This is a genomic window from Cryobacterium sp. Sr8, assembly GCF_004403225.1.
Lineage (GTDB): Bacteria > Actinomycetota > Actinomycetes > Actinomycetales > Microbacteriaceae > Cryobacterium > Cryobacterium psychrotolerans.
In genome coordinates, this window is sequence record NZ_SOHO01000026.1 from 55,090 (window position 1) to 111,376 (window position 56,287).

Annotated in this window: 43 protein-coding genes, 1 tRNA gene and 1 pseudogene (1 of these 45 cut by a window edge); 25 read left to right on the plus strand and 20 right to left on the minus strand. The window is 69.3% G+C overall.

The window, feature by feature from the left end:
* From E3T54_RS04125 to E3T54_RS04135, 3 genes are all read left to right on the plus strand, one after another.
* Window positions 1-18, plus strand: the 3' end of a protein-coding gene (locus E3T54_RS04125; RefSeq protein WP_241977043.1) for an ABC transporter family substrate-binding protein. 1,794 nt of this gene lie to the left of the window's left edge; 18 of the gene's 1,812 nt are visible here — the last part of the coding sequence; its start codon lies off the left edge, out of view; it ends in the stop codon at window positions 16-18.
* Between the two features lie 101 nt (window positions 19-119).
* The gene (locus E3T54_RS04130) at window positions 120-1,652 is read left to right on the plus strand and encodes an ABC transporter permease (RefSeq protein ID WP_134474682.1); all 1,533 of its coding nucleotides are present in this window, start codon (window positions 120-122) and stop codon (window positions 1,650-1,652) included.
* Window positions 1,652-2,716, plus strand: a complete 1,065-nt coding sequence (locus tag E3T54_RS04135) for an ABC transporter permease (protein ID WP_092321298.1) — start codon at window positions 1,652-1,654, stop codon at window positions 2,714-2,716. Before E3T54_RS04130 ends, E3T54_RS04135 begins: the two co-directional genes overlap by 1 nt.
* 29 nt (window positions 2,717-2,745) lie before the next feature.
* Here the strand turns inward: E3T54_RS04135 and E3T54_RS04140 are convergent, their stop codons facing one another.
* Window positions 2,746-3,330 carry a PH domain-containing protein gene (locus E3T54_RS04140; RefSeq protein WP_166784440.1) on the minus strand — a complete coding sequence of 195 codons (585 nt, stop codon included), beginning with the start codon at window positions 3,328-3,330 and terminating at the stop codon, window positions 2,746-2,748.
* Window positions 3,331-3,445: 115 nt separating this feature from the next.
* Here E3T54_RS04140 and E3T54_RS04145 point away from each other — a divergent pair, with 115 nt between their 5' ends.
* The 3 genes from E3T54_RS04145 to E3T54_RS04155 all read left to right on the plus strand — a co-directional run bounded on the left by E3T54_RS04145 (window position 3,446) and on the right by E3T54_RS04155 (window position 7,584).
* On the plus strand, window positions 3,446-5,128 hold the full coding sequence (locus E3T54_RS04145; RefSeq protein WP_092321300.1) for an ABC transporter ATP-binding protein: 1,683 nt from the start codon (window positions 3,446-3,448) through the stop codon (window positions 5,126-5,128).
* A gap of 5 nt (window positions 5,129-5,133) precedes the next feature.
* Complete coding sequence (gene typA / locus E3T54_RS04150) at window positions 5,134-7,044, plus strand: translational GTPase TypA (protein WP_092321301.1); 1,911 nt, start codon at window positions 5,134-5,136, stop codon at window positions 7,042-7,044.
* 105 nt (window positions 7,045-7,149) lie between these two features.
* Window positions 7,150-7,584, plus strand: a complete 435-nt coding sequence (locus E3T54_RS04155) for a hypothetical protein (protein ID WP_092321302.1) — start codon at window positions 7,150-7,152, stop codon at window positions 7,582-7,584.
* Between the two features lie 100 nt (window positions 7,585-7,684).
* On the opposite strand, the gene efeB is transcribed toward E3T54_RS04155, so the two are convergent.
* From efeB to efeU, 3 genes are read right to left on the minus strand one after another with little or no spacing between them, the layout of a single operon-like run.
* Complete coding sequence (gene efeB / locus E3T54_RS04160) at window positions 7,685-9,037, minus strand: iron uptake transporter deferrochelatase/peroxidase subunit (RefSeq protein ID WP_134474684.1); 1,353 nt, start codon at window positions 9,035-9,037, stop codon at window positions 7,685-7,687.
* Entirely contained in the window at window positions 9,034-10,206 is a 1,173-nt protein-coding gene (efeO, locus tag E3T54_RS04165) for an iron uptake system protein EfeO (protein WP_134474685.1), read from the minus strand. Before efeO ends, efeB begins: the two co-directional genes overlap by 4 nt.
* A 32-nt stretch (window positions 10,207-10,238) precedes the next feature.
* The gene (gene efeU / locus E3T54_RS04170) at window positions 10,239-11,102 is read right to left on the minus strand and encodes an iron uptake transporter permease EfeU (protein ID WP_134474686.1); all 864 of its coding nucleotides are present in this window, start codon (window positions 11,100-11,102) and stop codon (window positions 10,239-10,241) included.
* A 185-nt stretch (window positions 11,103-11,287) separates the two neighbouring features.
* Here efeU and E3T54_RS04175 point away from each other — a divergent pair, with 185 nt between their 5' ends.
* From E3T54_RS04175 to E3T54_RS04190, 4 genes are all read left to right on the plus strand, one after another.
* The gene (locus E3T54_RS04175; RefSeq protein WP_134474687.1) at window positions 11,288-12,223 is read left to right on the plus strand and encodes a PIG-L deacetylase family protein; all 936 of its coding nucleotides are present in this window, start codon (window positions 11,288-11,290) and stop codon (window positions 12,221-12,223) included.
* Window positions 12,224-12,288: 65 nt separating this feature from the next.
* Window positions 12,289-12,612 (plus strand): ferredoxin, encoded by a 324-nt coding sequence (gene fdxA, locus E3T54_RS16965; protein ID WP_092321306.1) that lies wholly within the window; start codon window positions 12,289-12,291, stop codon window positions 12,610-12,612.
* 7 nt (window positions 12,613-12,619) lie between these two features.
* Window positions 12,620-13,720, plus strand: a complete 1,101-nt coding sequence (gene dapC / locus E3T54_RS04185; RefSeq protein WP_304992059.1) for a succinyldiaminopimelate transaminase — start codon at window positions 12,620-12,622, stop codon at window positions 13,718-13,720.
* Window positions 13,721-13,930: 210 nt separating this feature from the next.
* Window positions 13,931-15,199, plus strand: a complete 1,269-nt coding sequence (locus E3T54_RS04190; protein ID WP_092321352.1) for a citrate synthase — start codon at window positions 13,931-13,933, stop codon at window positions 15,197-15,199.
* 117 nt (window positions 15,200-15,316) lie between these two features.
* On the opposite strand, the gene E3T54_RS04195 is transcribed toward E3T54_RS04190, so the two are convergent.
* Together E3T54_RS04195 and dapD are read right to left on the minus strand one after the other, a co-directional pair.
* Entirely contained in the window at window positions 15,317-17,953 is a 2,637-nt protein-coding gene (locus E3T54_RS04195) for a penicillin acylase family protein (protein WP_241977044.1), read from the minus strand.
* 185 nt (window positions 17,954-18,138) lie between these two features.
* A complete protein-coding gene (gene dapD / locus E3T54_RS04200) occupies window positions 18,139-19,119 on the minus strand; it encodes a 2,3,4,5-tetrahydropyridine-2,6-dicarboxylate N-succinyltransferase (RefSeq protein ID WP_092325244.1) in 981 nt (326 codons plus the stop codon).
* A gap of 8 nt (window positions 19,120-19,127) precedes the next feature.
* On the opposite strand from dapD, the gene dapE reads away from it, so the two are divergent.
* From dapE to E3T54_RS04215, 3 genes are all read left to right on the plus strand, one after another.
* Window positions 19,128-20,246, plus strand: coding sequence for a succinyl-diaminopimelate desuccinylase (gene dapE / locus E3T54_RS04205; protein ID WP_370254855.1), 1,119 nt, complete (start codon window positions 19,128-19,130; stop codon window positions 20,244-20,246).
* 9 nt (window positions 20,247-20,255) lie between these two features.
* Entirely contained in the window at window positions 20,256-21,470 is a 1,215-nt protein-coding gene (locus E3T54_RS04210) for a hypothetical protein (protein ID WP_241977045.1), read from the plus strand.
* Window positions 21,471-21,535: 65 nt separating this feature from the next.
* Window positions 21,536-21,712 (plus strand): DUF3117 domain-containing protein, encoded by a 177-nt coding sequence (locus tag E3T54_RS04215; RefSeq protein ID WP_092325262.1) that lies wholly within the window; start codon window positions 21,536-21,538, stop codon window positions 21,710-21,712.
* A gap of 81 nt (window positions 21,713-21,793) precedes the next feature.
* On the opposite strand, the gene E3T54_RS04220 is transcribed toward E3T54_RS04215, so the two are convergent.
* Window positions 21,794-22,426, minus strand: coding sequence for an O-methyltransferase (locus E3T54_RS04220; RefSeq protein WP_092325248.1), 633 nt, complete (start codon window positions 22,424-22,426; stop codon window positions 21,794-21,796).
* An 86-nt stretch (window positions 22,427-22,512) separates the two neighbouring features.
* On the opposite strand from E3T54_RS04220, the gene E3T54_RS04225 reads away from it, so the two are divergent.
* A complete protein-coding gene (locus E3T54_RS04225) occupies window positions 22,513-22,905 on the plus strand; it encodes a sec-independent translocase (RefSeq protein WP_092325250.1) in 393 nt (130 codons plus the stop codon).
* Between the two features lie 79 nt (window positions 22,906-22,984).
* Here the strand turns inward: E3T54_RS04225 and E3T54_RS04230 are convergent, their stop codons facing one another.
* Genes E3T54_RS04230 through E3T54_RS04250 form a run of 5 tightly spaced genes read right to left on the minus strand, consistent with a single transcriptional unit; the run spans window position 22,985 to window position 28,044 of the window.
* Window positions 22,985-24,535, minus strand: a complete 1,551-nt coding sequence (locus E3T54_RS04230) for a succinic semialdehyde dehydrogenase (protein WP_134474690.1) — start codon at window positions 24,533-24,535, stop codon at window positions 22,985-22,987.
* Window positions 24,536-24,590: 55 nt separating this feature from the next.
* Entirely contained in the window at window positions 24,591-24,980 is a 390-nt protein-coding gene (locus E3T54_RS04235; protein ID WP_134474691.1) for a hypothetical protein, read from the minus strand.
* A 20-nt stretch (window positions 24,981-25,000) separates the two neighbouring features.
* Window positions 25,001-26,155, minus strand: coding sequence for an Mrp/NBP35 family ATP-binding protein (locus tag E3T54_RS04240; protein ID WP_241977046.1), 1,155 nt, complete (start codon window positions 26,153-26,155; stop codon window positions 25,001-25,003).
* Window positions 26,148-26,717: a DUF1003 domain-containing protein gene (locus E3T54_RS04245; RefSeq protein ID WP_134474692.1), complete on the minus strand. Its 570-nt coding sequence runs from the start codon at window positions 26,715-26,717 to the stop codon at window positions 26,148-26,150. The genes E3T54_RS04240 and E3T54_RS04245 overlap by 8 nt, the downstream gene beginning before the upstream one ends.
* Entirely contained in the window at window positions 26,704-28,044 is a 1,341-nt protein-coding gene (locus E3T54_RS04250; RefSeq protein ID WP_134474693.1) for a magnesium transporter MgtE N-terminal domain-containing protein, read from the minus strand. Before E3T54_RS04250 ends, E3T54_RS04245 begins: the two co-directional genes overlap by 14 nt.
* A gap of 56 nt (window positions 28,045-28,100) precedes the next feature.
* On the opposite strand from E3T54_RS04250, the gene E3T54_RS04255 reads away from it, so the two are divergent.
* On the plus strand, window positions 28,101-28,790 hold the full coding sequence (locus E3T54_RS04255; protein WP_241977047.1) for a general stress protein: 690 nt from the start codon (window positions 28,101-28,103) through the stop codon (window positions 28,788-28,790).
* 120 nt (window positions 28,791-28,910) lie between these two features.
* Here the strand turns inward: E3T54_RS04255 and E3T54_RS04260 are convergent, their stop codons facing one another.
* Both E3T54_RS04260 and E3T54_RS04265 read right to left on the minus strand, forming a co-directional pair.
* Window positions 28,911-30,449 carry an aminopeptidase P family protein gene (locus tag E3T54_RS04260; RefSeq protein ID WP_134474694.1) on the minus strand — a complete coding sequence of 513 codons (1,539 nt, stop codon included), beginning with the start codon at window positions 30,447-30,449 and terminating at the stop codon, window positions 28,911-28,913.
* 214 nt (window positions 30,450-30,663) lie between these two features.
* Entirely contained in the window at window positions 30,664-31,725 is a 1,062-nt protein-coding gene (locus tag E3T54_RS04265) for an endonuclease/exonuclease/phosphatase family protein (protein ID WP_134474695.1), read from the minus strand.
* Window positions 31,726-31,803: 78 nt separating this feature from the next.
* Here E3T54_RS04265 and E3T54_RS04270 point away from each other — a divergent pair, with 78 nt between their 5' ends.
* Window positions 31,804-32,673, plus strand: coding sequence for a PHP domain-containing protein (locus tag E3T54_RS04270; RefSeq protein ID WP_134474696.1), 870 nt, complete (start codon window positions 31,804-31,806; stop codon window positions 32,671-32,673).
* 360 nt (window positions 32,674-33,033) lie between these two features.
* Here the strand turns inward: E3T54_RS04270 and E3T54_RS04275 are convergent, their stop codons facing one another.
* A complete protein-coding gene (locus E3T54_RS04275) occupies window positions 33,034-34,575 on the minus strand; it encodes a DEAD/DEAH box helicase (RefSeq protein ID WP_134474697.1) in 1,542 nt (513 codons plus the stop codon).
* A gap of 172 nt (window positions 34,576-34,747) precedes the next feature.
* Here E3T54_RS04275 and E3T54_RS04280 point away from each other — a divergent pair, with 172 nt between their 5' ends.
* A complete protein-coding gene (locus E3T54_RS04280) occupies window positions 34,748-35,464 on the plus strand; it encodes a ferritin-like fold-containing protein (protein WP_134474698.1) in 717 nt (238 codons plus the stop codon).
* 58 nt (window positions 35,465-35,522) lie between these two features.
* Here the strand turns inward: E3T54_RS04280 and E3T54_RS04285 are convergent, their stop codons facing one another.
* Window positions 35,523-35,831: a hypothetical protein gene (locus E3T54_RS04285; protein ID WP_092324115.1), complete on the minus strand. Its 309-nt coding sequence runs from the start codon at window positions 35,829-35,831 to the stop codon at window positions 35,523-35,525.
* A gap of 8 nt (window positions 35,832-35,839) precedes the next feature.
* Window positions 35,840-36,064: a DUF3107 domain-containing protein gene (locus E3T54_RS04290; RefSeq protein WP_134474699.1), complete on the minus strand. Its 225-nt coding sequence runs from the start codon at window positions 36,062-36,064 to the stop codon at window positions 35,840-35,842.
* 98 nt (window positions 36,065-36,162) lie between these two features.
* On the opposite strand from E3T54_RS04290, the gene E3T54_RS04295 reads away from it, so the two are divergent.
* Window positions 36,163-39,411 carry an ATP-dependent DNA helicase gene (locus E3T54_RS04295; protein ID WP_134474700.1) on the plus strand — a complete coding sequence of 1,083 codons (3,249 nt, stop codon included), beginning with the start codon at window positions 36,163-36,165 and terminating at the stop codon, window positions 39,409-39,411.
* Window positions 39,408-42,806, plus strand: coding sequence for an ATP-dependent DNA helicase (locus tag E3T54_RS04300; protein WP_134474701.1), 3,399 nt, complete (start codon window positions 39,408-39,410; stop codon window positions 42,804-42,806). Before E3T54_RS04295 ends, E3T54_RS04300 begins: the two co-directional genes overlap by 4 nt.
* Here the strand turns inward: E3T54_RS04300 and E3T54_RS04305 are convergent.
* Entirely contained in the window at window positions 42,707-43,945 is a 1,239-nt protein-coding gene (locus E3T54_RS04305) for a phosphotransferase (RefSeq protein WP_134474702.1), read from the minus strand. The two genes, E3T54_RS04300 and E3T54_RS04305, sit on opposite strands and share 100 nt — an antisense overlap.
* A 115-nt stretch (window positions 43,946-44,060) precedes the next feature.
* Between E3T54_RS04305 and nudC the strand changes: the two genes are divergently transcribed.
* Both nudC and E3T54_RS04315 read left to right on the plus strand, forming a co-directional pair.
* Entirely contained in the window at window positions 44,061-45,044 is a 984-nt protein-coding gene (gene nudC, locus E3T54_RS04310) for an NAD(+) diphosphatase (protein WP_134474703.1), read from the plus strand.
* Window positions 45,041-46,756 (plus strand): ATP-dependent helicase, encoded by a 1,716-nt coding sequence (locus tag E3T54_RS04315; RefSeq protein ID WP_134474704.1) that lies wholly within the window; start codon window positions 45,041-45,043, stop codon window positions 46,754-46,756. Before nudC ends, E3T54_RS04315 begins: the two co-directional genes overlap by 4 nt.
* A gap of 7 nt (window positions 46,757-46,763) precedes the next feature.
* Here E3T54_RS04315 and E3T54_RS17205 read toward each other — a convergent pair.
* Window positions 46,764-47,603, minus strand: a pseudogene (locus E3T54_RS17205) (hypothetical protein); the annotation flags it as partial.
* Window positions 47,604-47,770: 167 nt separating this feature from the next.
* Entirely contained in the window at window positions 47,771-49,126 is a 1,356-nt protein-coding gene (locus E3T54_RS04325; protein WP_370254849.1) for a zinc-dependent metalloprotease, read from the minus strand.
* A gap of 132 nt (window positions 49,127-49,258) precedes the next feature.
* Between E3T54_RS04325 and E3T54_RS04330 the strand changes: the two genes are divergently transcribed.
* The 4 genes from E3T54_RS04330 to E3T54_RS04345 all read left to right on the plus strand — a co-directional run bounded on the left by E3T54_RS04330 (window position 49,259) and on the right by E3T54_RS04345 (window position 56,119).
* A complete protein-coding gene (locus E3T54_RS04330) occupies window positions 49,259-50,362 on the plus strand; it encodes a PDZ domain-containing protein (protein ID WP_134474706.1) in 1,104 nt (367 codons plus the stop codon).
* A gap of 114 nt (window positions 50,363-50,476) precedes the next feature.
* Window positions 50,477-53,377 (plus strand): UPF0182 family protein, encoded by a 2,901-nt coding sequence (locus tag E3T54_RS04335; protein ID WP_241977048.1) that lies wholly within the window; start codon window positions 50,477-50,479, stop codon window positions 53,375-53,377.
* 162 nt (window positions 53,378-53,539) lie between these two features.
* A tRNA-Met gene (locus tag E3T54_RS04340) sits at window positions 53,540-53,613 on the plus strand.
* A 130-nt stretch (window positions 53,614-53,743) separates the two neighbouring features.
* Window positions 53,744-56,119, plus strand: coding sequence for an MMPL family transporter (locus E3T54_RS04345; RefSeq protein WP_134474707.1), 2,376 nt, complete (start codon window positions 53,744-53,746; stop codon window positions 56,117-56,119).
* Window positions 56,120-56,287 lie beyond the last annotated feature (168 nt).

Genomic DNA, 56,287 nt, shown 5'->3' on the forward strand with positions numbered 1-56,287 from the left:
GTTGCAGCCAAGAAGTAGGGCTTGAGCCCCCGCTTCCACTGAAATCCGGTGGGCGTCGGGACCGAAAGGTCCCGGCGCCCACTGCCAGATCCTCATAGATTGGCTGGTCGCCACCGCTCATGGCCTCATTCGTAACCCGGCGCCTGATCGCCGCAGTTTTCGTACTCCTCGCCGCGACATTCCTGATGTACATCCTCGTCTCAATGTCGGGCGACCCGCTCAAGGAGCTGCGGGAAAGCAGCGCTCCGAACAAGCTCGAGCTGATGGAGGCCCGCACCAGGCTTCTCAACCTCGACGTTCCCCCCTTCTTCCGGTACTTCATCTGGCTCGGCGGCATCGCGCAATGCTTCGTCGGCCAGTGTGACTTCGGCGTCAACGTGCAGGGCCTGCCGGTCAACGTGCTGCTCCAGCAGGCGATGGGATCAACACTGCAGTTGGTCGTCTCCGCCCAGCTGATCGCGATTGTCGTCGGCCTCGCGGTCGGAATCACCACCGCCCTGCGCCAGTACAGCGGATACGACTACTCCATCACGTTCGCCTCCTTCCTCTTCTTCTCGCTCCCGATCTTCTGGGTGGCCGTACTGCTCAAGCAGTACATCGCCATCGGATTCAATGACTGGCTGGCTGAGCCCAGCATCGGGATAGCGGTTCTGATCGGGATATCGATAGTCTCGGGCCTGCTCTGGATGTCTGTTCTCGGCGGCACCGGCAGGAAACGGCTGACCACACTCGCCGTCGCCACCGTGTCAACGGGCGCGCTCCTGGCCTACCTCAACCTGACCGGCTGGTTCAGCACCCCCAGCATCGGCATCGTCGGCGTGGTCCTCACGGCTGTTGCCGCGGCCCTGGGCGTCACGGCCATCTCGGTCGGGTTGAAGAACAGGAACGCGCTGCGCGGTTCGCTGGTCACGGCGGCCGTGGGCATCGCGCTTTACTACCCGATGACCTGGTATGTCTTCCGGTTCATGACCTTGCCGCTCTTCCTCGGCCTCGCGGTACTCTCCGTCGTGGTCGGCGGCGCGATCGGGTATTTCCTGGGCGGACGAGACCGGTGGCAGTCCGCTCGCACCTCGGCCATTGTGTCGGTCATCATCAGCGCGGTCATCGCGCTCGAGGGCCACCTGTTCTATTGGAACGACTACTTCAACTCGACCAGGATCAACGGGCGGCCGATCGCGACCTTCGGTTCGGCGACGCCGAACCTCGGCGGCAACTTCTGGGTGCAGGGGATTGACACCTTCACCCACCTGCTGCTGCCCACGATCGCGATCATCCTGATCTCCTTCGCCGGGCTCACCCGGTACACGCGGTCGAGCATGCTCGAGGTGATGAACCAGGACTACATCCGCACCGCGCGTTCCAAGGGACTCACCCAGCGCACGGTCGTCGTTCGCCACGCCCTCCGGAACGCGCTCATCCCGATTGCCACGATCATCGCGCTCGACATCGGAGCGCTGATCGGCGGCGCCGTGATCACCGAGTTCGTCTTCGGCTGGAGCGGAATGGGCCAGCTCTTCCAGAAGGGGCTCCAAAACGTCGACCCCAACCCGGTGATGGCGTTCTTTGTGGTCACCGGTCTGCTGACCGTGATCTTCAACCTCGTCGCGGACCTCTTGTACGCTTCCCTCGACCCGAGAATCAGGGTGTCATAATGGTCGACCTCAACCTGGCCCTCCAGGATCCTCCGCACGAGGGTGAACCCGAACGCGACGAATCCACGATCGAGCAGCGCGAAACCATCGGCCTCAGCCAGGGGCAGATCGTTCGCAAACGGTTCTTCCGTCACCGTGGCGCCGTCATCTCGATCTTCGTGCTGGCCTTCGTCATCGTGCTCGCCTACACCTCCGTCGGGCTCCACCTCTGGGGTCTGAGCACCACCGGGTGGTGGCCCTGGCATTGGCGGGAAACCCCGCCCCTGGTCAACCGCGGTATTCCGACGCTGAACCTGATTCCGGGGCCGGGCTTCGGCATCGGACCTCACCCGTTCGGCCAGGACGTCGTCGGGCACGACATCTTCGCGCTGGTCATGCGCGGTGCGCAGCAGTCGATCATGATCATGGTGCTCGTCGGTTCGGTCGGCACCATGGTGGGCGTGTTCATCGGTTCGCTGGCCGGCTTCTACCGAGGCTGGTCTGACTCGCTGCTGATGCGCTTCACCGACGTGATCATCACGATCCCGTTCATCGTGATCGGCGCCGTGATCGGACGCTCCACCGGGTCGCTCGGAGCAGCCGTCCTCGGGCTGATGCTCGGTCTGTTCGCCTGGACCGGGCTGGCCCGCCTCGTGCGCGGCGAGTTCCTCTCGCTTCGTGAGCGCGAGTTCATCGATGCGGCCCGGGTCTCCGGGGCCAGCGACAAGCGGATCATCTTCAAGCACATCCTGCCCAACGCGGTCGGCGTGATCATCGTCAGCGCGACGCTGCTCATGGCGGGTGCGATCCTCGGCGAGACGGCGCTCAGCTTCCTCGGCTTCGGCGTCAAGTCGCCCGACACATCGCTCGGGTTGATCGTCGCCGAGAACCAGGCCGCGTTCGCGACCAGGCCGTGGCTGTTCTGGTGGCCGGGTGTGTTCATCATCGTCATTGCGCTGAGCGTCAACTTCATCGGGGACGGCCTGCGCGATGCGTTCGATCCCCGCCAGAAGAAGATGCCGTCGCCTCGTGCGCTCGCCCGGGCGGCCGTCCGCCGGGCCCGCGACAAGCGCGTCTCGGTCTAGCGGTGGCCCCGGTGCTCCAGGCGGCGCTGCTACACGACCATGCCGGCCACGGTACCCGCGAGAAGCCCGCCGAGCACGGCAATGGTGGCCCAGTGCACGGTGACCTTCAGCGATCCGGGTTCAACGACCCCGCTGTCCAGGTGGCCGGCATCGCGCAGCGCTTCCCAGCGCCGGCGCAGCACGAAGGCCACCTGGCCGGAGGCGGTGCTCACCGAATCGCCGGGGCGCACGCTGCGGCCCGGCCCGTAGGCGGTCTCGCCCAGGTTCCGCACATCGGCCCTCTCAATCGCAACGGCTCCGCGGATGCCTGGGCTCGGCGCGGCCCAGACCGGGATCTTCCGTTCGGGAGTGAACAGGGTCAGGCTGAACCGGGTGTCGATGCGCAGGATCGCGGGCCACGGCACCTCGAACGTGCGCAGCACGTTGACGACCGTGACGCCGTGATCGTCGATCAGGATCCGGGGACGCCAGAACACGGCGATCGCCAGGGCGCTGAAGAAGGCCAGCGGCCAGACCGTGCGGAGAAGGTTGGCCCAGTCGCCGGCAACGGCGAGGCCGGCCAGCCCGATCAGGCACAGGACCACGATCACCGCGGCGAGGACACGCCCGAACATGGGGCGAAATTGGAACGACTCTGTCAGCACACCCTTAGTTTCGCAGATAGCCCGCTTCACCCAGACAGGATGGCAAGCAATGACTGATCCAGCGACCGTCGCACTGAGCGACGACATGGTTTTCGACACCCTCCCCGAGATCGTGCTCGAAGTGAAGGACCTCGACGTCGACTTCTGGGTAGAGGGCGAGCTGTACCCGGCCGCCATCGACATGAACTATGAGGTGCGCCGCGGCGAAGTCCTCGCGATCGTGGGCGAGTCCGGCTCCGGCAAGAGCACGGGGACCATGGCGCTGCTCGGCCTGCTGCCGTCGAACGCGCGTGTCACCGGCTCGATCACCCTGCTCGGAAAGCAGTTGCGGGGCATCCCCGAGGCGGAGCTGCGCAAGGTGCGCGGCAACGCGATCGCGACGATCTTCCAGGAGCCGATGACGGCCCTGAACCCGGTCTACACGGTTGGTTTCCAGATCACCGAAGCCCTGCGCTCGCACTTCGACCTCTCCCCGCACGAGGCGAAGGAGCGCGCGATCGAGCTCCTCACCATGGTTGAGATGCCGAACCCGTCGGAGTCCTTCAACAAGTACCCGCACCAGTTGTCGGGCGGACAGCGTCAGCGGGCCATGATCGCCCAGTCCATTTCCTGCGACCCGGTCCTGCTCATCGCCGACGAGCCGACCACGGCGCTCGACGTGACGGTCCAGGCGGAAATCCTCGACCTGCTCCGCAACCTGCACAAGCGGCTCGACAGCGCCATCATCCTGATCACCCACGACATGGGTGTCGTCGCCGACCTCGCCGACCGGGTGATGGTGATGAAAGACGGGATCACGGTGGAGTCCGGCGTCATCGACGACATCTTCAACCGGCCGCAGCATCCGTACACCAAGCAGCTGCTCGCGGCGGTCCCGCACCTCGGCCAGGGCATCGAGCTCACCGAGCGCCCGCAGGCCTTCCGCGCTGTGGACGCGAAGCCGGTGCTCGACTTTCAGAACGTGGCGATCGAGTACCCCAAGCGTGGGCGGATCCCGGCCTTCCGTGCCGCGGACGAGATCAACTTCCAGGTCTTCCCGGGCGAGATCGTCGGCCTCGTGGGGGAGTCAGGGTCGGGTAAGACCACCCTGGGCCGCGCGGCCGTCGGACTGCTGCCGATCCGCGAGGGGACCCTCATTTCGTGCGGCATCGACATCTCGAAGGCCGGCATGCGCGACCTTCGCCCCCTGCGCCGCAAAGCGGGCATCGTCTTCCAGGATCCGGCATCGTCGCTGAATCCACGGATGCCCATCGGCGAGTCGATCGGGGAGCCGCTCTACCTGTCGCGGGAGGCCAGGGGTGCCGATCTCGACAAGCGGGTGCAGACCCTGCTCGAGCAGGTCGAACTGCCCACGAGCTACCGCAACCGGTTCCCGCACGAACTCTCCGGCGGCCAGAAGCAGCGCGTCGGCATCGCCAGGGCGCTCGCCCTGCACCCCGATCTGCTCGTCGCCGACGAGCCGACCAGCGCCCTGGACGTGTCAGTTCAGGCTCGATTCCTCGAGCTTTTGCAGGAGCTGCAGGGCCGTTTGGGCTTCGCCTGCCTGTTCATCAGCCACGACCTGGCGGTCGTCGATGCGCTGTCGCACCGCATTGCGGTGATGCATAAGGGTAAACTAGTCGAACAGGGGACTAGCGACCAGATTCTTCGTGCCCCCAAGGACCCTTATACCCAGCGCCTAATCAGCGCCGTGCCTGTGCCTGACCCCGCCGAGCAACGAGCTCGCCGCGAGGCTCGCCAGATTGCGAAACGACAAAACAAGGAATAGAACTTATGGCGATTGCCACGCGCAATAACCTCCGGAACGTTGCAATCGTTGCCCACGTTGACCACGGCAAGACAACACTGGTCGACGCGATGCTCAAGCAGACGAACTCCTTCGCAGACCACTCCCATGTGGAAGAACGCGCGATGGACTCGAACGAGCTCGAGCGCGAAAAGGGCATCACGATCCTCGCGAAGAACACCGCGGTGTCCTACAAGGGCCTGCACGCGACCGACGGTCCGATCACGATCAACGTGATCGACACCCCCGGCCACGCCGACTTCGGTGGCGAGGTGGAGCGCGGGTTGTCGATGGTTGACGGCGTCGTCCTGCTCGTTGACGCGAGCGAGGGCCCGCTGCCGCAGACCCGTTTCGTGCTCCGCAAGGCGCTCGAGGCTCACCTGCCCGTCATCCTGCTGGTCAACAAGACCGACCGCCCCGACGCGCGCATCGACGAGGTCGTGGCCGAGAGCCAGGACCTGTTGATCGGCCTCGCCAGCGACATGGCCGACGACGTGCCCGACCTCGACCTCGACGCGATCCTCGACGTTCCCGTCGTCTACGCCTCCGGACGTAACGGCGCGGCGAGCAGCAACAAGCCCGAGAACGGCCAGCTGCCCGACAACGACGACCTCGAGCCGCTGTTCGAAGCCATCCTCAAGCACATCCCGGCGCCTCAGTACGATGACGAGCACCCGCTTCAGGCGCACGTCACCAACCTCGACGCCAGCCCGTTCCTCGGCCGCCTCGCCCTGCTGCGTATCTTCAACGGCACGATCAAGAAGGGCCAGACCGTGGCCTGGGTCAAGTCCGACGGCACCGTGGCGAACGTCAAGGTGACCGAGCTGCTGATCACCAAGGCTCTCGACCGCTACCCGACCGAGAGCGCCGGCCCCGGCGACATCGTCGCCGTCGCCGGTTTCGCCGACATCACCATCGGTGAGACCCTGGCCGACCCGGATGACGTTCGCCCGCTGCCGACCATCACGGTCGACCAGCCGGCCATCTCGATGACCATCGGAACCAACACCTCGCCGCTCATGGGCAAGGTCAAGGGTCACAAGCTCACCGCGCGCATGGTCAAGGACCGCCTCGACCGCGAGCTCGTCGGTAACGTCTCGCTCAAGGTCGTCGACATCGGACGCCCCGACGCCTGGGAGGTGCAGGGCCGAGGAGAACTCGCCCTCGCCATCCTGGTCGAGCAGATGCGCCGCGAGGGCTTCGAGCTCACCGTCGGCAAGCCGCAGGTGGTTGTCAAGCGCGTCGACGGCAAGATCCACGAGCCGTACGAGCACCTCACCATCGACTCGCCGGAAGAGTACCTCGGTGCGATCACGCAGCTCCTCGCCGCGCGCAAGGGCCGCATGGACAACATGGCCAACCACGGCACCGGCTGGGTTCGGATGGAGTTCATCGTTCCGTCCCGCGGCCTGATCGGCTTCCGCACCCAGTTCCTCACCGACACCCGCGGCACCGGAATCGCCAACGCGATCTTCCACGGCTACGAGGAGTGGGCCGGAACCATCGTCACCCGCAGCAACGGATCGATCGTCGCCGACCGTTCCGGTGTGGTCACCCCGTTCGCGATCATCGCGCTGCAGGAGCGGATGTCATTCTTCGTCAACCCGACCGAAGAGGTCTACGAGGGCATGGTGATCGGCGAGAACTCGCGCGCCGACGACATGGACGTGAACATCACCAAGGAGAAGAAGCTGACCAACATGCGTCAGTCCACCTCCGACACGTTCGAGTCGATGACCCCGTCCAAGCAGCTGACCCTCGAGGAGTGCCTCGAGTTCGCCCGCGAGGACGAGTGCGTCGAGGTCACGCCCGCCATGGTGCGCATCCGCAAGGTCGAGCTCGCGGCATCCGCCCGCCAGCGCCAGACGTCACGCCTGAAGAAGCAGGACGCCAACTAGGCACCCCCCTGCCCCATCCGCGAACCCGCAGTTGTGCGCGCTAAATCGTCGATTTAGCCTGCACAACTGCGGGTTCGCGCCATTTTGTATGAGGAAAGCAGAACCATGAAGACCATCAGCAGGCAGAGCCTGAGCGTCTCGCTCGCCATCGTCATCGCCGTAGCGGGCGTTCCGCTGCTCACCGGCTGCTCGGCCGAAGGCGCCGTCAACGGCGCCGTCCAGGGCGCGACCGGCGGGGACGTCAGCCTCGGCGGGAAGCTGCCCACGGGCTGGCCGGACGAGGTCGCCGTCATTGACGGGGAACTCCTCTTCGGCGCCCGCGGCGCCGGCGACAACAAGGACGGCTGGGTCGTGACGGTGAAGTCCGACGCCACGGACCCCCTCGAAGAGGCCAGGAAGACGCTCGAGGATGCCGGCTTCGTCGGTGACACGCGCGTCTCGGCCGGCGACGCCAGCGTCGTCGCGATGAAGAACGACACCTACACCGTCGTCGTCGCCAGCAACTCCGACGGCCTGCTCTACACGGTCAGCCCGGGCTAATCCGCCCCGCGGGCGCCGCTACGCGTTGAGTTGCGGAGAAAGTACTTTCGTTTTCGGATTGAGGGTACTTTCTCCGCAACTCAACCTGACGGGCGCCGGGTCAGGCGAAGAGGGCCTGCCCGATGTATGCGCCGTCCCGGGCGCCGGGCGGCACGGCGAAGAGCGCCGACCCGACGTGCCGGGTGTATTCGTTCATCGCGTCGTTCCTGGCCAGGCTCAGCTGCACCGCGGAGAACTGCTCCGGCGACCGCTGGAAACTGATGAAGAACAGGCCGGCATCGAGCCGGCCGAGTTCGTCGTTGCCGTCGACGAAGTTGTACCCCCGGCGCAGCATCCTGCGACCCTCGTTCCGGGACGGATGCGCGAGCCGCACGTGTGCGGCCTTGTCGATCAGCGGGGCGTCGTCCGGGCCGGCTTTGTCGAAGTCGGGCTCGGTGAACTCCGATCCGCCCGACAGCGGGGCGCCCTCGCCCTTGCTGCGGCCGATGATCGCCTCCTGTTCGCGCAGGATCGTGCGGTCCCAGGTCTCGATCGTCATCCGGATGCGCCGGGTCACCAGGTAGGAGCCCCCGGCCAGCCAGGCGGGGCCGTCCCCGGGCCGCACCCAGACCTGCTCGTCCACCGCCGCGGGTTCCTCGGCCTTGATGTTCGCTGTGCCGTCCTTGAACCCGAACAGGTTGCGCGGGGTGGCCTGGCTCGTGCTGGTGGACGAGGTGCGCCCGAAGCCCAGCTGTGACCAGCGGATGGCCGCCTTGCCGAACGCTATCCGGGACAGGTTGCGCACGGCGTGCACGGCCACCTGGGGGTCGTTCGCGCAGGCCTGGATGCAGAGGTCGCCGCCGCCCTGGCCCTCCTCGAGCATGTCGCCGGGGAAGTGCGGGAGATCGACGAGGTCGGCGGGGCGCTGGGAGGCGAGGCCGAAGCGGTCGGCGCCATCCTTCGCCTCGAACAGGGTCGGCCCGAAGCCGAAGGTGATCGTCAGGCCCGCGGGCTCCAGGCCGAGCGCCTCCCCGGTGTCTTCCGGGGGCGCGTCGTAGGGCCCGTCGACGGCGCCGAACTCTCCGACGTCCCGGCCGGCGGTCATGGCCGCTGCCGCGACGGTCCAGTCACGCAGAAGTGCGATCAGGTCCCCGCGGCTGGTGCCCGGGCTGAGGTCGAAGGACGCGAAGTGCAGGCGGTCCTGGGCAGGGGTGACGATGCCGGCCTGGTGCCGGGCGTAGAACGGGTAGCTGTTCGCCGTGCCGGCGCCCCCGGTCGCGGCGATGACCGTGCGGTCACCGGCGACGCCCAGCCCGAGCCCGGCGATGCCGGCTCCGGCCAGGCCGAACAGTCCGCGGCGGGACAGGCCGCGCGGCGCGGCGGGCTGGCCGGCGGCGGGAGGCGTGACGGCGGGCCGGCCGGCGGAAGGCGGCGCGGCAGGCCGGCCGGCGGAAGGCGGCGTGGCGTCGGTCACGAGATGACGAGGGCCGCGGTGAGCCGGTTGAGCGGCTCGCCGAGCGCGTTTACCTGGTCGGCGAGGGCGCGGATGTCGGCGGCGGAGAGCTCGGTGTACGCCGCGAAGCCGTCACCGACCCGGTGCTCGTCGAGGAGCGCCTGGAGAGCGGCGAACTCCGTGTCGAGCTGCCGCGCGAGCTTCCGGTCCTTCTCCAGCAGGATGTCGCGCACCCCCGCGTAGAGCACCTTCGCGCCGTCGACGTTGGCCTGGAAGTCCCAGAGGTCGGTGTGCGACCAGAACTCCTCTTCGCCGGTGACCTTGCCGGAGGCGACCTCCTCGAGCAGCCCGATCGCGCCGTTCGTCTGCTGGGACAGGGTGAAGCTCAGGTCCGCCACCTTGCCCTTGAGGGTCTGCGTGTCGGCGACGAGCAGCTTGGCCAGGTGCGCGCGCTTGTCGGCGCCGTAGGCCTGGAAGCCGGCCTCGGCTTCGGCGGGCCAGAGGTCCTTCTCGATGGCGTGCCAGCCGGTCCACTCCTGGCCTTCCTCGAGGTCGGCTTCGCGCAGGTCGAGCTTCGGGTCGAGGTCGCCGAAGGACTCGGCGATGGTTTCCACGCGTTCCCAGTGGGCGCGGGTCGGGGCGTAGAGGCGGCGCGCGAGGTCGTCGTCCCCGGCGACATACGCGGCGGCGAAGGCGTCGGTGCCGGTGGCGAGCTCGGCTACCTCGTCCCGGACGTAGCCGGCGTAACCGGAGTTGGCCGTTTCGATCCGTGCGGCGAGGGCGGCGTCGACCTCGCCGGCAGCGCCCGATTCCGTCACGGTGAAGGGCGCCTTGCCGACGCCGTCGCCGCTCATGCCCGGCTTGCAGGCCGTGAAGTATTTTCCGGGCTCGAGTTCCACGACCAGGTCGCGGCTGAGGCCGGGGCCGATGTTCTCGGCCTCGCCGACGATCCTCAGCCCGTCGTGGCCGAGCAGGTAGAACTCGGTGACCTTGTCGCCGGAGTTCGTCACTCGGAAACGCACGGTGCCGGCCGGGGCCTCGGCCGCCGACACCGCGCACTCGGTGGCGCTGCTGTCGACGGTCAGCGTGGCGTGGGTGGCATCCGGGCCGCTCTCGTTCGCGACGCAGCCGGTGAGGGCCAGGAGCACGGCGGAACAGACAGCGGCGGGCAGGGCGAGGCGGGAGCGCATGGGAGTCCTTTGGTAACCGGGAAAGAGAGGGTTCAGCGGGCGGCGACGACGGCGCGGCCGGCGCCATCCGGGCGGGCCTCGGCCGGGCGTTGCCGGTCCTGCCGGCTCTTCAGGATGAACAGGGCCATCGTGGGCACGAGATAGGCCAGCCAGGCCGCAAGTTCGAGCCAGGTGGTGGCGGGGGAGAAGTTCAGCGTGCCCTTGAGCAGGGTGCCGTACCAGCTGTCGGGCGGGATGGCGGCGCTCACATCGAAGGCGAGGCTGTGCAGGCCCGGCAGGATGCCCGCCTCCTGCAGGTCGTGCACGCCGTAGGAGAGCACGCCCGCGGCGACAACGATCAGGATGCCGCCGGTCCAGGCGAAGAACTTCGCCAGGTTGATCCGCAGCATCCCCGCGTAGATCAGAGCGCCGAGGGCGACCGCGGTGAGGATGCCGAGCCCGGCGCCGAGCAGGGGGAGTGTGGTTTCGCCGGTCGCCTGCACGGCGGCCCAGATGAACAGGGCCGTCTCGATGCCCTCCCGGCCCACGGCGAGGAAGGCGACCAGCACGAGGCCCAGCCCGGTTCCCAGGAGATGACGGTCGATGCTGCCCTGCAGATGGCCCTTGAGGTCACGGGCGGTGCGGAGCATCCAGAACACCATCCAGGTGACCAGGCCGGTGGCGACGATCGACAGCACGCCGCCGATGGTCTCCTGGGCCGCGAAGGACAGGCCGACGGTTCCGAAGGTGAGGACGGCGCCGATGCCGAGGGCCAGAAGCACGGCGAGGCCCACGCCCAGCCAGATGCGGGCCAGCACGTCGCGCCGGTCGATCTTGACGATGTACGCGATCAGGATCGTGACGATGAGGGCGGCTTCGAGACCTTCGCGCAGGCCGATCAGATAGTTTGCGAGCACGGGTCTTCCTGGTTTGTTCCGTCGGGTCGGCCGGCGGCGTGATTCCCGCGGCCGGTTCGGCCGAGGTTGGTAAGGCTAACCTTACTTCCTGATCACTCTAACCGGGGCCGCCGGATGCTGTCCAGTTATGCTTTTGCACGAGGGCGCTTGGCCCGTCACACGCGCACGAAAGCAGTGGAGTCCCGATGGTCATGTCCGGCAGCGAGGAACGCGTGGTCTTCGTGCACGACCGCCCCGGCGACGAAGCGCTGGCGACCGGCGGCACAATCGCCCGGCTCCGCTCCGACGGCGCACCCGTCGTGGTGCTGTTCGGCGCCATGCTGCCGGGGGAGTCGGATGCCGCCCGTGCGGGGCTGGCCGAGCTCGGGGTGACCGAGTGGCAGACGCTGCCCGCGGCATCCGCCGGGCGGGAGGACGCCCTCCGCCGGGCCCTCGCCGAGGCCCGCGCCACCGCGGTGGCGATCGGCTCCACCGACGAGGGGCTGCGGGAGTCCGCGACTCGGGCCGCCGAGGCGATGGGCGTGCCCGTCTTCATCGCCCGCCGGGTGACGCAGGGGGCCGGCGCGCGCCTGGTCGCCATCGATGTCAGCGACATGCTGGAACGCAAGCGCGGCGCGCTCGCCGCCTACCCGGACCGGTGGACGGTCACCGACGGTGCCGCCGAGCTGCCGGATGGCTCGCTGCTCGCCGTGACCGGCACGGAGACGTTTCTCCGCCACGAGCCCGATGCCCGCGAGGTCCGGGACATCCAGCCCTCCCGGGGCGCCCGCCTGGTCGCCGCAGCGATCGCCCTGCTCCTCGGCGCGGCGTTCGGACTGCTGGGCACGATCGCCCACCAGAGCGTCTTCGTGCTCGGGCCGGCGACGATCCCGATCGGACTGATCCTCGCCCTCCTCGCCGTGTCCGCGCTCCTCGTCGGGCTGCGGCTCGTGTTCGGCGACCGGATGGTCGTGTTTTCCTGCGCCATCGGGATGCTCGGCACGATCTTCCTGCTGTCGCTGCGGAGCACGGGCGGTTCGGTGCTCGTCCCGGCGGGCCTGCCCGGAACGCTCTGGAGCATCGTGCCCGCCCTCGTGGCGACGTTCGTGCTCGCCTGGCCCCATCTCCCGGCCAAACGCTGAACGGCCGCGCACGCGCCGAACCGGCCTAGACTGGCTATCCGGCTCCTGAAGGGAATCCGCCCACTGTGACCTACGTCATTGCCTTACCCTGCGTTGACGTGAAAGACCGCGCCTGCGTCGATGAATGCCCGGTCGATTGCATCTACGAGGGCGAACGCTCGCTCTACATCCACCCGGACGAATGTGTCGACTGCGGTGCCTGCGAACCGGTCTGCCCGGTCGAAGCCATCTACTACGAAGACGACCTGCCCGACAAATGGTCCGAGTATTACAAGGCCAACGTGGAGTTCTTCAACGACATCGGTTCTCCGGGCGGCGCGGCGAAGATCGGTGTCATCCCCAAGGACCACCCCGTCATCGCGGTGCTTCCTCCGCAGGTCACGCACTAGTCCTCGCGTGCTGAAACCGCTCCCCGACTACCCGTGGGACCAGATGGTCCCGTTTGCCGCACGGGCGCGTGCCCATGAGGGCGGCATCGTCGACCTCTCGATCGGGTCGCCGGTGGATGCCACGCCCGACGTCATCCGGCAGGCCCTCGCCGGCGCCACCGACGCCCACTCGTACCCCCAGACGGCCGGCACGCCCGAGCTGCAGCGCGCGATCATCGCCTGGTATGAGCGGCGTCGCGGTGTCACCGGCCTGGCCGAGAAGAACGTGCTGCCCACGATCGGCTCGAAGGAGCTCGTCGCCCTGCTCCCGTTCATGCTCGGGCTCGGCGAGGGCGACACCGTGGTGCACCCCCGGGCCGCCTACCCGACCTACGCGATCGGCGCGGCCATGGCCGGAGCCTCGGCCCTGGCCTCCGACGACCCGGCGGAGTGGCCGGCCACGACGAAACTGATCTGGCTGAACAGCCCCGGCAACCCCGACGGGCGCGTCCTCGGGGTCCCGGAGCTCACAGCCGCCGTCGCCCGGGCGCGCGAAATCGACGCCGTCATCGTCAGCGACGAGTGCTACGCCGAGCTCGGCTGGGACGCACCGTGGGCGACAGAGCGGATCCCGAGCATCCTCGACCCTCGGGTGATCGGAGACAACCGTCACAATGTGCTGGCGATCTACTCGCTGAGCAAGCAGTCCAACATGGCCGGCTACCGCGGAGCCTTCGTGGCGGGGTGCGGCGGCGTGCTGGCCCGCCTCCTGACCGTGCGCAAGCATGCCGGGCTCATGCTCCCCGCCCCGTTGCAGGCGGCCATGGCCGCCGCGCTCGCTGACGACGCGCACGTGGCCGTGCAGAGGGAACGCTACCGGGCGCGCCGGGCCGTGCTGCTGCCGGCCCTGCGCGACGCGGGCTTCCGGATCGACCACAGCGAGGCCGGCCTCTACCTCTGGGCCACCGAGGGCGTCGACGCGTGGGAATCCATCGGCCGTCTGGCCGACCTCGGCATCCTGGCCGGCCCCGGGCCGTTCTACGGCGACTTCTACCCGAGGCACGTGCGCTTCTCGCTCACCGCCACCGACGAACGGATCGCGGCAGCCGCCGATCGGCTCCGTTCCTGACGTTGTGCATTACCGCCATCGAATCCGCCGGAGCTTTGGCGGATGCGACAGTAGGCGGCACGGACGATTAGGCTGTATGCGGTTGACGTTGCCATGCACCAGTGCTCTGCGGCGGACCGCCACAGACCATCAGGCAGCGATCTTCTCGCTGCCATACTTCAAGGAGGCGCCGTGAGCGACGTCGCACGCACCCCATCCGGCGAGCCGAAGATGGCCACCCTCACCTTCCCCGGCGGGAGCGCGGAGTTCCCGATCCTGGAGAGCACCGACGGCGCCGGCAGTATCGATATCTCCACCCTGACCCGGCAAACGGGCCTCACGACGATCGACTCGGGCTTCGTCAACACGGCGTCCACCCGCTCGGCAATCACGTTCATCGATGGTGAGAAGGGGATCCTGCGCTACCGCGGCTACCCGATCGAGCAGATCGCCCAGAAGTCGAGCTTCCTCGAGACCGCGTGGCTGCTGATCTACGGCGAGCTGCCCAGCGCGAGCGAACTCGAGGAGTTCGACACCCGCATCCGCCGCCACACGCTGCTGCACGAGGACCTGCGCCGCTTCTTCGACGCGCTGCCCACGAACGCGCACCCCATGTCGGTGCTCTCGTCCGGCGTCTCGGCGCTGTCGACGTACTACCAGGACTCGCTCAGCCCGAAGGATCCGGCCCAGGTCGAGATCTCGACAATCCGCCTGCTCGCCAAGCTGCCGGTGATGGCCGCGTACGCGCACAAGAAGAGCATCGGCCAGGCATTCCTCTACCCGGACAACTCGCTGAGCTTCGTCGACAACTTCCTCAAGCTCAACTTCGGCACGCTGGCCGAGCCGTACGAGGTCAACCCCGTCGTGAGCCGGGCGCTCGAACGCCTGCTGATGCTGCACGAGGATCACGAGCAGAACGCCTCCACCTCCACCGTTCGCCTGGTCGGGTCGACCGAGGCGAACCTGTTCGCGTCGGTGTCCGCCGGGATCAACGCCCTCTTCGGCCCGCTGCACGGCGGCGCGAACGAGGCCGTCCTCAAGATGCTCGGTGAGATCCAGTCCTCCGGCGAGGGCGTCGAGAAGTACGTCGAACGGGTGAAGAACAAGGAGCACGGCGTGCGCCTGATGGGCTTCGGCCACCGGGTGTACAAGAACTACGACCCCCGCGCGACGCTGGTCAAGGAGAGCGCCCACGAGGTGCTCGCCGCTCTCGGGGTCAAGGACGACCTGCTCGACATCGCCCAGGAACTCGAGCACATCGCGCTGAACGACGACTACTTCCAGGAGCGCAAGCTCTACCCCAACGTCGACTTCTACACAGGCGTCATCTACAAGGCGATGGGCTTCCCGACCCGGATGTTCACGGTGTTGTTCGCCATCGGCCGGCTGCCCGGCTGGGTGGCCCACTGGCGCGAGATGAACGAAGACCCGGCGACGAAGATCGGCCGCCCGCAGCAGCTCTACATCGGCTCGCCGGCCCGCGACTTCCCCACCCGCTAGTCCTTCCGCCCGCTGACTCCCGTCCGCCTTTTCCGCTCCATCCCGATCCGCCGAACTGTGAGTTTGGCACCTTCGTGGGGCCCGGGAAGGTGCCAAACTCACAGTTCGGCGAGAGGGTCAGTCGTTGCGGGCGGCGCGCAGGTGCAGGGTGTCTTGCGCGGACTTCTTCACGGCGGCCAGGCTGAACAGCCAGGGGCGGGTCTCGTGGCGCTGCCAGAGCGGCATCTGGTCGACGTAATTCGGGTGGAACGCGTGCCCGGACTCGCCGGTCAGGTTCAGCCAGGTTGAGTCGTCCCAGTCGGCGAGGCTGATCACCTGCCGCATCGACGGCACCCAGTCGACGGTGTAGCCGACCGAGGCATCCCAGCCGACGGCGTTGACGACGGATGAGCCGCCCGCGAGCTCGTACGGGCCCCGGTTGAACAGCCACTCGATCGGGGCAACGCCCGACTCGCCGAAGCTGGCGTTCTTGAGCTCGAGCGTGTGCAGCTTGCCCCACTCCCAGGCGGAGGCATCCGCGCCCATCAGGTCGGCGCCCTCTGCGGCGGCGCGGGTCAGCACCTTGCTGAGCATGCTGTCGCGTCCGACGGCGCCGATCCGATCGTTGACCCACCAGTCGGAATCGGGCTGGTCGAGCAGGGATTCCACAATCGAGAACGCCCGGTCGCCGCCGGTCAGCCCCAGCCCGTCCGGCAACTTGTGGTCGAACATGTTGACCAGCAGGTTGCGCCAGACGATGTTGAAGTAGGCCGCGGCCGCGCTGTCGGCGTCCACCTGGAAGTCCCAGTCGTCGAACAGCGCCTGGGCCTCACGCGCCGCGCCGGAGACCCGCACGTCCTGCAACAGGGGGACCAGGGTCGCCGCGGCCGCGCTGAAGTTGTCCGCCTGGATCTCGCTCATGGTGTCGGTGGTGACCGGCTTCCCGTCCTCGATCATGCCCTGCAGGCGCGAGGTGATCTCGTTCGCACGGTAGCCCAGGTCCCAGTCCGCGGTGATCAGGTGCGGGTAGTTCGCCCCGACCGGCGCGTTGTTCGCGGTGACGATGAGTCCGCTGGGCGGGTTGAACGTCGTCGGCAGCGCCTCGTAGGGGATGAACCCCGTCCAGCCGTAGTCGCTCGTCCAACCGGGCACCGGCACCGTGCCGTCGCCCTTCTTCCGAATCGGGATGAGGCCGGGAGCCTGGTAGCCGATGTTGCCGTCCACGTCGGCGTAGAGAAGGTTCTGCGAGGGCACCTCGAAGAGTTCGGCCGCAGCGCGGAAGCTCTCCCAATCGGTCGCCGCGTTGAGGGCGAAGATGGCGGTGGCCGTTCGGCCCGGCGTCAGCGCCGTCCACTGCAGCGCGAGCTGGTACTCGCCGGCGGGGGCTGCCGCTGCGGGGGCTGCGGCGCCGCCGGCGGCGGGCGCGGCGGGGGCTGCCGGCGCGGGACTGGCCGGCAGGCCGGCGGCGACCGGGTAGTCGCTCGCGATCCCCGGGAACGCGGTCCCCTCGAGGCCGCTCACGATCGGGCCGTGCTCGGTCGAATGGATCTCGATCTTCACCGAAGGCCCCCCGGCGACGGTGATCTTCTCGTTGCGCACGATCAGCGGCTTCTCCGCGCCGTCGTACTCGTAGCTGTCGCCGGTCACCTTCTCGAGGTAGAGATCGGCGACATCCGGCCCGAGGTTGGTGAAGCCCCACGCGACCCGGGCGTTGTGGCCGATGATGATCCCCGGCATGCCGGTGAACCCGTAACCGGCGAGGTCGAACGGGCAGTCGGCGCTGACGGTTTCGCAGCGCAGGCCGACCTGGTACCAGACCGAGGGCATGACCGGGCCGAGGTGAGGGTCGTTGGCGAGGATGGGCTCGCCCGTGTCGGTGTGCTCGCCGGAGACCACCCAGGAGTTCGAGCCGATTTCCCCGCCGGCCGGGCCGAGCAACTCGGGCACGGAGGCCAGCGCGGTGCGCAGGTCGTCGAGGGGGGAGGCGAGGGCGGTGCTCTCGAGCGCCTCGCTCGCGGCGGGCGCTGCCGCGGTGACGGCCGACGCGGCCGGCGGCATGCCGTCCACGATGGTCGGGTGGGTGGCATAGGGGTAGGCCGGGTGCAGCTCGGAGACCTCCTCGGGGGTGAGCGTCGCCGCGAGCGTCGCCCGGTCGATTTCGTCGTCGAGGTTTGAGCGGAGGTCCCAGGCCATTGCCTTGAGCCAGGCGACCGAGTCGGCCGGCGTCCACCGTTCGGGCTCGTAGCCGGCGTTCTGCAGGCCCAGCACCGCGTACTCGAGGGAGATGTCGGTGCCCTGGTGGGTGGCCAGGTAGGCGTTGACGCCGTCGGCGTAGGCCTGGTAGTACCCGAGCGTGACCGGGTCGAGCAGCGCTACCTCCTGCTCGGCAACGGCCCGCCAGCCGAGGGTACGGATGAAGGTGTCCGTGCCGACCTGGCTCTCCCCGAACAGCTCCGAGAGACGCCCGGCGGTCACGTGCCGACGGAAGTCCATCTCCCAGAAGCGGTCCTGGGCGTGCACGTACCCCTCCGCCATGAAGAGGTCCTTCGACGTCTTCGCGACGATCTGCGGGATCCCGGCGTCGTCGCGGTACACGGTAGCGTCGGCGTCGAGCCCCGGAAGAGCCACCTCGCCGGACAGCGTCGGGAAGGACCGCATGACCGTCCACACGCCGAGGCCCGCGGCCACAAGCGCCAGGCTCAGCACGATGCCGAGCAGGGCGAGGAGCGTACGGGCCCTGCGGTGGCGCCTGCTGCGCGGTGCGTCGGTACCCACGTCACTCCCCTGTGATCGAATCCGGACAGGTCGACGGATGCTGCGCATCCCGCTGGTCCTGCTACACGGATGCTATCGGCTGGGGCGTCTTCCGGCGGCGCGACTCCGCGTTGTGTTACCGAAGCGCAGCGTTGTCGAAGCGCCGAAGCGCCGTGTTGCCGAAGCCTGGTGCTGCCTAAGCATTGTCAGGCGTGCAGCGCCTCGTTGAGCACGACGCCGGTTCCGTCCCTGCGCAGCACCTCGACCGCGCCGGTGAGCGAGTTGCGGCGGAAGAGCAGGCCGGCCACGCCGGACAACTCGACGGCCTTCACCGTGCGGGGTGCGCCGTCCGCCGTGCGGGCCTCGCCGACGAGCACGACCTTGGTGCCGGCAGTGACGTAGAGGCCGGCCTCGACGACCGTGTCGTCGCCGATGGCGATGCCGACGCCGGAGTTCGCGCCGAGCAGGGCGCGCTGCCCGATCGACACCCGCTGGGTTCCCCCGCCGGAGAGGGTGCCCATGATCGAGGCGCCGCCGCCGATGTCCGCACCGTCGCCCACGACAACGCCCTGGGAGATTCGGCCCTCGACCATTGAGGAGCCGAGGGTTCCGGCGTTGAAGTTGACGAAGCCTTCGTGCATGACGGTGGTCCCGGGGGACAGGTAGGCGCCCAGCCGCACGCGGGAGGCATCCGCGATCCGCACCCGGTCCGGCGTGACGTAGCCCAGCAGCATCGGGAACTTGTCGATCCCGGTCGGCTGGATGCCCAGGCGCTGGAGCGAGGGGCGCAACCGGTCGTAGTCGGCCGGGTGCACCGGCCCGGCGTTGGTCCAGACGACGGTGGGGAGATGGCCGAAGATGCCGTCGAGGTTGATGCTGTTGGGGAGCACGAGCAGGTGGGAGAGGAGGTGCAGGCGCAGGTACGCGTCCGAGGTGCCGGCCGGCGGCTCCTGCAGGTCGATTTCCACGGTGACGGCTTCCAGGGAAACGTTACGCCGTGTGTCGTCGCCGGCGGCCGCTTCGAGTTCGGCGGGCACGATCCAGCGGTCGCGTCCGGCCGGCAGCCGGCCGAGACCGGGGGCCGGGAACCACGTGTCCAGCACGGTTCCGTTGCCGGAAACCGTGGCCAGCCCGTACCCCCAGCCATGCGTCGGTGCGGGGGCGTTTGACGGGAGCGGCGTGACCATGGCTCTAGATTAGTAGGGTGCCTCTCACTCCCGTGCCTCAGATCCCCGCGGCCCTGAACCTCGCCGCATCATCCATCGACATCACGCGTGAAATCTGCGACATGGAGTCGGTGTCCGGTAACGAGACCGGACTGGCCGACGCCATCGAGCGTACGCTCAGCGGCCTCGGCCACCTCGAAATCATCAGGGACGGCGACACCATCGTCGCCCGCACCAACCTCGGCCGGGCCCAGCGCGTCGTGATCGCCGGCCACATCGACACCGTGCCGCTGAACAACAACCTGCCGACCAGGTTCGAAACCGTCGACGGCGTGGATTATCTGTGGGGTCGCGGCACCGTCGATATGAAGGCCGGCGTCGCCGTGCAGCTCAAGCTCGCCGCGGAGCTCACCGACCCCATCGTCGACCTGACCTGGATGTGGTACGACCACGAGGAGGTTTCGGACGCGCTCAATGGCCTCGGCCGGCTCGCCCGCAATCGGCCCGATCTGTTCGAGGGGGACTTCGCGATCCTCGGCGAACCGAGCAACAGCCAGGTCGAAGGCGGTTGCAACGGGAACCTGCGCGTCGAAATCCGCACGTTCGGCCTGCGCGCGCATTCGGCGCGCAGCTGGGTGGGCGAGAACGCCATCCACAAGGTCACCCCCATTCTCGACACGCTCGCGAACTACGAGCCCCGCGCGGTGGAGGTCGAGGGACTGGTCTACCGCGAGGGCCTCAACGCCGTCGGCATCACCGGGGGTATCGCCGGCAACGTCATCCCCGACGAGTGCACGGTGCACATCAACTACCGGTTTGCCCCCAGCCGCTCGATCGAGGAGGCGCTGGCGCACGTGCACGAGCTGTTCCCCGGCTATGACATCACCGTCGTGGACTCCGCCGCCGGAGCCCGCCCCGGGCTCGACGCCCCGCTCGCCAAACAGTTCCTCGCCGCCGTCGGCGCGGAACCCCGGCCCAAGTACGGCTGGACGGATGTCGCGCGCTTCTCCGCCCTCGGGATCCCCGCCGTCAACTACGGTCCCGGCGACCCGCTCAAGGCCCACGCGGATGACGAACGGGTTGCCCTGCGGCAGATCACGGAGTGCGAAGACGGCCTCCGTTCCTGGTTGACCGCCTCCACCGACTAAGGGCCCGCGATGTCCGCCACCGCCGCCCAGACGCGAATCCCCGCGCGGTGGCGGGCCCGGTACCGGCTCACTCCGTGGTGGGCGAAGGTCGCCTTCGTCTGGGCCGCGTCCCGGCTGGTGACGACATCGCTCGTGCTCGCGATGGCGAACCTGCAGGAGGCCAACGCGTGGACGGGCGCCCGGCCGCGCTACGCCGACTTCGCGAACATGTGGGACGGCCGCTGGTACAACATCGTCGCGATCGGCGGCTACCCCTCGGTGCTGCCGGTCACGCCGGAGGGCCAGGTGGCGGAGAACGCCTGGGCGTTCATGCCCGGGTATCCGGCCGCCGTGCGGCTGCTGATGGAGGCCAGCGGTGCGGACTGGGCTCCCGTTGCCGTATTCGTGTCGGTGGCCTTCAGCCTCGGCTCGGCCCTGCTGTTCTACCGGCTGATGCGCCGGGTGCTGGACCACGGGACCGCGCTGTTCTCGGTCGTGCTGTTCTGCGTCGCCCCGCTCTCCCCGATTTTGCAGTTCGGCTACGCGGAATCGATGTACCTGTTCTTCCTCACCCTGGCGCTCTGCCTCCTGCTCGAGCGGCGCTACGCGGCGTTGTTCCCGGTGATCGCCGTGATGGCGCTGACCCGCCCGAGCGGCCTCGCCTTCGCGCTCGCCCTCGCGCTGCACGTGGCGTACCGCTGGATCACGAGGGGCCGGGACCCGTTCCCGCCCCGGGAACGGGTGCTGTCGGCATCCGTCGCCGTGTTCAGCGGGATCATCGGCCTCGCCTGGCCGCTCGCGGCGTGGGCGGTCACCGGGTCGCTCACGGCGTACACCGACACGGAGCTGGCCTGGCGGGCGCCGTATATCGGCTACCAGGAGCTCGTTCCGTTCACCGCCTGGTTCCAGAGCGGCGTCTGGTGGCTCGGGATGCCGCTGGGCATCGTCGCCGTGCTGGCGCTGATCCTGGCCTTCACGATGGTCATGTTCACGCCGGCCGTCCGGCGGCTCGGCGTGGACCTGAGGTTCTGGGTGGCCGGCTATGCGCTCTACCTGTTCGCCGTGTTCTTCCCGCAGTCGAGCACCTTCCGGTTGCTCGTGCCGCTGTTCCCCCTGCTCGGCGCGGTGGCCCAGCCTCGGAGTCGGCTGTACCGGGCCGGGGTCGTTCTGCTCTGCGTTGCCGGCCAGTGGGGCTGGCTCCTGATCTGCTGGAGGGTCGACGGCGCCGACTGGACACCCCCCTAATTACAGTCTTCGGGGCCCGATAGACGATAATGGAAGTTCAGAGGAATTGAATGAAAGGGGAGTTCATGGCTGCCATGAAGCCACGGACCGGGGATGGGCCTATGGAGGCCGTCAAAGAGGGCCGCCTGATTATTGTGCGGGTACCGCTTGAAGGCGGAGGTCGACTTGTCGTCTCCGTGAACGACGCCGAAGCGAAGGAGCTTCACGACGCACTTGCCGGGGTGGTCAGTTCGGCCGTCTAGGCCCGGTTGATTGCACCACGGATGTTCGGCCGCGCGGCTCTGCCGTGCGGCCGAACTCCGTTTAACGTGATGCGCGCTTCGTCAGGCGCGCAGCTTGGTGATCTGCAGCAGCCCGTCCCCGACGGGGGAGAGGGCGCTGATGACGGCCCGGGAGGACGCGATCTCGGTCAGCAGGGTGCGGAACCCGGTTGCCAGGTCGTCGCGCTGGGTCGGGTTCGCCACCCGTCCGCGCCAGAGGGCGTGGGCCACGAGCACGGTTCCGCCTGGCCTGGCCAGGCGGAGGGCGTGCTCAACGTATTCGATGACCGACTGCGGGTCGGCGTCGACGAAGACAATGTCGTAGGAACTCTCGTTCATCCGAGGCAGCACGTCGGCCGCCTTGCCGGTGATCAGGCGCACCCGGTTGGCGGGGATCCCCGCCTCGATGAAGTTCGCCCTGGCATGCTGCTGGTGGTCGATCTCCGTGTCGATGGACGTCAGCGTCGCGCCCGGGGCACCGGTGAGCAGCCAGATGCCGGAGACGCCGGCTCCCGTGCCTACCTCGAGGATGCTCCGCGCGCCGGTCGCCGCGGCGATCACGGCGGTCTGGGCGCCCACCGAGGGCGCGATCGCGTCGATGCCGAGCTCATGGGACTGCTGCCTCGCTTTGGAAAGCGCATCGCTTTCCACGACCAGGTCGTCGGAGAATTTCCAGTTCAGTTCAATGTCAGTCACGGCACAACTCCAGTAGGGGGTGCATCAAGACTACGTGGGAGCCTCGGCTGGTCCGGGGATGCCCCGCCGAGGGTTATTCTGAATAAATGTTCGGTCTGACCTTCGAGAAACTTCTCCTGATCGGGATCATCGCCGTCTTCCTGCTCGGGCCGGAGCGGCTCCCGCATTACGCGGCGCAATTGGGCCGCCTCGCGCGTCAGCTTCGGGACATGGCCAACGGGGCCAAGGACCGCATGCGCGACGAAATGGGCCCGGAGTTCGACGATCTGGACTGGAAGAAACTCGACCCGCGCCAGTACGACCCGCGCCGGATCATCCGGGAGGCGCTCGTCGACGACGCCCCCGAGAAAGAGGTGACGGCCACGGTTTCGCGCGCCGCGCCCAACCCGGACAGCGCCTACCTGCAGCGCAAGCGCGCCAGGGAGAACGCCGCCCTCACGCCCTCCGCCCCGGCCCCCTTCGACACCGAAGCCACCTAGAGCCGCCGAGATTGACGGTTCCGGTCGAATTCGGCTGGTGCGCCGGTCAAAGTCGACCGGAACTGTCAAGGTGGACGGGTCAGCGGCGGCGGATGGCCTTGAGCACGACCGCGAGCAGCAACAGCGGACCGGCCAGCCGGGCGAACTCGCGGCCGAGCCGGGGCAGCTGGAGCAGGCCGGTCGCGTGCGAAACCGTGGTCGCGTCGACGAACCGGAGCAGGCCTTCCGGACCGTTGCGCCGGCCCAGGCCCGAGTGCTTGACCCCGCCCATCGGAGCGTCCACCGAGGAAAACGATCCCCGGTAGCCCTCGTTGACATTGACGCTGCCGGCCTCCATCGCGGACGCCACGCGGAGCCCGCGGCCGGTCGAACCGGAGAACACCGATGCGTTGAGCCCGAACTCGCTGTCATTGGCCACGAGGATTGCCTCCTGCTCGGAGTCGACGACCGACACGGCCACGACCGGACCGAAGGTTTCGTTCGCGTAGCAGTGCATGTCGGGGGTGACCCCGCTGAGCACGGTCGGTTCGAAGAAGAGCGGTCCGATGTCGGGGCGCGCCCGCCCGCCGGCCTCGAGCGTCGCGCCCTTGGCGAGGGCATCCTGCACATGCGCGGTCACCCGCTCGAGCTGGGCCTGGCTGGTGAGGGATCCCACGTCGGCGGTGTAGTCGAACCCGGCGCCGAGGATCAACGACTCCGTCCGGACCACGAACTCGCGCAGGAAGTCCGCGGCCACGCCGCGCTCGACGTAGATGCGCTCGATGGACACGCAGAGCTGGCCCATCGAGGAAAAACAGGCGTAGGCGGCATCCGCCGCGGCCTTCGCCGGGTCGACGTCGTCGAGCACGATCAGCGGGTTGTTGCCGCCGAGTTCGAGCGACACACCGATCAGGTTCTCGGCCGCCTGCACCGCGACGCTCCTGCCGGTCGCCGTTGAACCGGTGAAGCAGATGTAGTCCGCCTGGTTCGTCACGGCGCCGCCGATCTCGGCGCCGTCACCCGTGACGACCGCCCAGAGGGCGGCGGGGACCCCGGCGTCGATGAACGCTCGCCGCAACGCGAGGATGCTCAGTGCGCCCTGGCTGTCGGCCTTCTGCACCACTGCGCAGCCGGCGGCCAGGGCGGGGACGACGTCCATCGCAGCGAGGCTGAGCGGGAAGTTCCACGGCGTGATGACCCCGACGACGCCCTTGGGCCGGAACTGCACACGGGTGCCGACCACGAGGGGGATGGCGGCCCGGCGGCGCCCGCCGCGCAACACGGTGCGGGCGGAGAGCGCGTTGTACCGGGTGATGCTGGCGGCCTGGAAGACCTCCTCGAAGGCCTGGCCGCGGGTCTTCCCCGTCTCGGTCTGCACCGCGTCGAGCAGGAGCTCCCGGCGTTTGAGGACGAGGTCGTGTGCGCGCAGCAGGATCGCCCGGCGGCGGGCGAACCCGACCCTGGCCCAGGCCAGCTGGGCCAGCCGGGCGCTCGAATACGCCTCGCTGACGTCGTCGTGGGTGCTCACCGGCAGCCGGTGCAGCACCTCGCCGCTGAACGGGGCGATCACGTCGACGGTTGTCCCCGAGGTGGAGGCGATGTCGCGGTCGAGGTCGGTGATCAGCGGTCGATCAAGCGTGGTGGCAGGCATGCGGGCCAGTCTAGGGGCGAGCGGCCCGCCCGCCGGATGGCGCCCCGGACGGTTCTCAGAGCGTGGCGGATTCGACCGTCTCGGTGAGCCTCGAGTGCGGGTTGATCGTGATCGCGGCAGCCGGGCCCTTCCACAGCTCATCGAGCGCCGCGCCCATCCGTTCTCCGGCCTCGCGGGAGTCGAAGTCGAGTTCGACCATCACCGACCCGGCGTCACCGACGGGCCGCCTGACCCGGTACGCGGTGACGCCCGAGCCTTTCCGGTCGACGGGATCCGCGTCGAACATACGCTTCCACGCGTCGTAGTCGGTCACGGTGTGTTCGATGTGCAGGGTGAACATGCGGATGTCCTCGCTTCCGTCGGCACGGGTCGGCCGACCTGGCGCCAGCGTAGCCCCGCCGGTGGACGCGCGCAGCGGTTGCTCGGCCTCCGCGGCGAGCGGCATCCGTCTTCTCGGGCGGGCTTTTATTTCGGCGAGATGCCCAGGCTGCGGCCGGAGAGCCCCCGGCCCCGGGTGGCGAGCCGCTCGGCCACCGCGCGAATGGCTACGGCGGCGGGATCGGCGGGGTCGCCGAGCACGACCGGCACGCCCCGGTCGCCGCCGGAACGCAGGGGCACGCTGAGCGGCACCTGCGCGAGCAGGGGCACGGGCGCTTCCTGGTTCGAGGAGAGGCGCCTGGCGACCTCGGCGCCGCCGCCGGAGCCGAAGAGTTCGAGCACCGTGCCGTCGGGCTGCGGCAGCCCGGACATGTTCTCGATCACGCCGTAGACGCTCTGGCCGGTCTGGCGGGCGACGACGCCGCTGCGCTCGGCGACCTCGGCGGCCGCCGGCTGCGGCGTGGTGACGACGATGACCTCGGCGTGGGGGAGCAGCTGGCCCACGGTGATCGCCACGTCGCCGGTTCCGGGAGGCAGGTCGAGCAGCAGGATGTCCAGGTCGCCGAAGTACACGTCGGTGAGGAACTGCTGGATCGTGCGGTGCAGCATCGGCCCGCGCCAGGCCACGGCCACCGACGCGTCCTCGACGAACATGGCGATCGAGATGACCTTCACGTCGTAGGCGATCGGCGGCAGGATCATGTCGCCGACCTGGGTCGGCTTGACCGCGCTGCCCGTTCGGGCTCCGTCCGTGGGCTCGGCGACGAGCCCGAGCAGGCCCGGGATCGAGAACCCGTGCACATCCGCGTCGACGATGCCGACCCGCAGGCCCTGCGCGGCCAGCGCGACGGCCAGGTTGGCGGTGATCGTGGACTTGCCGACGCCTCCCTTTCCGCTCGTGATCGCGTAGACGCGGGTCAGCGACTCCGGCCCGAACTGGGTGACGCGGGCCGCCTTGCCGCCGCGCAGTTTTTCGGTCAGGGCCTGGCGCTGCTCCCGGGTCATGACGCCGACCTCGACCGAGGCCCGACCTTCGCCGGCGACGGATTCCGCGGCCCGGAGCACATCGCGTTCGATCTTCTGCGCGGCGGGGCAGCCGGCGATCGTCAGCCGGATCGCCACGGTCACCCGGCCGTCGTCGGCGACCGTGACGCCCTCCACCATGTCCAGCTCGGTGATCGGCTTGCGGATCTCCGGGTCGATCACCCGGGCGAGCGCCGCGTAGACCGCGTCGCTATTCACCCCGGGGACGTTCCTCGCGGTCCCGCTCTGCCGCTTCGCTGCGCCGCGCTCGCCGGGCCTGTTCGTCACGCTGTTCGAGGTTCTCCAGCACGGAACGCAGTTCGGCCCGGAGGAAGTCCTTCGACGCGAGGTCCTTCATCGCCAGTCGCAGGGCGACGACCTCCCGCGCCAGATATTCGGTGTCGGCGAGGTTGCGTTCGGCCCGCTGCCGGTCCTGTTCGATCTGCACCCGGTCGCGGTCGTCCTGGCGGTTCTGCGCCAGCAGGATCAGGGGAGCGGCGTAGGAGGCCTGCAGGGAGAGAACCAGGGTGAGCGCGATGAAGCCAAGTTCGATGGAGTCGAAGCGCAGCGGGGCGGGGGAGAGGGTGTTCCAGGTGACCCAGGCGGCCACGAACAGGGTCAGCCCGAGAAGGAACCAGGGGGTACCCATTCCGCGGGCGATCGCCTCGGTGAACCGCCCGAAGCGGTCGCTGCCCCGGCCGAGGCCCAAGCCTCCGAGCCCCCGGGAACGCAGGCCCTTGGGTGCGTCGAGCCGCTGCTCCGCGCGGTTAGCCCTGGCCATGGCCGCTGTCCTTCCCGCCGGGCAGGGGGATGCTTCCGGTCTTCAGCTCGCTGCGCACCGCGGCGCGCCGGCGCACTTCCTCGGTGCCGTCATGGCTGCGCCAGTCGTCGGGGAGCAGATAGTCGAGCACGTCGTCGATCGTGACCACACCGACCAGGCGGTGGTTCTCGTCGACGACGGGCACCGACACGAGGTCGTAGCTGGCGAGGATGCGCGACACCTCGGCCGCCGAGGTTTCGGCGGTGACGGGCTCGAGGCCGAGGTCGAGCAGGGTGCCGAGGCGCTCGTGCGGCGGGTAGCGCAGCATCCGCTGGAAATGCACCATGCCGAGGAAGCGACCGGTCGGCGGCTCGTACGGCGGCAGGGTGACGCAGATCGCCGCGCCGAGGGCGGGCGCCAGGTCGTGGCGACGGATGAGCGCGAGCCCCTCGGCCACGGTGGCGTCGGCCGACACGATGATCGGCTCGGTGGTCATCAGTCCGCCGGCGGTGTCCGGGGCGTAGGTGAGCAGGAAGCGCACATCGTCTGCCTCCTCCGGCTCCATCAGGTCGAGCAACTGCTCGCCGCGCTCTGACGGAAGCTGGGCGATCAGGTCGGCCGCGTCATCCGGCTGCATGTGGTCGAGAACCTCGGCGGCGCGGGCGTCGCCGAGCCGGGTCAGGATGCCCACCTGCTCGCTCTCGGGCATCTCCTCGAGCACATCGGCGAGGCGGCCGTCGGGCAGCTCGCCGGCCACCTCGAACATGCGCTCCCGCGGCAGGTCGAGCAGCGTGTTCGCGAGGTCGGCGGGCTTGAGCTCGGAGTACGTGGCGATGAGCTGCTCGGCCGACTGGGCCTGGCCCACCGTCGACTTCTCGCGCACCTCGCCCCAGGTGACGAAGGCCGTCGCGCCCTTGGCGAAGGGGGATGCGCTCGTCCTGGGGCGCCGGACGAAGAGCTGGCTGATCGCCCAGTCGCCCTGGCTGCTCGGACCGCTCTGCTCGATCGCGACGTCCTCGACCGTCGCGTCGCCGGAGCCGTCGTCGAAGGCGACCTTGCGGCCGAGCATCTCGGCGATGACGCGCACTTCGCCGCCGCGCTGTTCGAAGCGTCGCACGTTGATCAGGCCGGTGGTGATGATCTGGCCCGAGCCCATGCTGGTCACCCGGCCGATCGAGACGAACACGCGGCGCTTGCCGGGAATTTCGACGATCAGGCCGACGACTCGGGGCGGGTCGTTTTTTCGGTAGACCACCAGAACATCGCGCACCTTGCCCACGCGGTCGCCCGCGGGGTCGAAGACGGTGCATCCGGCCAGGCGGGCGACGAAGACTCTGGTGGCACTCACAGTACAAATCTAGGCCACTCACCAGCTAATCCCTGCGAGCGTGGAACAATGGCGGCATGAGTAATCAAAGCCCCTGGTCCTCCCGCTCGGCGGTGCTCTTCCCGGTCCTGCCGAAGGGCGAGGTCCTGGCCACCTTCGAGACCTACAACGAGGCGCAGCAGGCGGTCGAGAAGCTCGCCGTGTCGGACTTCCCGGTGAAGCAGCTCTCCATCGTCGGCAACGACCTCAAGAGCGTCGAACGGGTGACCGGCAAGCTCACCTACGGCAAGGTCGCACTCGCCGGAGCGGCATCCGGAGCCTGGATGGGGATCTTTTTCGGGGTGCTGTTCTTCATCTTCTCGCCGACCGGTTCCAGCCTGCCGTTCGTGGCCGCCGCGCTGCTGATCGGTGCCGGTTTCGGGATGTTCTTCAGCCTGGTCAGCTATGCGCTGAACCGTCGCCGCCGCGACTTCACCTCGACGATGCAGGTGATCGCGAGCAACTATCAGATCATCGTCGAGCCGAGCCTGGTCAACCGGGCGCGCAACCTGCTGGCCGGGATCGCGGATGGCGGGGCGCACGCGGCCGCGCCGCATCCGGCGGAGGCAACCCGGCCCACCGAGCCGCCCGCTGCCGGAACCGAGCCGCCCGCTGCCGGCACCGAGCCGCCGGCCGCCGGGCCGCCGGCCGCCGAGCCGCCCAGGTACGGCGTCCAGACTTCCGCGCCCGAATCCGCGCCCGACTTCGAGCCGCCCGCGAAGCCGTGAGCGAAGCCGCCGGCGACGCCCGTTCCGGCCGGTAACCTCCGCCGAACTGTGAGTTTGGCACCTTCGTTGCGCCTGGGAAGGTGCCAAACTCACAGTTCGGCGGGTCGGGGTCGGGCGCGACTAGGACGTGAGGGTGGCGATCCAGGTCTCGACGTCGGCGGCGGTGCGCGGGATCGCGGCGGAAAGGTTCTCCGCACCGTCCGCGGTCACGACGATGTCGTCTTCGATCCGCACGCCGATGCCGCGGTACTCGGCGGGAACGGTGAGATCGTCCGACTGGAAATACAGGCCTGGCTCGATGGTGAACACCATGCCGGCTTCGATCACGCCGTCCATGTACATCTCGCGCCGCGCCTGCGCGCAGTCGTGCACGTCGAGACCGAGGTGGTGGCTCGTGCCGTGCACCATGTAGCGGCGGTGGTGGCCGTTCTCGGGCTGCAGCGCCTCCTCGGCCGTGACCGGGAGCATGCCCCACTCGGCGGTGCGGCGGGCGATGACGGCCATTGCGGCGGCGTGCACTTCTCGGAACACGATGCCGGGGCGGACGACGGCGAAGGCGGCATCCGCTGCCTCGAGCACGGCGTCGTAGACGCGGCGCTGCACCTCGCTGAAGCTGCCGTTGACCGGCAGGGTGCGGGTGATGTCTGCGGTGTAGTAGCTGTCGAGTTCGACGCCGGCGTCGAGCAGGATCATGTCGCCCGGCACGACGGGGCCGTCGTTGCGGGTCCAGTGCAGGATGCAGGCGTGCGGGCCGGAGGCCGCGATCGTGTCGTAGCCGACCGCGTTGCCGTCGACCCGGGCGCGCGTGTTGAACACGCCTTCCACGAGGCGCTCGCCGCGCTGGTGCGTGCTCGACCGGGGCAGGTCACTGATGACGTCGTCGAAGCCGCGCCCGGTGGCCGCGACGGCGAGGCGCATCTGCTCGATCTCGTACGAGTCCTTGACGAGGCGCAGCTCCGACAGGTCGCGGGCGAGCTGCTTGTCCGGGTCGTGCTCGGCGTTGACCTCGAGGCTGAACGGCGAGTCGGAGGCGTTCATGCTGAGCACCTTGTCGGCGGCGAACCGGAGGCGGGCCTCGTCTACTTCTTCGGTGAATTCGGGATCCGCGCCGCGTACGACGAGGGTCTCGCTGTCGACGGACCGGAGCACGGACTCGAGCTCGGCGATGCCGCGCACGGCCAGGCCGAGGTCGGCCGAAACCTGCTCGATCGACGGCCGCGGGCCGATCCAGAACTCGCCGATCTCGGCGTTGGCATAGAACTCGTCGGAGTCGCGACCCGCGGCCTCGCGGAAGTACAGGGTCGCCTCGTGGCCGGCGGCGGTCGGCTCGAGCACGAGCACGGCGCCCGGCTCGGCGTCGGCGCCCCAGCCGGTGAGGTGCGCGAAGGCCGAGTGGGCACGGAAGGCGTAGTCGGTGTCGTTCGAGCGCTGCTTGAGACGACCGGCGGGGATGACCAGGCGCTGTCCCGGGTACAGCGCGGACAGGCGTGCGCGGCGGGCCGCGGCAAACGGAGCCTGCTCCCGGGCCGTGGGGACCGCGTCAGTGCGGTCCGCCCACTGGCTGGAGATATATGACTTGAAGACGTCCGAATTCGGTGTGGTGGAGCGGTTCTCGTTCGAACGGGGGACGGGGGTGATCACAGTGTCGGTAGAGGCCATTGCGCCATTCTCCCACTGCTCGTCGGGCATCCGCTGAGCGCGGGCCCCTGCCTCCGCCCGTGCCTCGGCCCGTGCCTCGGCCCGTGCCTCTCGCCGAACTGTGAGTTTGGCACCTTCGTGGCCGCCGGGAAGGTGCCAAACTCACGGTTCGGCGGCATAGGGGGCGGCGGCGGCGGCGCGACGGCAGCGGCGGCGCGGCGCGGGGACGCGCGGGTCAGGGGGCGAGGGAGAGGGTGGCGACGATCGGACGGTGGTCGCTGCCGGAGGCGTCCCGCGAGCCGATCACGCTCATGCTGTCGACCTGCCAGTTCGGGGTCGTGAGCACGTGGTCGATGGGGCTCCCCAGCAGCTTCGGCGCTGAGGCCGGCCAGGTGCCGACGGCCGCAGATCCGGCCGACAACGCGGCATCCCGGCAGTCGCCCAAAACGGCCGAGTCGACCGGAGCCCTACCGGCCATGTGGTCGATCGTCGCGTTGAAATCCCCGGCCATGATGATGTCGTCGCCGGTGCACTGGGTGGCCAGCCAGTCCAGGTCGGAGCGCCAGTTCGACATTTCGAACTGGATCGGCGAGACGGCGTGCACGGCGATCACCGTCGGTCCCTTCCCGTCGGTCGGGGCGGCGACGACGGTCGGCAGCACGTTGGTGTTGCCCGGCGGGCCGGAGCCCGCGGCGCTGGTCACCTCGTAGTCGCCGAGTTCCGGGCTGATCAGCAGCGTCGTCGATCGCGCCTTCGAGACGAGGTCGAAGGCGACGGTGTGCACCCACATCGGCCGCCCGCTGACGCGCATCGCCTCGGCGATGGCCACACCGGTCTTCTCGGTCGTCTCGGGCAGGGTGAGGATGTCGGCATCCTGCTCGAGGGCCAGCTTCGCGATCTCCTCGGCCCCGGGCGCGTCCCCGAGGGTGTTCCAGCTGAGCACGGTGACGCGCTGGGCCGTGCCTGCCTCATTGGCCGGAGACCCGGTCTCGGCCGCGGCCGGCACCGCGGCATCCGGTCCGATGCCCCGCGAAGCCACAATGGCGAGGTTCGCAACGCCGAACACGAGGAGGGCCGCCACGAGCAGCCCGGCCAGGGCGCGCAGGGGGCGGAAGAGCATGATCAGCAGCAGTACGACCACGAGCGCGGCCGCGCCGACGAGCATGAGGCCGCGCAGCGACACCGCGTGGGCGATGATCCAGGTGTTCTGCAGCCCGAAGAATTGCGGCCAGCTGAGGATCAGCAGGGCGACGGAGGCCCCGATGACAATCAGGGCGCTGAGGAATCGGGTAGGCATGGCCTGTTCAGGCTAGGCGAGATTGCTGAAAGTCGGCTTAGCCACGCCCCGGCCGTCCCGCCCAACTAGCATGGGGACATGGCAGGCGCGCGGCGTTTCAGGGGTCCCATTGACCTGCACACCCACTCCAGCGTCTCGGACGGCACGGAGACCCCGTCCCAGTTGATCCGGGCGGCCGCGGCGGCCGGCCTCGGCACGGTCGCGCTGACCGACCACGACTCGACCGCCGGCTGGCCCGAGGCCGCCCGGATGGCCGGCGAAGTGGGCATCACGCTCATCCGCGGCATGGAGTTCAGCACCCGCGAGCGCTTCACCAGCGTGCACCTGCTGGCCTACCTGTTCGACCCGTCGGATGCCGGAATCGTTGCGGAGACGGCACGGATCCGCTCGGCGCGACTCACCCGGGCCGAGCAGATGGTGGAGCGGATCGGGGCCGACTACGAGCTGACCTGGGAGGATGTCCTCGCGCAGACGACGGAGGGCGCCACGGTCGGCCGCCCGCACATCGCCGACGCGCTGGTCGCGCGCGGCCTGGTCCTCACCCGCAGCGAGGCCTTCGCCGGCATCCTGCACTGGGAGGCCGGGTACTACCAGCCGCACTACGCTCCCGATCCGCTCTTCGCGATTCGCCTGGTTCGGGCGGCCGGCGGAGTACCGGTGCTCGCGCATCCGGCGACGCGCGGGTTGGCGCACATGCTGCCGGAGAAGCGGCTCGCGGAAATGGTCGAGGCGGGGCTGTTCGGACTCGAGCTGGAGCACCGGGAAAACGAGCCGGCTGCCAAGGCGCGCCTGTACGAGCTGGCGGCCAAGTACGGACTGGCCGTGACCGGGTCGAGCGACTACCACGGCACCGGCAAGCCGAACCGGCTGGGCGAGAACACGACGTCGTCCGAGGTGCTCGAGCAGATCATCGAGCAGGGAACGGGCACCCCGCCGATCTACGGCTGACGCGGTCGCCCGGCCGCGCGCGTCACCATCCGTTGAGATGCGGAGAAAGTACCTTCGTTGGCGCTGGGAAGGTGCTTTGTCCGCAACTCAGATTCGTTGCGCTGGCGGATGCGCGAGTGCTGCTGCACTCTGCCTGCTGCCTGCTGCCTTCAGTGTCGTCAGCCCGCGCGCAATGGGTCGCGAGGTGTCTCATGGTTGAGATGCGGAGAAAGTACCTTCGTTGGCGCTGGGAAGGTACTTTGTCCGCGACTCAGTTGCGCGGCGGGTGCGGGTGCGGGTGCGGAGAAACCACCCTCCCTGGCGCCGGGAGGGTGGTTTCTCGCAACCCAGTTGCGGCTGGGTGAGGGAGAGACGGCCGGTCTAGACCGCACCGGTGCTGCCGGCCTGCGGCGAGCGGCGACGGCTGCGGCTGCGGCGCCGGGGAGCGCTGTTGCCGTCGTGGTGCTCGGCGCCTCCGCCATCGTGGGTGCCGGCCGCCGGCGTGGCCGCGGGGGCATCCGGGTTGGTGCTGCTGCTGACCCTGGTGCGGGTGCGGGGCGGACGGCCGCCGGCCACGTCGCCGGAGCGCCCGTGGTCTGAACGGCCTGAGTCGGAACGGCCCGAGTCGGAACGGCCCGCACCGGCGGAGCGACCGGCGCCACCGGAGCGGCCCGCGCCACCGGAGCGGCCGGAGTCCGAGCGACCCCCAGCGGCGCCGGCGACGACCTCCTTGATCGGGGTGGCCCGCAGGCGGCCCTTGGAGCCGACCGGGATGTTCAGGTCGGTGAAGAGGTGCGGCGAGGACGAGTACGTCTCCATCGGCACGGGGGTGCCGAAGTCGAGCGCCTTGTTGATGAGCGTCCACTTGTGCATGTCGTCCCAGTCGACGAAGGTCACGGCGATGCCGGTCTTGCCGGCGCGGCCGGTGCGGCCGACACGGTGCAGGTACGCCTTGTCGTCTTCGGGGATGGTGTGGTTGATCACGTGGGTGACGTCTTCGACGTCGATGCCGCGGGCGGCGACATCCGTGGCAATCAGGATGTCCTTCTTGCCGGCCTTGAACGAGGCCATGGCGCGTTCGCGCTGTTCCTGGTTCAGGTCGCCGTGCACGGCGGTGGCGTTGAAGCCGCGGTCGCCGAGCTCCTCGACGAGCTTCGCGGCGGCGCGCTTGGTGCGGGTGAAGATGACGGTCTTCCCGCGGCCGTCGGCCATCAGGATGCGGCCGATCACCTCGTCCTTGTCCATGTTGTGCGCGCGGTAGACCAGGTGCTCGATGTTGGCCTGCATCAGGCCTTCGTCGGGGTCGGTGGCGCGGATGTGGATGGGCCGGTTCATGAAGCGGCGCGCGAGGGCGACGATCGGGCCGGGCATCGTGGCCGAGAACAGCATGGTGTGGCGGGTGGCCGGGGTCTGGGCGAAGAGCTTCTCGATGTCGGCGAGGAAGCCGAGGTCGAGCATCTTGTCGGCCTCGTCGAGCACCATTTCCTGCACGTTGGCGAGGCTCAGCAGGCGCTGGCTGGCGAGGTCGAGCAGGCGTCCGGGGGTTCCGACGACGATCTGCGCGCCGGCCTTGAGGGCCTCGATCTGGCCTTCATAGGCCTTGCCGCCGTAAATGGAGACGATCGTGGTGTCGCGGTTCTTCGCGGCGAGCTCGAGGTCTTCGGAGACCTGCACGCACAGCTCGCGGGTCGGCACGACGACGAGCGCCTGCACTCCGGGCGCCGGGTTGAGGCCGAGGCGCTGGATGAGGGGGAGGCCGAAGCCGAAGGTCTTGCCGGTGCCGGTCTTGGCCTGGCCGATGATGTCCTGGCCGCTGAGGGCGAGGGGGATGGTCTGCACCTGGATGGGGAACGGTTCCAGGATGCCCTTGTCGGCGAGAGCCTGAACCATGTCCTGATCGATATTGAGTTCGGAGAAAGTCACGAATGTATGCCTGTCATTAGCTTGAAGCGGGATGCGCCCGTCTTTTCCTTCAGGCGCACTGCCACCGATCCATGCCGATGGCGTGAGTCCAGCTTACCGGGCGGCCGCTGGGAACCGGCCTTGACGGGGCTCCGGCGCTGCGCGGCGCGTCGAGCTGTCCTAAGCTGAGCCCGTGATCTCGTGGTTTGGTAAGCGTCCGAAGCGGTCGGAGACACCCCGGCTGAGCGCCCGCAGGGTGAAGCAGTCGACGACGAAAGTCGACATCAGCGACCTCACGCCGCGGGTGATGCCCTACCTCGGCCAGGCCGCCTACTTCGAGCTTGCCGTGTTCGAGAGCCTCGCCTCCGCGGTCGCAACCGCGCCGGACCTGGCAGCGAGGGAGGGCCTGAGCGCCGCAGCGGGCCGCGCGCTCTCCAAGCACCACGGCCTGATTAACGAGATCCGCCAGCGCGGAGGCGAGCCCGCCGTGGAGATGGGCCCGTTCGCGCCCGCGCTCGACCTCTACCGACAGAAGACCACCGGCGCCGACTGGCCCGAGGTGCTGCTCAGCTGCTATCTCACCGGCGGACTGCTCGACGACTTCTTCATCCGGCTGGCCGACGGATTGCCCGGCGACGTCGGCCCTCGGATCGCGCACCTGCTCGGCGAGGATGCCGGCACCGAGGTGCTCGTGCACGAGCTCAAGGCTGCGATCAATGCTGATCCGACCCTGGCCTCACGCCTGGCCATGTGGGGTCGACGGCTCGTGGGGGACACCCTGCTGGTCGCTCGGTCGGCGATGGCGTTGTCGTCCGCATCGGGCACCGAAGAGTCCCGGATCGAGCCGGTCTTCACCGAACTCATCGCGGCGCACACCCGCCGGATGGACGGGCTGGGACTCACGGCCTGACGCGCCGGTCGAAAGCCTGACGCGCCGACCGAATGCCTGACGCGCCGCCCGGAATAACTCAGGCGGTGTGCGCGGCCTCGGCCGTCGTAAGGCGCTGCTGCATTTCCCGGTCGGCGTGTTCGCGCCGTCGGTGCAGCACGATGTCCACCGCGACCGAGGCCGTGGCCGACAGGCCGAGGGTGACCCACCAGATCCAGCCACCGTCCCAGTTCCAGCCGAGCCAGGTCAGGGCGACCCAGACGACGGATGCGACAATCGTTCCGACCGCGGGCACCAGCACGGCCCCGTGGAAGTCACGACCGGGCAGAAGGTACCGTGCGGCCAGCCCGAGAATGGCCCCGCCGAGGGCCACGAACAGGAGTTCCACGGCTGCTGCTAGGCGACGAAGCCGACGCGGCGGGAGGTCTCAGAGCCCAGCTCGACATAGGCGAGGCCGATCGTGGGAATGATGTAGACCTTTCCCTTGTCGTCGGAGAGCTTCAGGTAGCCGGTGGACCCGGCGAGAGCCTTGGCCACCGTTTCCTCGATCTCGGCCGCCGGCTGCGATGTCTCGAAACCGATCTCACGGGGAGAGTTGAAGATGCCAATACGGATATCCACCAGATGCGCCTTTCGTAGCCTGTCCGCCCAGAGTACGACAGAACGCCCGGCCGCCCCGCCACCGTTCACTGTCGGCGGAACCCGCTAGCTTTGAATTCGTGACCACCCCAGGATTCGAGCGCCGTACCGACCCCGATCCCTCGGCCGACGCCCACCACCTGGACGACACCCAGCGGGCCGTCCTCGACATCGCCGACGGGGCATCCGCCGCCGTGATCGGGGCGCCCGGAACCGGCAAGACGACCGCGCTGGTCGAGCTCGTCGCGGACCGCGTGCTCCGGCGCGGGTACTCGCCGAGCGAGGTGCTCGTGCTGGTTCCGACGCGCTCCGGCGCCACCTCGCTCCGCGATCGCCTGGCCCTGCGGCTCGGCGTGCCCACGAACGGCCCGCTCGCCAGGACCGCCAACTCGCTCGCCTTCCAGATCGTGCGGGACGCCGAGGCGCGCGCCGGCGGCACGGCCCCTACCCTCCTCACCGGCGGTGAGCAGGACCAGATCATCGCCGAACTGCTCGCCGGCCACCTGTTCGACGGCACCGGCCCGAACTGGCCCGACCCGCTCGGGCCGGAGGTCAGGCGGTTGCGCGGCTTCCGCACCGAACTGCGCGATCTGATGATGCGCGCCGTGGAATACGGCGTGACCCCGGCGCGGCTGGCCGCCCTCGGCCACGGCGCCGATCGGCCGGAATGGGTGGCGGCTGCGGAGTTCATCCGCGGCTACGAAGAGGTGAAAGACCAGACCCGGCCGGGGCAATACGACTCCACCGAACTCGCCCAGTACGCGGCGGCGGTCGTGCGGGGCGTCCCTCGGGTCAACGCGCGAACCGGGGCACCCGGGGCGCTCGGCGCCCTGGACGGGCTGCGCCTGATTGTGCTCGACGACGCACAGGAGACCACGCAGGGCACGCTCGCGCTGCTGGCCGAGTTCGCCGCGCGCGGTGTCGCCGTCGTCGCGTTCGGCGACCCCGACATCAGCACCGGCTCCTTCCGCGGCGCCCACCCGGATGCCCTCGGCCGGCTCGGCGCGTACCTCGGCCTCGGCACGGTCCAGACCCTCACCCTCGGCCACGTGCACCGTCACGGCGCTGCCCTTCGGGCGGTCGTGCACGAGATCACCGGACGGATCGGAGCCGCGGCCGCGGGAACCCAACGCTCCGTGCTGCTCAGTCCGGCAGCGCCTCACCCGCAGCCGCAGCCGCACCCGCTTCCGGCCCCGCCCGCGCCGGCCGTGCAGTCCGCCATCGCCGCCAGCCCGGCCGAGCAGCTGGCGGTGATCGCCCGCCGGCTGAGGGAGCGCCACGTGATCGGTGGCGTCCCGTGGGGGCAGATGGCCGTGATCGTGCGCACCGGCTCGCTCGTCCCTGCGCTCTCCAAGGGACTGGCCGCGCTCGAGGTCCCCACCCAGGTTGCGACGGCGCAGACCGCCCTCCGCGACGAACCCGCGGTCAGGGCGTTCATCCTCGCCCTCGAGGTGACGCTCGGCCGTCGGCCCCTCGATGCGGATGCGGCGGCCGACCTCCTCCGCGGACCGCTCGGCGGCCTCGACCCGATCACCCTGCGGCGGCTGCGGGCGGCGCTCCGCCAGCAGGCGCTGGGGTCCGACGACGAACGCCCCGACAACGAGCGCAGCCCCGACCACCTGCTCGTCGAGGCGCTCACCGTGCCCGGCGCGCTCGCGCTGATCGACAACCGCACCGCCCGCAAGACCGCCGCTTTCGGCGAGAGCCTGCGCACGGCCGCTGCCGAGTATCGTTCCGGCTCGACCATCGAAGAACTCCTCTGGGGCCTGTGGCAGCGCAGCCGCCTGGCCGACACCTGGTTCGACCAGTCGGCCGGCACCGGGATCGTCGCCGATGAGGCCAACCGCAACCTCGACGCTGTTGTGGCCCTCTTCGCCGCGGCCCAACGGTTCGTGGAGCGCACGCCGGCTGCCCCGCCGGTGCTCTTCCTCGAACACCTCGTCGACACCGACGTGCCGGAAGACACGCTGGCGCCCCGGGCCCTCGGCGACGCGGTCGTCGTATCCACTCCCAGCGCGACCATCGGCCGGGAATTCGAGGTGGTCGTGCTCGCCGGCCTCCAGGAGAACGTCTGGCCCGACCTGCGCATCCGCGGTTCCCTGCTGGGAGCCGGCGAGCTGCCCGCCGCGGCCGGCCACCAGAACCCCGACCCTGACCCCCGCCGGGCGGTGCTGCACGACGAGCTGCGCATGTTCGCCCAGGCCGCGTCCCGGGCCAGGGGAGAGCTGCTCCTGACCGCGGTCGACGACGAAGACCACCAGCCGTCCGCGTTCGCCACCCGGCTGCTCGAGCGGCTTCTCCCCGACCCGAAGACGGAGGCCGACGCGCTCAGCCGGTACCCGCTGTCCCTGCGCGGCATGGTCGGCCGGTTGCGGAGCGAGCTGACCGGCACGCTGCGCCGAGTGGCGAACCCCGACGAGCTGACCAGCCGACGGGCGCAGGATGCCGCGGCGACCCTGGCCCGCCTCGCCCGGGAATCGGTCGCCGGCGCCGACCCGCTCGAGTGGTACGGCATCCGGGAGCAGAGCACATCCCGCCCGCTCAACGACCCGGATGCCGGCGACGGTCCGGTGCGCGTCTCCCCGTCGAAGATGTCCGCCGTCGAGACCTGCCCGCTGCACTGGATGATCGGCCAGGTCGGCGGCGGAGGCGGCAGCACGGCAGCGAACCTCGGCACGATCATCCACAAGGTCATGGAGGACGCCACCGACATCAGCCCGGAGTCGCTGTGGAACGACGTCGAGGCCCGGTGGGGGGAACTCGTCTTCGACGCCGACTGGCAGTCGCGGCTGCAGAAGCTCGAGGCCCGCACCCTCGTCGACCGGCTCGCGGCCTACCTCCGCGACGCCGGGCGGGCCGGAACCACGCTGCTCAGCGCGGAGGGCCGGTTCACCCTCGAGGTCGGCGGGGCGGTGCTGTCCGGCACGGTCGACCGGGTCGAGCAGCTCAGCGACGGACGAGCCGTCATCGTCGACCTGAAGACCGGAAAGGGCGACCCCATCGCCGACGCCGGGGTGGCCGAGCATCCCCAGCTCGGCGCCTACCAGCTCGCCTTCCATGACGGCGCGATCGCCGGCATCCCGCCCGGCACCGAGCTGGCCGGCGCCCGGCTGCTCATCGTGTCCTCCGGCACACAGAAGCAGAACTACCGCAATCCCACCCAGCAGGCCTTCACCCCGGAGCAGATCGAGACGTTCCGCACCCGAGTCGGCGACGACGCGAAGGTCATGGGCGGCGCCGTCTTCCTCGCCGAGATCGCCAACCACTGCCTCGACCCCTGGTCCTTCGGGTCCTGCCGCATCCACGTCATCAAGCAGGTCAGCTCATGAATCCCACCATCCCGCCCTCCGTCTCGGCCGTGCAGATCGCCGAGGCGCTGGCGAAGCCGACGCCGACCCCCGAACAGCAGGCCGTCATCCAGGCGCCCCTCGTGCCCACCCTCGTCGTCGCCGGCGCCGGCAGCGGCAAGACTGAGACCATGGCCAACCGGGTGCTCTGGCTGCTCGCGAACGGGCATGCCACCCCCGACCAGATCCTCGGCCTCACCTTCACCCGCAAGGCGGCGGGGGAGCTGGCCGAACGCATCAACCTGCGCATCGCGCAGCTCGACAAGGTTGGCCTGATGCCCCGGCCCGCCGGCATCGTCGGCGACGGTGTTTCCCGCGACTCCTCCGACCTGTTCGACACGCCCACGGTGTCGACGTACAACTCCTTCGCCAGCCGCCTGTTCAGCGACAACGCCCTCCTGCTCGGCCGGGAGCCCGAATCGGTGCTGCTCTCGGAGACCTCCGCGTGGCTGCTGGCGCGGCGCACGGTGATCGAGCACGGCGATGACCGGCTCGTGCCGTTCGGCAAGAACCTCGACACGGTGACGGATGCCGTGCTGCGGCTCAGCCGGGCGCTCGCCGAGAATCCCGCGCCGTTCGTCCCTGGCGAGCCGGCCGGGTCGCACGACCTCGCCGGGCTGGCCGCCGGCTTCGACTACCTGCCGGACCTCCCGTACGGGTCCGCGGCCAAGAAGAAGCCCTACGACTCGGTGACCGGCTCGCTCGCGGCGGTCGCCCCGCTGCCGGTGCTGGCCGAACTGGCCGACCGCTACCAGCTCGAGAAGCGGCGCCTCGGCCTGATCGAGTTCTCCGACCAGGTCGCCCTCGCCCTGCAGGTGTGCCGGAAGGTGGCCGGCGTCGGGGTCCGCGCCCGCGACCAGCACCGCATCGTGCTGCTCGACGAATACCAGGACACCTCCGTGCTGCAAACGGAGCTGCTGCACACGCTCTTCGCCGACCATCCGGTCATGGCCGTCGGCGACCCCCACCAGTCGATCTACGGCTGGCGCGGCGCCAGTTCGGCGAACCTGCTCGGCTTCCGGGCCGACTTCAACAGTGCCGACCGTGCCGACGCCGGGCCGGGCAGCCGCCCGTCCATGTCCCTCTCCTACACCTGGCGCAACCCGGCCTCCGTCCTCGACGCCGCGAACACCCTGGTGGCGCCGCTCAGCGAGGCGCTCCGGGCCAGGCCCGGCGGCATCCAGGTGGAAACCCTCAAGGTGCCCGGCGGCAAGGAGGCCGGACGGGTCGAAGGCCTCATGCTCGAGACCGTGGCCGAGGAGGCCGACCACGTCGCCCGGTGGTTCGCCGCCCGGCTCGACGGCGGATCGCGCTCGGGCGCCATGCTGTTCCGGGCCAGGCGCGACATGGAGTTCTTCGCCGAGGTGCTGCGCGCGAACGGCGTCAAGGCGCACGTGCTCGGACTCGGCGGCCTGCTCTCGACCCCGGAGGTCGCCGACGTGGTGAGCGTGCTCCGCGTGGCGCACGACCCCTCGGCGGGCAGCGAACTGGTGCGTTTGCTCAGCGGTGGCCGCTGGCGCATCGGCCCGCGCGACCTGCAGGCGCTCGCCGGGGTCGCGTCCTGGCTCGCTTCCCACGACTGGGCGCAGAAGGCGGTCAGCGACGAGCTGAAGGCGAAGATCCGCGCATCCGTCGCCGGCGACGACGTGAGTTCCCTCGTCGATGCCCTCGACTTCGTTGCGACCGCCTCCGAAACGCACGGCCAGCTCGCCGGTTTCAGCGAGGAAGGCCGTGGTCGCCTGCGCGAGGCCGGCCGGCAACTGGCCTGGTTCCGCTCCCGGGCCGGGCTGCCGCTTCTCGATTTCGTGCGGCTGATCGAACAGGAGACGCTGCTCGACGTCGAGCTGGTGGCCAACGAGTCGCACGGCCGCGGGCTGGCGAACCTGTACGCCTTCCACGACACCGTGTCCGCCTTCCTCGACAGCGACGAGCAGGGCACCCTGGGCAGCTTCCTGCGCTGGCTGGCGCGCGCCGAACGGCAGGATGACCTGGGCCCCCGCGGCGAGATGTCCGAGCCGGGCACCGTGCAGCTACTCACCGTGCACGGCGCCAAGGGGCTCGAATGGGACTTCGTCGCCATCCCCAACCTCACCGAGAACAGCCTGCCGGCCAAGGCGAAAGAGGGGGCCGGCTGGCTCCGCTTCGGCGAGCTGCCCTATCCGATGCGCGGCGACAGGGCAGAGCTGCCGGAATTGCTCCACTCCGGCCACGAAACCCAGAAGTCCTTCGACACCGAGTTCGCCCGGTACAAGGCCGAGCTCGGCGACCGGCACGCCGCCGAGGAACGGCGCCTCATCTACGTTGCGACGACGAGGGCCCAGCGGGAACTGCTGCTCACGGGCTCCTTCTGGGGCGGCGGCTTGACCGTCCGGAAGCCCAGCCGCTTCCTCGTCGAGCTCTCCGACGCCGGGCTCATCGAGCCCGTCGCCGTGGACAGCGCGGATTCCGAGAAGCCCGAAGCGGCCGGCGTCGGCCGGGAGTCGTGGCCCTTCGACCCGCTGGGCACCCGCCGACCGTTCGTTGAGGCGGCGGCCGACCTCGTGCGCGGCGCCAGGGACTCGGGCCAGGACCGCCCCACGATCTGGTCGCGCGACGTCACCCTCCTGCTCGAGGAACGGGCGCTGCGGCAGGCGGGGGCCGGTGTCATGGCGCTCCCCACGCGCATCCCGGCGTCTCGGTTCAAGGATTACCTCGACGACCCCGCCGCCGTTGCCGCCGGGCTGCGCCGGCCCATGCCGGAGAAGCCCTACCGCGCGACCCGCCTGGGCACCCTGTTCCACTCGTGGGTGGAACGCCGGGCCGGCGGGGTCGGCTCCGGCGACCTGGTCGATGCGGGCCCGCAGGAACTCGACCTGGATTTCGACCTTGATTCCGACCTCGATGGCGCCGGAGACGGCGACTTCGACAGCGCCACCGGATCGGGCACCGACGCGGCGCTGGCCGAAGAGCAGCAATTCGAGCGGTTCAAGGCCACCTTCGAGCGCTCGCAGTGGGCCGGGCGGAAGCCCGAAGAGGTGGAACTCGAGATCCACCACGTCATGTGCGGCCAGGTGTTCATCTGCAAGCTCGATGCCGTCTACCGCACCGAGACCGGCTACCAGGTCGTTGACTGGAAGACCGGCAAGGCGCCCCGGAACGCCGCCGACCTCGAACTCAAGCAGACCCAGCTCGCCCTCTACCGGCTCGCCTACGCGCGCTGGAAGGGGATCGACCCGGAACTGGTCGACGCCGTGTTCTATTTCGTCGCCGACGACACCATCGTGGTGCCGCACAGGCTCTACTCCGAGGGGGACCTCGTGTTGGCCTGGTCGTCGGTCGTGGCGCCGATGTCGACGGGTCCCGTCGCCGCCTCCGAGTCGTGGAAGAGGCGCGGCTGATCGATCGCGCCCGTATCGCCCGAGTCGTTCCGGCCGGAATCGTCCCGGGCGCCGTGGTCGGATTCGCCGTCGTCGAACTCGCTCTTCCGGAACTCCGACAGGTCGTAGGCGTCGGTCTGCATGGCCGATCCGTTACCCGAGCGGGGCTCGCCCCGCGGCGTCGACCGCAGCATCGATTCGACCGCTGACAGGTCCAGGACCGGGGCGGTGGCCGGGGACAGCGGATACATCGTCTGGCTGTGCACGTTTTCGACCAGCCCGTCGAGCATCGCCACGGCATCGTCAACGATGGCCTGGTTGCGGGTCGCGGTGCCGTGCAGCAGCCACCGCGCCAGTTCCATCTCCGCGTACAGCATCGCCCTCTGGGTGATCCGCGAGTCGCTGCCCTGCCGGGCGGTGGAGTACGCGCTCATCGCGGCCTCCGCTTCCCTGCCTCGCGCGGCCAGAAGCCAGTGCAGGTCGCGAGCGGGATCGCCGACGCTGAGTCCGGCCCAGCCCAGGACGCCGGACACGGCATCGTCGGTGATCAGGAAGGATTCGGCCGACAGGGAGCCGTGGATCACGGTCGGGGGGAACTGCCAGAGCGCCTCGTCGTCCGTGGCCTGTTCCCACCGGCGCAGGATGGCGGCCGGGAGGTAGCCCGTGTCCGAGGCACGGTCAATCACGTCGATGGCGGAGGCCCGGCACTCCGCCGCGGTCTGTTGCGGCAGGCCCGCGGTGCCGACGAACGCGGTCGGCAGGCCATGGATCGCCGCGATCGCGCGGCCGATCGAGCCCGACACCCCGGCATGCCCGGTCAGGGCATCCGCGTCGAAGGCGTCACCGGCGAGCAGTTCATAGACGACCGCGCGGGTTCCGCCGGCCGGCGCCTGGCCGACGAACTGGGGCACGTCGAAGGGGAGGCGGCTGCGGTTGCCGATGGTCAGCGCGCGCAGGGCGACGAGGTCGGCCGACTGTTCGGTTTCGGCCGCCTGGGACCTGGGAACGCGGATGATCAGCCGGCTGCCGTCACGGCCGACGAGCAGCGCGGAATCGAAGCGACCGTGCGAGCGGAGACTGTGCGCGCGGGCCTGGGCGACGTCGAGTTCCGCAACAGCGGAGGTGGCCAACGCGGCTAGAGTGAGGTGGGATCTGGCCATGCCTTCTAGGTTAGGTCGACTTTCGTCCGGCGTCACCGTTCGCCACGCCTGCACACGACTTCGCAGGTTGCCGAGGCCGGGCCGGAATCCGTTGCCAGACCCGGAGAGGTTGTCCATGTCGTTCGCCTTCACGACTCGGTTGCCGCTGTCCCGACACGCGGTCGACCGGGACCATTCGGCGCGCGCCAACCCTGAACTTTTCGACACGCTGTGGGCGGATGCCCGAACCCGCGTTGTCGCGCTGTGGAACGGCAAGGCGCTGATTGCAGGCCTGGACGAGCACGCAAGCGACGCCGATGTCCCCCGGCTCGCCCTGCTCGCGCCCGGCCGGCTGCCGCCGAGCGAGCTGCGCCTCTACCTCGGACTCTCCCTCGACGAGGGCTCGGTCGAGCCCGTCGGCACGCCGCTGGTCGCCGCGCAACTCGGCGATGACGCGGCCCGGGCACTCGAGCCCGACGAGTCTCGCTGGGCGAGCCTCCGCGAGCTGGCGACATCCCTGTCCGACCGGGACGCCGGGGCGTTCGCCGAGGCGCTCGGCCTGCTCAACTGGCACAAGTCGCACACGCACTGCCCGCGCTGCGGCACGGCCACCACCGCCGAAGACAGCGGCTGGACCAGGCGCTGCCCGACCTGTGGCAGCCAGGTCTTCCCCCGCACCGACCCGGCGGTGATCGTGCTGATCACCGACTCCGCCGATCGCATCCTGCTCGGCTCGAACGCGATGTGGGAGAACAACCGGTACTCCCTCCTGGCCGGCTTTGTCGAACCGGGAGAGTCGCTCGAGGCGGCCGTCATCCGGGAGATGTTCGAGGAAACAGGCCTGCGGGTGACCGATCCGGTCTTCATGGGCTCGCAGCCGTGGCCCTTCCCGGCCTCGCTGATGTGCGGTTTCACGGCCCGGTTGGACGACGGCCAGCACGCCGACGGGCTGCTTCCCGACGGCGAGGAGATCCTCGAGCTGCGCTGGTTCAGCCGCGACGAGCTCCGCGCGTCCACCGGCACGGTCGTGCTGCCCGGCCCGTCGTCGATCGCCCGTGGCATGCTCGAGCAGTGGCTCGGCGAACCGATCGCCCCCGGGCCTGACTGGGTGCGCGGATGACCGTGACCCCCGAGTCGCTCCTCGCCGGGCTCGATGAACAACAGCGCGTGGCCGCCGAGGCCCTGATCGGGCCGGTGTGCATGCTCGCCGGGGCGGGAACAGGCAAGACGCGCGCGATCACCCACCGGATCGCCTACGGCGTCATGACCGGCGCGTACGCGCCCAACCGGGTGATGGCGCTCACCTTCACCTCTCGCTCCGCCTCCGAACTGCGCGGCCGGCTGCGCCAGCTCGGCGCCGGCGGAGTGGCCGCGCGCACGTTCCACTCGGCCGCGCTGTCCCAGCTCAACTACTTCTGGCCGCACGTCGTCGGTGGGCAGGCCCCGCGCATCCTCGACGGCAAGGGTCGTCTCCTCGGGCACGCCGCCGATTCCCTGAAGCTGAAGCTCGACACGGCCACCCTCCGCGACCTTGCGGCGGAGATCGAGTGGCGCAAAACCTCCGGGCTCAGCATCGAGGAGTACGGCTCCGGCTCGCACACGCGCAGCCTGCCCGGGCGGCTCGACCTGGGCCAGGTCGTCGCCATGCAGGAGGCATACGAGCACCTCAAGGACGGCCGCAAGCAGATCGACTTCGAGGACGTGCTGCTGGCGATGGCCGGCATGATCGAGTCGGAGGCATCCGTCGCCATGCAGGTGCGGGAACAGTACCGGTTCTTCGTGGTCGACGAATACCAGGACGTGTCGCCGCTGCAGCACGACCTGCTGGCGCTCTGGCTCGGCGATCGCCGCGACCTCTGCGTCGTCGGCGACGCCAGCCAGACCATTTACTCCTTCGCGGGCGCGCGCAGCGACTACCTGCTCGACTTCCCCAGGCGCTACGAGGATGCCACGGTGGTGCGCCTCGAGCAGAACTACCGGTCGACCGCGCCGATCGTCGCCACCGCCAACCAGCTCATGCGCGGGCGGCCGGGCGCGCTGTCACTGCACGCCGCGGTGACCGAGGCCGGCGCAGAACCGTCCGTCCGCGAGTACTCGAGCGACATGGCCGAGGCCCGCGGCGTCGCCCAGCACATCGTCGAACTGATCGAGGCCGGCACACGGCCCGAGAATATAGCCGTGCTCTACCGGGTGAATGTGCAGGCGGCGGCACTCGAGACGGCCCTCGGCGACGTCGGCGTGAGCTACCAGATCCGCGGGTCCAAGCGGTTCTTCGACCTCCAGGAAGTCAAGCAGGCGGTGATGTCGCTGCGCGCGGCATCCGTTTCGATCGTGGGTGAGCCGCTGTTCAAGTCGGTCAGCGACGTGTTGCGCTCGCTCGGCTGGAGCCACTCCGCGCCAGAGGCGCCCGGTGCAGTGCGCGACCGGTGGGAGTCGCTCAACGCGATCATGGGCCTGGTCGACCAGTCCCCGCCCGGCACCACCTTCCGCCAGTTCACCGACGAGTTGATGGAACGCCAGGCCGGCCAGCACGAGCCGACCGTGGCCGCCGTGACGCTCGCCACCCTGCACTCGGCCAAGGGGCTCGAATGGGACGCGGTCTTTCTGGTCGGCCTGTCCGAGGGGCTCGTGCCGATCAGCTACGCCGGCACGTTCGAGGAGGTCGACGAGGAGCGCCGCCTGCTGTACGTGGGAATCACGCGGGCACGGCGGCGGCTGGCGCTGAGCTGGGCGGCATCGGGACTGCAGCAGCGATCCCCGCGAGAACGGTCACGTTTCCTGGCAGAGATCGGCATCCGCACCGCTCGTGCGGCCGGTGCTCGCGGCGCCTGATCTCACCGGTTTCGGCGTCCAGGGCCAGTGAGGCGCTCCAGAGTTCGGAGCGGCCGCCGGCCAGGCGGTCCTGCACGAGTCCGGCCACCCGGGCGGCCACGTCGATGCTCGCCCGTGCGGACTCGGTCGGCGCCTCGCGGCCGAGGAGCTGGCTGGCCATCGCCGGCCAGGCCCGGTCGGCATCGACCCGGTCCAGTTCCAGGCAGTACAGGCACGGCCCGCTGCCCGGCTCGACAAGCGGTCCCACCCGCACCTCACCGTCGCTGAACACGACCGGCAGGTGCGGAATGTCGCGGCGCAGCCAGCGCCGGTGACGCGCCGGCTCGAGCACGTAGTGCCCGACGACGATGGCCAGGGCGGGGTCGGCGTCGGTCAGCCGGGTCGGGATGCCGAGGTCGCCGAGCAGCCCGCGGATCCGATCGGCGGTCGGGCCGGATCCGTCGACGCAGACGGTGCCGTGGACCGTTGGCACCGTTGGCACCGTCGGCGCCGTCGGGCCGGGTGCCGTGGCCGCGGGGGCCGGGAGCGCCCTCGGTCCCGGCGCCGTGGTTGCGAGCACCGTGGTGTCGAGCGCCGTTGTCTCCGGCGCCGTGGTTTCCGGCACCGTGGTTTCCAGCACCGGACGCAGCCGGCGCAGGAAGGCGGCGGTGTCGGCGGGGGAGGCCCCGGCCCGACTGCCGAGCATCACCGCGCCGTCCTGGGGCACGCCGCCGCGGAGGGCAGCGAGCACATGTTCCTCAGCCCGGGTGATGCCGGGCAGCACGAGCAGGGCGCGGTCGACGCCGAACTGGATGGTGTCGGGGGAGCGCCACACCAGTGGGTAGCGCGGATTCAGTCGGATAACCATCCGCAGATGATGCCTCACCCGCGCCGACCCGCGCCAGATCCATCCACACCCCAGCCGGCCCGCTCGCCGAACTGTGAGTTTGGCACCTTCCCGAGCCCAACGAAGGTGCCAAACTCACAGTTCGGCGAAGACAAGTCAAGAGAGAAGCGAGACGGGGAGGGAGGGGGTTACGCCTCGTGCGGACGGTCGGTGCCGTCGTCGCGGAGGAGGTCCTCCAGCGCCTGGTCTATCTCGTCGAGGACCGGGGGCGCGCCGGCGGCCGTGCTGGTCAGGCGCTCGACCAGGACCTTCGGGTCGTCGAGGTCGGCCGAGGAGGGAACGATGTCGGGGTGCGCCCAGAGCGAGTCGCGCGCCTCGTTGCCGACGGCATCCGTCACGGACTGCCACATCGCGGCCGCCTCGCGCAGCCGGCGCGGCCGAAGCTCGAGCCCGACGAGCGTCGCGAAGGCGGACTCCGCGGGCCCGCCGGAGGCCCGGCGGCGCTTGACCATCTCGGCGATGGCATCCGCCCTCGGCAGCCGGCTGGTCGCTTCGAGGGTGACGACGTCGACCCAGCCTTCGACCAGGGCGAGCATCGTTTCGAGGCGGGCGAGCGCGGCGAGCTGTCCCTCGGTCTTCGGCGGGATCAGGGACCCGTTGACCATCGCCTCGCGCAGTTCCTCCGGGTTCGTCGGGTCGAAGCCCTCGGCGAGGTCCTGCAGGCGCTCGGAGTCGATGCGGATGCCGTGGGCGAAGTCGGTGATCGAACTGATCAGGTGCAGGCGCAACCACCGGGCGTGCCGGAACAGGCGGGCGTGCGCGAGTTCGCGCACGGCCAGGTAGATCTGCACCTGGTCGGCGGGCACATCGAGCCCTTCGCCGAATTCGGCGACGTTCTGGGGGAGCAGCGCGGCCTGCGAATCGCTGAGCAGCGGAATGCCGACGTCACCGCCGGAGACCACCTCGCTGGCGAGCTGGCCGACGACCTGGCCGAGCTGCATCGCGAAGAGTGTGCCGCCGATGCTGCGCATGACCTGGCTGGCGTTGGCGATCATGCCCTGGAGTTCCTCCGGAGCCTGCTCGGTGAGCACGCGGGTGAGCGAATCGGAGATGCTGGTCGCGACCGGCTCGGCGAGCTGGCTCCAGATCGGCATCGTGGCGGTGACCCACTCCTTGCGCGTCATCAGCTTGGGCTCCGTCGTCAGCTCGGCCACCGAGATGACGTCGTCGAGCCACAGCGCGGCGATGTGGAAGGCCTGGTCGAGCTGCGTGCGCTGCTCGGGCGTCGTGGTGACCTGCCCGGCCGCCGCGCGATCCTGACCCTGTTTGAGTGCCACGTCCGAGCTGATGCCGCCGCCGCTCTGCAGCGCGCCCTGCAACTGGCTCATCAGTGCGGCGACGCTCGCCGGGTCGCTGGGCAGTCCTGCTGCGCCGGCCAGCTGGCTGGGGTCCATGGAGGACGCGCCCGACAGGATGTCGCGCAGCATGTCTTTGAATTCGTCTTCGGGATTCTGACCCTCGTCGGGTCGTGAGTCGTCGGCCACTTCAGGCCCCTCTCAGTTGCTTGCCTCTACGCTATCCGGAGAACCACCGGCCGCAACTGGGAAATGACCTAGGCTGTTGGGTCCGGTGTCCGCCTGTCGCGAACATCACCCCGAACTCACGGAAGGTGCCCGTTGGCTCTCTTCGGCGCTAGCCCGATTCCCCCCGCGGTCCGCACCCGGCGCGCCGGGAAAGCGGGCTGGACGGTGCTCGGGATCGCCTTCGCGTCCGGCGTCGTCCTCGGCGTCGTCCCCGCTCCGTACGCGATCGAGAAGCCCGGGCCGGTCTACAACACGCTCGGCACGGCGGACCACGACGGCAAAGAGATCCCGCTGATCACCATCCCTGATCAGAAGGTGTACCCCACCGACGGCCGCCTCGACCTGCTCACCGTCTCCCTGGTCGGCGATCCCGAGAACCGGCCGAGCTGGCTGGAAGTGACGGGCGCGTGGCTGGACCCGAGCTCGGCCGTCATCCCGATCGACGAGGCGTTCCCGGCCGATGTCACCACCGAACAACGCGATGCCGCCAACCAGGCCGCGATGGTCGACTCCCAGCGGGATGCCGTCGCCGCCGCGCTCACCCACCTCGGCTACGACTACCCGAGCAAAATCTCCGTGGTGTCGTTGCCGAAGAACTCGCCGGCCGCCGGAGTGATGAAGGCGGATGACCAGGTCGTCTCGGTCAACGGCGAAGTCGTCGTCAATGTCACGGAGCTGCGCCAGGCGCTGAAGACCGGCGGCGCCGGCACGGAGGCCAACCTCGGCATCATCCGCGACGGCGCGGAGGACACGGTGAAGGTCACGCCGATCGATGCCAACGGCGCCGTTGTCATCGGCATCAACGTCCGCATGGATTACGAGTTCCCGTTCGAGGTGCAGATCCAACTCGACCGGGTCGGCGGGCCGAGCGCCGGGATGATGTTCTCCCTCGGCATCATCGACAAGCTCACTCCCGGCGCCCTCCAGGGCGGGGCGGATGTCGCGGGCACCGGAACGATCGACCAGTCCGGCCAGGTCGGCCCGATCGGCGGCATCCGGCAGAAGCTGTACGGCGCGAAGAACTCCGGCGCCGAGTGGTTCCTCGCCCCCGCCGACAATTGCGGCGAGGTCACCGGGCACGTGCCCGACGGGCTCACGGTGTTCGCGGTGGAGACCCTGGACGATTCCCTGGCCGCGCTGGACGCCATCCGCACCGACGCCGACACCAGCGATCTCCCCACCTGCCCGGCCGGGTGAGCTCCGCGGAGCCTGACGTCCGCAGCCTGCCCTCAGCGAACACCCAGAGTTCTCTCGGTGGCGCTTGTCTAGGATGGAGTCTGACCCCTATCACTAAGAGCAAGAGGCCAATTCGTGACGTCATCGCCCGCCGCCGCAAGCGCTCCCCGACGCGGTAGAGCGCCCCTCGCAATCACCGCTGCGATCATCGCGGGGCTGGTGGTGCTGTTCTTCATCTTCGCGGGCCTCTACGCCGACGTGCTCTGGTTCGACCAGCTCGGATTCCTCAGCGTGCTCACCACCCAGTGGCTGGCCGGAACGGCCCTGTTCCTGATCGGGTTCGTCGCCATGGCGGTCCCGGTGTTCGTGAGCATCCAGCTTGCCTACCGGCTGCGCCCGGTCTACGCCAAGCTCAACTCGCAGCTGGACCGCTACCAGCAGGTCATCGAGCCGCTGCGCCGCCTCGCCATGTTCGGCATCCCGGCACTGCTGGGACTGTTCGCCGGTGTGGCCGCGTCCACGCGCTGGCAGCCGATCCTGATGTGGCTGAACCGCACCGAGGTCGGCCGCAAGGACCCGCAGTTCAACCTGGACATCTCGTTTTACCTGTTCGACCTGCCGTTCTACCAGGCCGTGCTCGGCTTCGCGTCGGCCGTTGTGCTCATCTCCGGACTCGTTGCGATCGCAACCAGCTACCTCTACGGCTCCATCCGGATCAGCGGCCGCACGGCCCTCGTCTCCAAGTCGGCGCGCATCCAGATCGCCGTGACCGCCAGCCTCTACCTGCTCATCCAGGCCGTGAGCATCTGGCTCGACCAGTACTCGACGCTGACCGACGCGGGGGAGCTCATCACGGGCGCCGGCTACACCGAAGTGAACGCCACCATCCCCGGTCGGGCGATCCTCGCCGGCATCGCCGCGGTCGTGGCCGTGCTCTTCCTGGTGACCGCGATCATCGGACGCTGGCGCCTGCCCGTCGTCGGCACGGCCCTGCTGATCGTCAGCAGCCTGTTGATCGGTTCGCTGTACCCGTGGGTGATCCAGCGGTTCCAGGTGGTCCCCAGCGCCAAGACGCTGGAGGAGCCCTACATCGACCGCAATATCGACCTCACCCGGGATGCCTATGGCGTGGCCGATGTGAAGGAGATCCCGTACAACGCGACGACGGATGCCGAGCCGGGCGCCCTGCGCGCCGACGCGGAGACCACGGCCAACATCCGCATCCTCGACCCTGCCCTCGTCACGGACTCGTTCGCCCAGCTCGAGCAGTTCAAGCAGTACTACAAGTTCCCGGAGAACCTCGACGTCGACCGGTACACGATCGACGGCAAGTCCCAGGACGCCGTTGTCGCCGTGCGTGACCTCAACCTCGCCGGCCTCGGGGCCGGTGACACCTGGGTGAACTCGAAGACGGTCTACACGCACGGCTACGGCATGGTCGCCGCCTTCGGCAACCAGCGCTCGGCCGACGGCCAGCCCGTGTTCATGGAATCGGGCATTCCCACTGCCGGTGCGCTCGGCAAGTTCGAACCGCGCGTGTACTTCGGCGAGAGCTCTCCGGCGTACTCCATCGTGGGCGCCCCGGAGGGCACCAAGCCGGTCGAGCTCGACTATCCGTCCGGAACGGACGGCGCCCAGCAGACCTACACGACATTCGACGGTGACGCCGGGCCCAAGCTCGACAACGCCTTCAACAAGCTGATCTTCGCCCTCAAGTTCCAGTCGGAGCAGATCTTCCTCGCCGACTCGGTCAACGAGAAGTCCCAGATCCTCTACGACCGCGATCCCGTCGATCGCGTGCAGAAGGTCGCGCCCTACCTGACGGTCGACTCCGACGCGTACCCGTCGGTCGTCGACGGCCGGGTCAAGTGGATCGTCGATGCGTACACGACCTCCGCCGAATACCCGTACTCGACCCATGTCGGCCTGAGCGATGCGATCACCGACACGGAGACGCCGGCGCAGCCGTTCGCGCTCGACCAGATCAACTACATGCGCAACTCGGTCAAGGCCGTCGTCGACGCCTACGACGGTTCGGTCACGCTGTACGCCTGGGATGCCAAGGAGCCCATCCTGCAGACCTGGCAGAAGATCTTCCCGTCCACGGTCAAGCCGATGAGCGAGATGAGCGGCGAGCTGATGAGTCACGTGCGCTACCCGGCCGACCTGTTCAAGGTGCAGCGGGAGATCCTCGGCCAGTACCACGTGACCGAGCCGGGATCGTTCTACTCCAGGGACGACGCCTGGATCACGCCGGACGACCCGCAGTCCTCGGCCAGCAACCCGACGCTGCAGCCTCCGTACTACCTGACCATGCAGATGCCCGGGCAGGACAAGCCCTCGTTCTCGCTGTACTCGACCTACATCCCGGACGCGACCGGCGCCACGAGCCGCAGCGTGCTCACCGGCTACCTCGCCGTCGATGCGGATGCCGGTGCCGAAGACGGCAAACGCGCCGCGGGCTACGGGGCCCTCCGGTTGCTCACCCTGCCCAAGGAAGACACCGTTCCCGGCCCCGGCCAGGTGCAGAACAAGTTCAATGGTGACCCGTCGATCTCCGCCCAGCTGAACCTGCTCAAGCAGGGCCAGTCCAAGGTGCTCAACGGCAACCTGCTCACCGTGCCCGTCGGTGGCGGCCTGCTGTACGTGCAGCCCGTTTACGTGCAGTCGACCGGTGAGACGAGCTACCCCCTGCTGCAGAAGGTGCTCGTGGCGTTCGGCGATGAGATCGCGTTCGAGGACACGCTCGATGAATCCCTCGACGTGCTCTTCGGAGGCGACTCGGGTGCCACCGCCGGCGACACGGATGTTCCGCCGACGACCACACCGCCGGCAGACGGCGAAGAGACTCCGCCGAAGTCCTCCACCGGTGACCCGGCGACGGATGCCGAGCTGAAGTCGCTGCTCCAGGTCGCCAAGCAGGCTCTCGTCGACAAGCAGGCCGCCCTGGTCGCTGGTGATTTCGCGAAGTACGGCGCCGCCGACAAGCGGCTCAACGACACCATCGCCAAGATGCTCGCCCTGCTCGGCCAGTAGGCCGCACCGCCCGAACCTCGCCGACCTGGATGGTTCCGGTCGAGTTTGAACCGCACACCGGGCAAACTCGACCGGAACAGCCAAAGTCGGTGGGGGAATCCGCTCGATTCGGCCCGCTCGGTTCGACCCGGGTTCGGGGCTGTGGTAAGTTAGTTCTTGTAGCGCGGGGTGGAGCAGTTCGGTAGCTCGCTGGGCTCATAACCCAGAGGTCGTAGGTTCAAATCCTGCCCCCGCAACGAAGAAAACCCCCGGAATCATTGCGATTCCGGGGGTTTTGTCTTGCCCTCTTCGAGGCCCGGCCGGTAGCGGCAAGCGGCCTGAAATAGTTGCATAGACTGAATAATTCCGGGTTGAAGGGAATTATCCATGGCTGAGCTGCTTTACCGCCTGGGCAAGTTCGCAGCACGGCGGGCCTGGCTGGTCATCACGACCTGGGTCGCCCTGCTCGCCATCGCGGGCCTCGGATTTGCCGCGGGGTTCAGCGGTCTTGCCACGAGCTTCGACATCCCCGGCACCGCGTCGGGTGCGGTGATCGACGAGCTCGAGGAGCAGCTTCCAGGCTTCGCCGGCGCCTCCGGCACCGTGGTCTTCGAGACCACAGACGGCTCGCCGATCAGCGACGAGCAGAGAACGCAGATCAGTGCGCTCGTCGCCGCCGGCGACGACCTGCCGGATGTCGCGGACATCATCGACCCCTTCGAGACCGAGCAGCAGCGCGCCGACCTGGCACAGGAGCTGGTCGTCGGACAGACCCAGCTCGACAGCGCACGCGCCCAGCTCGACGCCGGCCAGGCGCAACTCGACGCCGCGGGGCAGCAGCTGCCGGACCAGCAGCGGGCAGAGCAGCAGGCGCAGCTCGACGCCTCACGTCAGGAGCTCGACCGGCAGGCTGACCGGCTCGGGCTCGGCGCCGAACTCCTGGGCTTCGCCGACGAGATCCGGGTCGTCTCGGAGGACGGGTCGACCGCCCTCGTCAACGTTGCCTTCACCGAGCCGCGCATGGAGCTGCAGGAGGAGTCGAAGAACGCCGTCATCGACCATTTCGAGTCCGAGCAAGTCGACGGCACCCGGGTTTCATTCTCCTCAGACATGGCGCAGGCCGTCCCGCAGCTCATCGGCGCCGGCGAGATCGTGGGCGTCGCCTTCGCCGCGATCATCCTGCTCGTGATGCTCGGCTCCGTGCTCGCCGCGGCCCTGCCGCTGGTCACGGCCCTTGTCGGCGTAGCGATCGCCAGCCTCGGCGCCCTCGCGTTCTCCGGCGTCGTGGAGATGGCATCCGTCACACCGGTGCTCGGCGTGATGCTCGGCCTCGCGGTCGGCATCGACTACTCGCTCTTCGTGATCAACCGGCACCGCAAGCAACTGCTCCAGGGAGCCGACGTGCGCGAATCGATCGGACTCGCAAACGGCACCGCCGGCAACGCGGTGGTCTTCGCGGGTACCACGGTCATCGTCGCCCTGTTCGCCCTGAACGTCACGGGCGTGCCCTTCCTCGGCCTCATGGGCACCGTCGGCGCAGCCGCGGTCCTGATCGCCGTGCTCATCTCGATCACCCTCACCCCCGCGGTCCTCGGGCTGCTCGGTGAGCGCGTGCTCGGACGACGCGCCCGCGCGCGAATCGGCCAGGAACACCACGAAGACACGAAGGCGAAGCCGATGTCGACCTGGCGCGCCGTCGTCACCGTCATTGTGGCGGCCGTGGTGCTGCTCATCGTCGCCATCCCCGCGCTGTCGATGCGGCTCGGCCTGCCCGACGGGTCGTCCGAGCCTGTCCACTCGGCGTCCTACCGGGCGTTCATGACCACCGAAAACGCCTTCGGGGCAGGCGCGAACGGGCCGCTCCTCGTGACCGCAGCACTGCCGGAGGGACTCGATGAGGCGGAGGTGCTCACGGCCCAGGTCGACGTCGCACGAACGCTCGCCGAGCAGGACGGAGTGGTCGCGGTCGCCCCGATCGCGGTCTCCGACGACAACGCGCTCGCCGCGTTCCAGGTGCTGCCGAGCGGGGGGCCGAACAGCGAGTCCACGGAGCAGCTCGTGCGGGACATCCGTTCGCTGCCGTCCGTCGGCGACGACATCGAGCTCGGACTCGCGGGCCAGGCCGCCATCAACATCGACATCTCCGAGAACCTCGCCGCCGTGCTGCCGACCTATCTCGCGGTCGTCGTCGGCCTGTCGCTGCTGATCATGATCCTCGTGTTCCGCTCGATCCCGGTGCCCGTCATCGCGACGAGCGGGTTCGTCCTGTCGCTGTTCGCCACCTACGGTGCGATCGTGGCCATCTTCCAGTGGGGCTGGTTCGCGGACGTGCTCGGAATCCACCCCGGTCCGATTCTGAGCTTCCTGCCCGTGATCCTCGTCGGCATCCTGTTCGGGCTGGCGATGGACTACCAGCTGTTCCTGGCCTCCGGCATGCGCGAGGCGTACGTACACGGCGCACCGGCGCGCCTCGCGGTCGCGATCGGTTTCCGGGCAGGCCGATCCGTGGTCACCGCGGCCGGGCTGATCATGGTTTCGGTGTTCGGCGGCTTCATCTTCTCCGAGTCGACAATGATCCGCTCTATCGGTTTCGGTCTCGCGTTCGGTGTGCTCGTCGACGCGTTCGTGGTGCGGATGCTGCTCATGCCGGCGCTCATGCACCTGCTGGGGAAGTCGGCGTGGTGGATCCCGCGGTGGCTCGACCGGATCATGCCCAACGTCGATGTCGAGGGTGCGGCACTCGAACGCCGACACCACGCCTGACGGGACGACGTGTCTCCCCGCACGGGGTTGAGTTGCGGAGAAAGTGCCTTCGTTTCGAATGTGATGTCTCACGACATCGTGGACACTTCTGTCTCTGAACATCGTGGACAGTTGCTGTCTCACGGCTTCGTGGACACTTGGTATCTGTCCATGGCCATGAAGCCCCGG

Excerpts from the sequence above, each read along its gene's own strand:
- E3T54_RS04130 (WP_134474682.1), top strand. The coding sequence starts at position 120 with ATGGCCTCATTCGTAACCCGGCGCCTGATCGCCGCAGTTTTCGTACTC.
- E3T54_RS04135 (WP_092321298.1), top strand. The coding sequence starts at position 1,652 with ATGGTCGACCTCAACCTGGCCCTCCAGGATCCTCCGCACGAGGGTGAA.
- E3T54_RS04140 (WP_166784440.1), bottom strand. The coding sequence starts at position 3,330 with ATGTTCGGGCGTGTCCTCGCCGCGGTGATCGTGGTCCTGTGCCTGATC.
- E3T54_RS04145 (WP_092321300.1), top strand. The coding sequence starts at position 3,446 with ATGGTTTTCGACACCCTCCCCGAGATCGTGCTCGAAGTGAAGGACCTC.
- typA (WP_092321301.1), top strand. The coding sequence starts at position 5,134 with ATGGCGATTGCCACGCGCAATAACCTCCGGAACGTTGCAATCGTTGCC.
- E3T54_RS04155 (WP_092321302.1), top strand. The coding sequence starts at position 7,150 with ATGAAGACCATCAGCAGGCAGAGCCTGAGCGTCTCGCTCGCCATCGTC.
- efeO (WP_134474685.1), bottom strand. The coding sequence starts at position 10,206 with ATGCGCTCCCGCCTCGCCCTGCCCGCCGCTGTCTGTTCCGCCGTGCTC.
- E3T54_RS04175 (WP_134474687.1), top strand. The coding sequence starts at position 11,288 with ATGGTCATGTCCGGCAGCGAGGAACGCGTGGTCTTCGTGCACGACCGC.
- E3T54_RS04190 (WP_092321352.1), top strand. The coding sequence starts at position 13,931 with ATGGCCACCCTCACCTTCCCCGGCGGGAGCGCGGAGTTCCCGATCCTG.
- dapD (WP_092325244.1), bottom strand. The coding sequence starts at position 19,119 with ATGGTCACGCCGCTCCCGTCAAACGCCCCCGCACCGACGCATGGCTGG.
- E3T54_RS04210 (WP_241977045.1), top strand. The coding sequence starts at position 20,256 with ATGTCCGCCACCGCCGCCCAGACGCGAATCCCCGCGCGGTGGCGGGCC.
- E3T54_RS04215 (WP_092325262.1), top strand. The coding sequence starts at position 21,536 with ATGGCTGCCATGAAGCCACGGACCGGGGATGGGCCTATGGAGGCCGTC.
- E3T54_RS04225 (WP_092325250.1), top strand. The coding sequence starts at position 22,513 with ATGTTCGGTCTGACCTTCGAGAAACTTCTCCTGATCGGGATCATCGCC.
- E3T54_RS04230 (WP_134474690.1), bottom strand. The coding sequence starts at position 24,535 with ATGCCTGCCACCACGCTTGATCGACCGCTGATCACCGACCTCGACCGC.
- E3T54_RS04235 (WP_134474691.1), bottom strand. The coding sequence starts at position 24,980 with ATGCCGCTCGCCGCGGAGGCCGAGCAACCGCTGCGCGCGTCCACCGGC.
- E3T54_RS04245 (WP_134474692.1), bottom strand. The coding sequence starts at position 26,717 with ATGGCCAGGGCTAACCGCGCGGAGCAGCGGCTCGACGCACCCAAGGGC.
- E3T54_RS04255 (WP_241977047.1), top strand. The coding sequence starts at position 28,101 with ATGAGTAATCAAAGCCCCTGGTCCTCCCGCTCGGCGGTGCTCTTCCCG.
- E3T54_RS04260 (WP_134474694.1), bottom strand. The coding sequence starts at position 30,449 with ATGGCCTCTACCGACACTGTGATCACCCCCGTCCCCCGTTCGAACGAG.
- E3T54_RS04265 (WP_134474695.1), bottom strand. The coding sequence starts at position 31,725 with ATGCCTACCCGATTCCTCAGCGCCCTGATTGTCATCGGGGCCTCCGTC.
- E3T54_RS04270 (WP_134474696.1), top strand. The coding sequence starts at position 31,804 with ATGGCAGGCGCGCGGCGTTTCAGGGGTCCCATTGACCTGCACACCCAC.
- E3T54_RS04300 (WP_134474701.1), top strand. The coding sequence starts at position 39,408 with ATGAATCCCACCATCCCGCCCTCCGTCTCGGCCGTGCAGATCGCCGAG.
- E3T54_RS04305 (WP_134474702.1), bottom strand. The coding sequence starts at position 43,945 with ATGGCCAGATCCCACCTCACTCTAGCCGCGTTGGCCACCTCCGCTGTT.
- nudC (WP_134474703.1), top strand. The coding sequence starts at position 44,061 with ATGTCGTTCGCCTTCACGACTCGGTTGCCGCTGTCCCGACACGCGGTC.
- E3T54_RS04315 (WP_134474704.1), top strand. The coding sequence starts at position 45,041 with ATGACCGTGACCCCCGAGTCGCTCCTCGCCGGGCTCGATGAACAACAG.
- E3T54_RS04345 (WP_134474707.1), top strand. The coding sequence starts at position 53,744 with ATGGCTGAGCTGCTTTACCGCCTGGGCAAGTTCGCAGCACGGCGGGCC.